We start from the raw sequence: 57,671 nt of genomic DNA on the forward strand, positions 1-57,671 counted from the left end.
CTTGAACCGTTTGGTGGCGATGGCGGAGGGGTTCCACACGTACCCATCCCGAACACGACCGTTAAGCCCTCCAGCGCCGATGGTACTTGGACCGAAGGGTCCTGGGAGAGTAGGACGCCGCCAAGCATAATATTCCCTGATAGCTCAGTTGGTAGAGCACTCGACTGTTAATCGAGTTGTCACAGGTTCGAGTCCTGTTCGGGGAGCCATATTATGGCCCGTTGGTCAAGGGGTTAAGACACCTCCCTTTCACGGAGGTAACAGGGGTTCGAATCCCCTACGGGTCACCATTCATTACATTGCTTCTGGGGATGAGAAGCCCTTTAGGGGTTCGTCGGAGCATTTACTTCGTTAGCGTTACATCGCAGTCTCGAACGAAGTGAGAGTATCCCCTACGGGTCACCATTTTTCTTAATAAGTGCATTACATATGGAGGCTTAGCTCAGCTGGGAGAGCATCTGCCTTACAAGCAGAGGGTCGGGGGTTCGATCCCCTCAGCCTCCACCATAGTTTACTTTAACAAGTAAATATTGTTTTTTTACTGACGCGGGGTGGAGCAGCCCGGTAGCTCGTCGGGCTCATAACCCGAAGGCCGCAGGTTCAAATCCTGCCCCCGCAATCATCCCTTTAAGGGATCAAGATTTACTAGTGTGGAGCCGTGGTGTAGAGGCCTAACATGCCTGCCTGTCACGCAGGAGACCGCGGGTTCGAATCCCGTCGGCTCCGCCATTTTCATCTTAGATTCGCATATGCGAGCCATTAGCTCAGTTGGTAGAGCACCTGACTTTTAATCAGGGTGTCGAAGGTTCGAGTCCTTCATGGCTCACCAGTCTTATTACTTGTTTGCGGACGTGGCTCAGCGGTAGAGCATCGCCTTGCCAAGGCGAGGGTCGCGGGTTCGATTCCCGTCGTCCGCTCCATAATACGCGCCCTTAGCTCAGCTGGATAGAGCGTTTGACTACGAATCAAAAGGTCAGGAGTTCGAATCTCTTAGGGCGCGCCATTTTCTTTATAATTGGATAAGCCGGTGTGGCGGAATTGGCAGACGCGCGCGACTCAAAATCGTGAGGGAAACCGTGGGGGTTCGAGTCCCTTCACCGGCATATATCGGGACGTAGCTCAGCTTGGTAGAGCACCTGGTTTGGGACCAGGGGGTCGCATGTTCAAATCGTGTCGTCCCGATCAGAAACAGTCATCGCAGATGGCTGTTTTTTTATTTGTCCACAAACTAATGAACTGAATTAAAAGATTGAACTGAGCATATAAGAAGCCGGTTCCCCGTTCTTCCTCTTCTGTTGTATATTTCATGACCTCCGAGGTCACAATATACATAAAACTCCGATAGAAGGGGATCGTCGTGAATATTTTTCATACCAAAAAACAAATCAGAAAACGTTGGAGACGGATGAAACGAGCCGTTTGGACAATCAGCGCTTGCGCTCTCGTGGCTTTGATGGCTTGGCTAGGCATGCTTCTGTCCGAACAAATGGAAAAGTTGATGACGAATGAACCGCTTGCGCTAGAGACACTGGGCACCCTCCGGGATGTTCAAGCACAGGACGATTCCCAGCAAGAATGGTTAGAGGAGCTTCGGGAAACCGCGCAGGTACGAATTGTTCATTTAAATAAAATATATACATGCGGCGAAGACCGCTCCGTTTTGGGGCTCATGAGACCGGCAGAAATTGCCCAATTGGTCAAGGAACACCCAACTTGGGATGGAAGACTGGGTCCTGGGGGTGATGTGTGGTTTGATGAACATATTCAAGGATTATCCGAGATTTGCAACCGCGATGGGTATGTGGGCATCGACAAAGAAGGCAATCTGAGTCTTTTTGACGGGCCGCCAAAGCAGGAAAAGGTCATCCGAACCTTTTTTCAATTAGATGTGGAAACTATGGAAAGTGCGCTTCCGACTGAGGTGCTGCAGCAATTGAAGAACGGCATAAGAATTCAGGATGTCGAGGAATACAACAGTGTTTTGTCCACTTTCAGCGATTTTGCAGTTGAAGAATCGGAGAAAACGATGCAACAGAATAAACAGTAATGCGTATAAACGTAGGGGCGTTATTCAATAACGCCTCTTTTTGCTGTTTACTTGAGCTTTGGCGGAAATGGCAGAGTTGTTTTCAAAGTAAGTTCTACAAACTTTTTCCTCAATCGTCCCGATCTTTTGTTATAATAAAGTGAATACATATGTTCGCTTATTCGGACATAAACCCGGATTCCTGAAATAAAGAGGTTGTCCGGAAGACTTGAGCAGGTTGGGGAGAGGTTGAACTTTGCGGATATTGGGCATTGATCCCGGAATCGCGATTGTAGGTTTCGGATTTATTGATAAGCAGGGCAGTAAATGTGTCCCCGTTCAATACGGATGCATTCAAACGGAGGCACACACGCCTGAAGAGGAACGTTTGCTGCATGTCTATGAAGGCATGGTGCAGCTCATCGACAAATACAAACCGGATGCTGTGGCGCTGGAGAAGTTGTTTTTTAATCGTAACGTAACGACAGCCATGTCGGTTAGCCAGGCGCGGGGCGTTATGGTTCTGGCAGCGATGCAGAAGGGGCTCCCTATAGCGGAATATACGCCGATGCAGGTTAAGCAGGCGATCGTCGGATATGGAAAGGCCGAGAAAAGGCAGGTCCAGGAAATGACGAAAATGTTCCTGAAGCTTCAGGCGATCCCAAAACCGGATGACGTGGCCGATGCGCTTGCCGTAGCGATTTGCCATGCACACTCATGTACGTTAAATTCCAAGCTGAATGAGGTATTGCGATCATGATTGATTTTTTACGGGGCCAGGTTGCCCACCTTGAAAATGAATATGTCGTCTTGGATGTACAAGGCATAGGGTATCGCGTTTTCTGTCCGAACCCTTATGCGTTTGCCGCCAAAAATCAAGATACAATCACAGTTTACACGCATCATCACGTCCGTGATGACGCTATTCTGCTGTTCGGATTTCCAACGCGGGAAGAACAGAAGCTGTTCCGCAAGCTGATCGAGGTGTCGGGAATCGGACCGCGTGTGGCGCTCGGGATATTGAGCGGCGGCAATCCGGACACGGTGGTGGCTGCGATCCATCAGGAGAATATTTCGTTTCTGACGAAGCTGCCGGGAATCGGGAAGAAGACCGCGCAGCGTATGATCCTGGACTTGAAGGACAAGCTTGAGGGCATGGGAGGCATGGCTTCTTTATTCGACCCGGTACCTGCTGCATCGGCCGCTTTCGAAGACGGAACCCCGGGCTGGCCTGAAGCGAGAGAAGGTTTGAAGGCGCTTGGATATACCGATCCCGAATTGGACCGTGTATGGAATAAGCTTAAGGATCAGGTAAGTCAGGATGAAGCCGTTGATTCGGTAATGAAAAAGGCCTTGAAGCTGCTATATGCAGGTTGATAACAGGCTGGAAGAAAGAGGTGCTGGAAAGCGATGATGGAAGACCGGATCATATCCGCGAACTTGATGATGGAAGACCAAGCCGTCGAGCTGAGCCTGCGTCCCCGCTATTTGGCGGAGTATATTGGGCAAAACCAAATCAAAGAAAATTTGAAAATATATATCGAAGCCGCGAAGATGCGCAAAGAAGCTCTGGATCATGTCCTGCTTTATGGACCTCCCGGACTCGGAAAAACGACACTCGCCAACATTATCGCCAACGAGCTTGGTGTGAATTTACGGACGACGTCGGGTCCCGCGATTGAACGGCCGGGCGATCTTGCCGCTTTATTGACAAATCTGCAGGAGGGCGACGTCTTATTTATCGATGAAATCCATCGGTTACACCGGACAGTGGAAGAAGTTCTTTATCCGGCGATGGAGGATTTCGCGCTGGATATTATGATCGGCAAGGGGCCGAGCGCCCGTTCCGTCCGGCTGGACCTGCCTCCTTTTACACTCGTTGGCGCTACGACCCGTGCAGGCCTGCTGTCAGCTCCGCTGCGCGACCGCTTCGGGGTAGTCAGCCGACTTGAGTTTTATACGCAGGACGAGCTTAGCTTTATCGTTTCGCGCAATGCCGATATTTTGGGAATTGAGATTATCGGGGATGCCGCGGATGAGGTTGCGCTCCGATCCCGGGGGACTCCGCGGATTGCCAATCGTCTGTTGAAGCGGGTAAGAGATTATGCCCAAGTGCGGGGCGACGGAATGATCACCCCTGAAATCGCCAGAGAAGCGCTACAGATGCTTCAGGTGGATCCGATGGGTCTGGATCTGATCGATCATAAGATGCTTCGCGCGATGATTACGAGTTTCCGGGGCGGCCCCGTAGGACTCGACACGATCGCGGCAACGATCGGCGAAGAAAGCCAGACGATCGAGGATGTATATGAACCCTATCTGCTGCAGATCGGTTATTTACAGCGGACGCCACGGGGGCGGATGGTAACGCCGGCGGCATATAATCATTTGGGTTTACCGCTTCCCGATGTACAGAAATAATGAGCGAATAAGGATATAAGCTTGGCATCATGAAGGAGGAATCACCGCGTGAAAGGAACTAATTCGGGAATCAAATTCAAGTGGAGCAGGTGCGGAAAAGGGATACTGGCCGGACTTCTTCTGGCCGGTGCGATCCAGCTTCCGGCATCCGCCGACTCAGGAATCGGCCCTCATGTTCGGGTAGCCATGTACTTGGATCTAGGCAGCACTTACAAATCAACGATCCCTGCGGTTACGATCAAAGGGGATGCGGCTTGGGGAGCAGGTCCACAATCAGGAACGGAGAACTGGGTTCAGTTTGCTCCCGGACAATCCGCCCGGTTCAGCGTAGACGGTTATAAAGTCAAAGCTTTGGAAAGCTCGGATTGGAAGACTGTGGCGGCTGTGATTAAGAAGCTGCAAGGTACGACCGATAAGCCCGTTGCCTTTGCGCAGAACAGCAGCGGAGGAACGATTTATCGCGTTTATACCGGACCATATGCGAATGCAGCAGAAGCTGGGAAAGCCGTAGACAGAGTCGCAGGCTCGATTTCGTCCTGGATCAAAGGTCAAAAACCGTCCGTTCATGGGAATTTCTATGTTTCTGCCGGGAGTTATAGAAGCAAAGTCGAAGCCGATACGGTGCTTGATACGTTGAGCGCTCAAGGAACAGAGGCCTCCGCCGTTATGACCGGACCGCAGCAATATTCCGTCTGGGTCGGTGGCGCGTCCAATGAAGCCGAATTAGGGACGATACAGGGGCAGCTGGCTCAAGTCTTCCCGCAAATACCGTGGGCACCTGCCGTACAGACGGGAACATCGATTTTGATTCACAACGATGTAACGCTGAATTTAGATACACCATCCCCGGTAGAGCATTATGAGCTCAGCGGAAATGAGGCTCTTCTAGTCCGCGACAACGACGATAATTCCTTGCTTCAATTGGTTGAACGATCCGCCCGAAAATATCGTGGTGACTTCGAAATTAGCCGATATAGCGGACAGCTCGCTCTTGTGAACGAAGTATCATTGGAACAATACCTATATTCCGTTGTGGGAGCCGAGGTATCCTCCTCCTGGCCACAGGAGTCATTAAAGGCTCAGGCGGTTGCTGCACGCAGTTATGCCCTTTATAATGCCGCCCTTAATAAATTCAAAATAGCCGGGCTAGTAGATACAACCTTAAGTCAGGTTTATAACGGTGCTGAGAAAGAAGCGAACAGCATTATTCAAGCCGTAGACAGTACGAGCGGGGAAGTGATGATGGCTGACGGGAGAATTGTGGAGGGAATCTTTTCTTCCAACAGTGGCGGGGTAACCGCGGATTCTACGGAAGCATGGGGCAGTTACAACCCCGTGTATTCCAGCGTGCTGAGCAAGGAAGACGAGGTCGTACAGGCTTCGCTAAAATCATGGTACCATGTGCTACTGTCAAACGGGGCGACGGGTTATGTTCGCGAAGATAATACGGCATCGTTGGGAAGCACGACCGCTGCCGGATTACAGAAATTAACGGTAACGACGACTTCCGTCATGGTTCGGCCCCTTCCGATGATTCAGTCGGACGTAGATCCTGTAGCCAAGTTGAATCCTGGAGACCAAGCCATTGTACTTGATAAAGTGGATGAATCGAGTGCGTATGCCTGGATTCGAGGGCCATTCAGTTCCGCGGAATTGTTGAAATCCCTAAAAGGCAAAACGACAACAGAGGCACCGTCACCGATATTGAATCTGGAAATCACCCAAAGAGGGCCATCCGGACGCGTTACCCAGATCAAGGCGAATGGACAAATCCTGGATGTTAAATATCCGGATGCTTTCCGTTCGGCTTTGAACGGACTGCCCAGCACGCTGTTTGATATTGCCGCTACCGGAAGGTATACTGTACAGAGTGCAGGGGGCACGACGTCAAGCGGCACGGCCGCTTCGGGTACTCCGCTGCTGACTTCATCCGGTGTGAAAAGCTGGGATGGAGGAAATATGGTGGTTATGGACGGTAACGGCACTGCACGCGTAATTGACCAAACCAACGAGTTTCTGTTTGTCGGCAAGGGCTACGGCCATGGAATCGGAATGTCCCAATGGGGGGCAAAAGGTATGGCGGATGCCGGGTATGATTATCAGCAAATCTTGCAACACTACTATCAAAATGTGACAATTGTCAAGGAATGAAGGCGTAAATATGAATGTTGATTTGTACGATTTTGAACTGCCGGAAGAGTTGATCGCCCAGACTCCGCTTGCGGATCGGAGCGCTTCCCGGCTGTTGACGTTAAATAAAAGAGACGGAAGCACACAGCATCGTATTTTTTCGGATATTGTAGAATATCTGAAGCCCGGTGATACCCTGGTGTTGAATGACACCCGGGTTATCCCCGCGAGGTTGTTCGGCATCAAAGAAGATACTGGCGCAAAAGCCGAGGTGCTTCTGCTCAAAAATTTGGGTGGAGATCTTTGGGAAGCGCTGGTCAAACCCGGGAAAAAGTTAAAAACCGGCTCAGTCATTGTCTTTAGCGAGGAATTAAAAGCAACGGTTGAATCGGAAGGGGAGATGGGCGGACGAGTTCTGCGTTTCACCTATCAAGGCATTTTTAATGAAATTCTAGATCGCTTGGGTCAAATGCCGCTTCCTCCTTACATTAAGGAGAAACTGGATGATCGCGAGCGTTACCAGACGGTCTACTCCAAACACGAAGGCTCAGCTGCGGCACCAACGGCCGGCCTGCATTTTACCGAGTCTTTGCTGGAGGAGATCAAGGCGAAAGGGATTGACATTGCCTTCGTCACACTTCATGTCGGATTGGGTACTTTTCGCCCGATGTCCGTTGATCGCGTTGAAGACCATGTCATGCACGAGGAGTATTATGTGCTTCCTCAAGAGACGGCGGATATCCTGAATGAGACCAAAGCGAGAGGCGGCCGTGTCATCGCGGTGGGAACAACATCTGCGCGGACACTGGAGACGGTAGCACAGAAATGCGCTGGCGGTCCTGTGGTCAAAAGCAGCGGATGGACGGGGATCTTCATTTATCCGGGATATGAGTTTGGATTGGTGGATGCTCTAATCACGAATTTTCACCTCCCGAAATCAACGCTCGTAATGCTGGTCAGTGCGCTGGCGGGACGGGAGAATATATTGAAGGCGTACCGTGAAGCGATTGAACAAAGATACCGTTTCTTCAGTTTTGGCGACGCTATGTTTATTTATTAAGGCTACAGAGGATGGATGATAACAATGGCAGCGATTACCTACGAACACATCAAAACCTGCAAGCAGTCCGGGGCCAGATTGGGCCGGGTTCACACTCCGCACGGTACGATCGAGACGCCAGTCTTTATGCCGGTCGGGACACAAGCCACCGTCAAAACGATGAGTCCGGAAGAATTGAAGGACATGGGTGCACGGATCATTCTTAGCAACACGTATCACTTATTCCTGCGTCCGGGACATGAACTTATCAAGGAAGCCGGCGGACTCCATAAATTTATGAACTGGGACCGGGCCATTCTGACCGACAGCGGCGGGTTTCAGGTGTTTTCGCTTAGCGAAATGCGCAAAATTACGGAGGAAGGCGTTCACTTCCGTTCTCACTTGAACGGGGACAAGCTGTTTCTATCACCGGAAGTGGTGATGGAAATCGAAAATGCCCTAGGTCCGGATATTATGATGGCCTTTGACGAATGCGCTCCTTATCCTGCCGATTACGATTATGTAAAAAAATCGATGGAACGTACCACACGCTGGGCGGAACGTTGCCTGAAAAGCCATGCCCGACCGCATGATCAAGGCCTGTTTGGAATCGTTCAGGGCGGCATGTTTGAAGATTTGCGCAAGCAGAGCGCCAGAGATTTGACTTCCCTGGATTTTCCGGGGTATGCTATTGGTGGACTGAGTGTGGGCGAGCCTAAACATCTGATGTATGAGATGTTGGAATGTACGGTTCCTCTGTTGCCGACAAACAAACCCCGTTATCTGATGGGGGTAGGTTCTCCTGATGCTCTGATTGAAGGGGCGATTCGGGGAGTCGATATGTTTGATTGCGTCTTGCCAACAAGGATTGCCCGTAATGGAACCACGATGACGAGTCAGGGTAGACTAGTTGTCCGAAACGCTCAGTATGCCAAGGATTTCGGGCCATTGGATCCGGAATGCGATTGCTATACCTGCCGGAACTATTCCCGTGCTTATCTTCGCCATCTCATTAAGGCGGACGAAACGTTCGGTCTTCGGTTGACTACATACCACAACCTTCACTTCCTGATCAATTTGATGGGCAAGGTCCGTCAGGCGATTATGGATGACAGGCTGCTGGACTTCCGGGATGAGTTTTTTGAGCAGTATGGTCTGTTTGGCAACGAAAAAGGATTTTAATGAACCAGGCTATAAAATGAAAGGAGGAAGAAGGAATGTTTCCATTAGCAGCTACTCCAGGGGCGGGCGGAACCGGTTCGCTGATTTCGTTCATCGTACCCCTTGTGATCATGTTTGCCGTGTTTTACTTCTTGCTGATCCGTCCGCAGAAGAAAAAGCAGACTACCCGCAATAATATGCTCAATGCGCTTCAGAAAGGCGACAAGATCATTACGATTGGTGGCCTTCACGGCACGATTATGGAGCTTACCGATGATATCGTAGTCTTGCGCGTCAACGATGTAACGAAACTGACGTTTGATCGCAGTGCGATCAGCCACAAAGTTTCCGAAAGCTAAGAGAAACGAATACGAATTAGCAATAAGAAAGCCGCGAAAGCCTCCACGGAGGTTTTCGCGGCTTTTTTGCCATTATGCAGAAATATTGAAACGGGGATTATAGTTGCTTTTCCAGCGCTGGGCCCAGTTGATGCCGATTGTGGAAGATACGCCCGCAAGTAGCAACCCGGCCAGCATATCCGTGAGCCAGTGAATTCCCAAATAAAAGATCGAGAACACGATAATAACGGCGCTGATCGATGCGAAAAATCCCCATCGGCGGTTACCAGAGCGTACGGCAAGGATAGCCATGGTGACTGAGATGGAGGTATGCAGGCTAGGAAAGCAGTTATTAATCCCGGAAAGGGGACGATAAACGGTTTCAAACTCCGGAAAGGCCTCCAGCATATAAAACGAAACGCCTGAAACCGGGTAAGACCAAACTTCATTAACCGGAAACAGCAAATAGAATGGAATCGCGATCAGATAATTCAGAATTACCGCACAACAGGTCGCATGCAGGAACACGGTTTTCTTTTCTCCAGCGTAAATAAAGAGCGAAGCCAGAATCAAAGACTGAAAAACGATAAGATAAAAAAAGGAAGTAATCCCCGTAAGCCATGGTGCGTGAGTCAAGTTTTGAACCTGTTGCACGAAATGTCCTTCCAGTCGGAAAATCCACGGCGTAAAGTCCGCCGAGTAAGACAACTTATTTTCCAATGCCAATTCGTATCCGTTTAGCAGCAAAACCCCAAGCATCAGCAAGAACGTCCACATGAATCTTCTCGATCTCAACAATTCACCGGCCAAGCCAACGACCGCATGCCAAGGATTTTGGAAGAAGCAGATCAAGACAAACAGGATAAGAACCAGCAGGGTGAACCACGTAATGGTCTGCATGGAATGGAATAGCAAAATGGAAACCTCCTTTACCCAACCTGAAATCTTCCATCAGATTAACATATAGGAGAAAGGAGAAGTTTGCAGTTCTTTTACTTCTTGTTCAAATTTACCCCGAATACCCCTCCAATTGCTCCGAGAAGCAGCGCGGGAAATATCAGGGCAAGCTCGCCTAATCCAAGCGAATGGTCCAAGGCCAAAAAACTGATTAACAGCAGAAGGATTCCGTAGATTAACCCCGTGATTGAACCTTGATACAACCCTTTTTGTCCGGCACGTTTACCTGAGACCAGACCTCCGGCGAGCAGTGATACGCCATGTACTATATAGGTGTACAACTTGAGCTCGTCTTCTTCCAATACACTGGACTGCAGAAGCAAAGATAAGACCAGAGCGCCAATCATCATCCAGAAAAAAGCGTACCATAAGCCGGACAAAGTAGGGTGGGATAGTCTAAAAGAAACCATACGGCGAATGAAATGCATATAAGATCCCCCAATCATGTCTTGTTATCCCCATTTTATGGTCAAGCATCGGTCGATATGACAGGAACTGAAGATCTTTAGGAATATATTGTTTGGCATGGAATCGAATGACCGGGGTCAGACTACCAGGTACATCCTTGACTTTAAAGAGCAATGACACAAGGGGGGGATTTGAGGTGGCGGCACACGTATCAGCTGTTGTTTTTCGTACTGTGATTATGTATGTGATGGTATTCGCCGTTATGAGGATTATGGGAAAAAGGGAAATCGGACAATTATCCATTTTCGATCTCGTCATATCCATCATGATCGCTGAAATAGCCGTTTTTGCCTTGGAGGATCAGAACCGCCCGCTATATGAAGGCTGGGTACCGATGTTAACTCTGCTGCTGATTCAAATCGGCATCGCCGTCCTTTCGCTTCGTTTTCGCAAGATACGCCTATGGTTTGACGGTAAGCCCAGCGTAATTATTCGTAATGGCGATATTAACGAAAAGGAAATGAAAAAACAGCGTTATAATCTGGATGACCTTCTTATGCAGCTTCGTTCCCAAAATATCGACAACATTGCGGATGTTGAATTCGCAGTTCTGGAAACAAGCGGCCAACTGAGCGTTTTGCCAAAGGATAAGTCTAGTGATAACGCTTCCGGCGACAAAAACAAAATGAACAAAAAAAGAGAAGCGGCCCTATCTTCTTTGGTGTTCAAAGTAAAATACGAGGCGCTTCCTTTACCGCTGATTTTGGATGGCAAGGTGGATGACGATAATTTAAAACAGATGGGAAAAACCAGGTTTTGGCTGAAAAATCAAATTCAATCCAAAGGAGTTTATGATTTTAAAGATGTCTTTTTTTGCTCTATTGATCATAAAGGAAGGCTATATGTCAATCTAAAAGACAAGAAATGACTCCAAGCGGCTGATCATCCTCGAAACCACTTGCGGATCAATGGCATACGCTTGATGTCATGCAGATCGATTAAACCCGTGATTCCGGCTAAAGCAAGATACAGCAGAGTAGAGAAAAAAGCGGCACACAAAAACTGAATTCCCTGGCTGTCGCTGAATTGAAAATGATTGTTGAGATAGGTTGTCGCTCCGGCCATAATGACCATTCCACAGCAAACCTTGATGACATCCAGCAACGGAAGGCGATATTTTAATGTCCTGGCGACGCTGTACCCATGCAGTAAAGTGACGATGACGAAGTTGACGATGATGGCCAGAATGGCTCCATATATCCCGAAAGAAGGATTGGAGGCTAAGTATAGGATCAGAACGATTTTTACGATGGCTCCGATTAAGGTATTGATCAAAGCCCGGCCGGGTTTATCCAGTGCCTGCAAGGCGGCTTGAAGCGGTGCCTGAACATACAGGAAAAGAGCGAACGGGGCCATAATTTTCAGCATTCCGGCAATTTCGCTGTTATTATAGATCAACATGCAGAGAGGTTCAGCCAAAACATACATAATTACCGCAAATGGTGCGCCGGTTACAAGCGCAAGCCGAATCGACTGGTGGAGACGGAGGTGAATGGTCCTCATATCGCCCCTTGCCTGAGCTTCCGCAAGCGACGGAACGAGTGAGACGGCCAAGGAGGAAGTCAGCGCTCCCGGCAGTAATAGAAGCGGGATGATCATTCCCTGCAACGCTCCGTATTGAGCGGTCGCAATGGCGGTTGCGATCCCCGCGAGGGCAAGACTTTGGGCCGTTGTGATCGATTCCAGAAGATAGGACATGGAACCGACCAAGCGCCCCCCGGTTACGGGAATTGCAATCCTCATGATTCTGCGAAGCATAGGCACGAATGCTTCCTTCCTCGGCACAGCGCCTTCGGATGGTTGGTCTTTGGCGGCAAGTGATTTTTCCCGTGATTTCAGGCGCCGGTACTGAAGCAGCAGAACTGCCATTCCGGCAATTTCTCCGGCTACAACGCCCAGCATGGCTCCGGCAGCTGCATATTCGATACCCATCGGAAGCAGCAGATAGGAGAACCATAGTACACAGATGATTCTGGCTATCGTCTCGATAATTGAAGAGGCCGCGGATGGAATCATGTCCTGTTTCCCCTGAAAATAACCGCGATAAACAGAGGATACTGCCACGATGGCGATCATGGGACTCATCGCGACAAAGGTTTGATATACGCGCGCATCAGTAAGAATATAGCGGCTTGCCAACGGCGCTCCCAGGATACATAAGACTGTAAACAGCAAGCCGGCTGCCATGGCAAATATCAGGCTCGTCCGCAATACGGTTTTTGAGCGTTCCGGGTTTCCGGCCGATTCCGCTTCGGCAACAAGCTTGGCTACTGCCAAGGGAATGCCTCCGGCTATGATGGTTACGAGAACCAGGAAAAACGGATAACCGAGCTGATAAAGCCCGACGCCTTCCGCTCCGATGATTCGGGGCAGAAGAATCCGGGGGATAAAGCCTAGAATACGATTGACAATGCCCGCAGCCAGCAAAATCATGGTGCCCTGGATAAAGGTTTGTTTATTCAAAGTGGTTCCCTCTCTCCCGATTAGAAGCGAAATGGCAACAATAACAACAGTTGTTACTAAGAATATGCCGGACCTGTCCCGATTCATGACTTGTCTTTTTGATCCCAATGCAGGATTACAGAAAATAAGGTAGAATGTTAAATAGACGGGGAGAGGGAAGGAGGCATCATGATGGCTGAGGACGTAATGGGCGAGAAGGAATTGAATGAGGCGATCGAAAGTTTATGCCGAAGCAAAGCGGAGGAATTCCGGCTGATCGGTTACGAACAGGTAACCGGACCGGACATTTGGGAGTGTGTGAATCAGAAGTACGAGAAGAACGGTTTTCCGCCTTTATATCAGCTTGTGAATGACATCCTTTCTTTGAAAGCTACCCAATTCATGAATTATATGACGATTTCCGCATACCGTGGATCCCGTTTCGATTGAAAGGGGTCTTTTTTGTGATGTATTCATGCAGTACCGTTAATCAAAACGACAATATTTGATAAATTGACGGTCTTTTCATGCGTAGCTATAATAGGAATATTGAGTATTGAAAGGGGAACGAGTATCGGATGAAAAGGATCTTCGCATCCATAACCGTCCTGGTTGTCATCATGAGCATAACAATTACAGGCTGCTCAACCCCTGGACCGCAAAACAAGGATTATTCGGGGCTTGATCACAAAGAGGCTTTCGTGATTATGTATGAAGCAACGCCGATGGATGGCGGAGCTCCGGTAACCAAAGACGCACTGATCTCGACGGTTCAAAGTCTTGAGGCACGAGCCGAAGCTCTGGGAATAAGCAAGCCTGAAATCAGAGTTGACGGTAACAAGCGGATTCGCGTCAGACTGGCGGATGTAACGGACGAGGACGAGGTCCGAAGGAGTCTGGAAGAACCGGCGTTTCTTACTTTTCGAAGTAAAGACGGGAGTGAAACGGCGGACGACGAATACAATGCTATTGAAATGACCGGATCGGATCTCGTTAAAGAAGAAACCGAATTGGTTTATAACCAGGTAAATGAGCCTATGGTAAACATCGAATTTAAGAGCAAGGACAAACTGGCGGAGGTGACGGAGCGATTGCTCGGTCAACCGCTGGCGATCTTTATGGACGATAGATTGATTTCCGCGCCAATCATCCAGGGTGTTCTTACGGATGGTCGCGCCTCCATCTCCGTAGGAGGAGATTTAGAAGATGCGAAACAAATATGCGATTTGATCAGTCTGGGGGCCTTGCCTCTTAAACTTACAGAGATTGAAAACTGAAAGGGGAAGTAAGTACGGGATGAAAAGAATTATAGCATTCATAACCGTCGTGGTAGTCACAACCGGCATTATGGTCTGGTCTACCCCCGGCCTGCTGAACAATGTGCATCTCGGCCTTGATTTAAAAGGCGGATTTGAGATTTTGTATGAAGCAACGCCGATGGAAGGCGGAGCAAAAGTATCCAGGGAATCATTGCTTAAGACAGCCCAAAGCCTTGAAGAACGGGCGAATAAATTGGGGACCAGCGAACCGGAGGTTACGACCGAAGGAACGAACCGTATCCGTCTGAAACTGGCGGGAGTAACGGACGAAGCTGAAGTCCGCAAGCAAATGAAGGAGCCGGCTTCACTTACGTTCCGCAGTAAAGATGGAACGGAAACAGCGGCCGACGAATACAAGAAAATTGAAATGATCGGTACCGACTTTGCCGAAAATGGGGCCAAGCTGGAATTTAACCAGATGAATGAACCCCTTGTAAGCATTAAGGTAAAGAGTAAAGATAAGTTTGCGGAGGTTACCAAGCGCTTGCTCGGTCAACCGCTGGCGATCTACATGAATGATCAATTGATCTCCGCTCCTGTGGTACAGGCCGTCCTGACGGACGGAACCGCCTCGATCAGCGTCGGCGGCGATCTGAACGAAGCTAAAGAATTGCGCGATCAAATCAATCTCGGCGCTCTGCCGCTCAAATTGACGGAGAAATATTCGCAGAGCGTCGGCGCTACGCTCGGGAAGCAATCACTTGACCGGACTATTGAAGCAGGTTTGATTGCTTCGGTATTCATTTTGCTGTTTATGGTCGGCATGTACCGGGTTCCCGGTCTGGTTGCCGCATTTACTCTGATCGTTCATACTTGGCTGCTCATCCTGGTGTTTGTGTGGGCTGATTTCACCTTGACCTTGCCAGGGATTGCGGCGTTGATTCTCGGGATCGGGATGGCCGTCGATGCCAATATCATTACCAATGAACGGATTCATGAAGAAATGCGAACCGGCAAAAGCATCATGTCCGCCGTTAGAGCAGGGGACAAGCACTCTTTGCGTACCGTACTCGATTCGAATATTACGACCATTATCGTTGCTGCTGTCATGTACTGGTTCGGGACCGGTGCCGTCAAAGGCTTTGCGCTCGTCCTGATCGTGGAAATCGTGCTCAGTATCGCTACGAACGTTTACCTCTCCCGTTGGCTTCTGAACCTGCTGGTTAAGGCAGGCAAATTGTCGAAGCCGAAGTACTTCGGTGTAAAGGAGAGTGAAATCAGTGAGCTTTAATAAAAACGTAAAAAACTTTAACTTTGTGCATATCAGCAAATATTGCTACATGGTTTCGATTGCATTGACGATCGTCGGGATCATCTGCCTGTCCTTGTTCGGATTGAACTACAGCGTAGACTTCCGGGCGGGTTCCAACGTCGATATTACGACTTCCCATAAGCTGACTGAAGAACAGGTAAATCCGATTCTCAACAAACTCGGCATTGATGATGGAACAACGGTTAATCCGGGCGAGGACCGCATGACCATCCGTTTCACCAATGTGCTTAACGAGGATCAGGAGTCCCAGTTGAAAGCGGAAATTACGAAGCTTGACGAGAAGGCTTCCTTCGAAGTCAATACAGTAGATCCGGAGATGGCGAAGGAATTGGCGAGAAATGCGATTTATGCCGTCCTGATTTCCTGCCTTGGCATTATCATTTATGTCAGCATCCGGTTTGAATGGCGCTTCGCAGTGGCGGCGATCGTTTCACTGTTACATGACGCTTTCCTGGTTGTCGCGGTCTTCTCCATATTCCGCTTCGAAGTCGATCTGACCTTCATTATTGCCGTTTTGACCATCATCGGTTATTCCATTAATGACACGATCGTTATATTTGACCGGATCCGTGAGAACCTGCGGTTCAGTAAGTTGAAAACAAATCACGATTTGGCCGAGCTGGTGAACAAAAGTATTTCCCAGACGATTATGCGGTCTATTTACACCGCTTTGACGGTCTTTATCGCAGCGTTCTTCTTGTTCTTGCTAGGTGGGGAATCCATTCGGATGTTCTCGCTGGCTATGGTTATCGGGCTTCTGTTCGGCGCATATTCGACCATCTTTATCGCCAGCCCGTTGTGGTTCGTTCTTAAGAGCAAACAAAAAAATAAGCCGGCCAAAGCGTCCTAATAATCAATATTAAAAAAGGACCATTTTGCCTTAAATTTGGTATGATAGAGCCGCGTCGAAATTGACGCGGCTTTACCGTTCTGTTCTATCTATTGAGTGCTTCAGGAGGATTCATATGCGACGCGAACAAGCCGCTCCAGCTGATTCTGCAGCATGGCTCGGGATTGCCAATCATATTGTCTTAGCCGCTTTCAAAGGAGTGGTAGGCCTGCTGTTCGACAGCCGGGCATTGCTGGCCGATGCTCTTTATTCGGCTTCGGATGCCGCTGCCATGGTCTCGGATAAATTTAAACTCCACAGACGGCCAAAAAAAAGAATAGTGCAGTCTGTCAATGCACCAAGCAGGGCAGGGGAACCGCTGCTGGTTATTATTCTGTCTGTTTTTTTGCTGATGGGAAGTTTTCAGATGGGGATTTCATCAATCGCTGCCGTGTCAAAAGGGGACCTCGTACCTCCGGGGTATTTGGCCGGTGTCGCTATTGTGATCTCTATTGCCTTGAAGGAAGCTTTGTTTCAATTTCAATACCGTCAATCCCGAAAACAACCGGGCGAGCATACGCAATTTCTCATCGAAGCCCATCGTTACTCCTGGTATTCCTCCGTTGCCGTGCTGATCGGCGTATTCGGAACCATGACCGGGCAGGCGATGGAGTTGCCGGCATTGCTCTATCTGGATCCGGCTGCAGCGCTATTCGTAGCGTGCATGGTCCTTTGGCGGGTTTATCTTATGGTGCGCGGCTCCGTTTACGGCTCATTGATTTCAGAGATGCAGGAGGAAGACGCCACACGATTTATTGAAACCGTTCAACGGGTGCATGGCGTCATCACTGTAGAGGAGCTGAAAGCTCAGGAGAACGGCCATTATGTAACTATTACCGCGCGAATAAGCGTAAATCCGCGGATTACTGTGATGGAAGCGAATGATATTGCGAACCGGGCCAAGGTACTGCTGATGAACCGGTTTTCTCATGTTAGCGATGTCAGTATTCAGGTTTTGCCCTATGATCCCGGTTATCCTTATAAGAGCAATAATGAAGGGCCCGGCGATGACCTGCCGACTTTAATTCAATAGCCTGCAGGGACGGCTGAGAAAGAAGGTGAAATTTTGCTTCAACCGAAGTATCAATGGAATACGCTCTCTTGCGACAGGGAAGCTGCCGATCTGCTTGCACGGCAACTGGACATCCCGCCGCTGGTAGCCTCTCTGATGGCTTCACGCGGTCTGGATAACCCGCAGGAGGCCTTGCGCTTCTTAAAGGGGACCATGGAAGACCTGCATGATCCGTTTCTCCTCAGCGGTATGAATGAGGCGGTTTCACGGATCAGGCAAGCGCTTGATCGTAATGAACGAATTTTGATTTACGGAGATTATGACGCTGACGGAGTCTCCTCTACGGCGTTGATGATCCATCTTATGCGGCATTTGAACGCCGACTATGAATATTACATTCCCCATCGGTCCAAAGAGGGTTACGGACTACATATTCACGCTCTGGAGCAAGCCAAGGAGCGCGGAATTACGCTGGTCGTCACGGTCGATACGGGGATCAGCGCTGTTGAGCAAATAGCCTACGCCACAAGCGTCGGAATGGATGTCATCGTGACCGACCATCATGAGCCTCCGCCTGTACTTCCTGACGCTTATGCACTCATTAATCCAAAGCTTGCCCATTGTCCTTATCCGTTTAAAGGTTTGGCTGGAGTGGGGGTTGCTTACAAATTGGCCGTAGCGCTGCTGGGGGAGGAGATTCCACCCGAATGGACAGAGCTTGCCGCTCTCGGTACGATAGCGGATTTAATGCCCCTGGTTGGTGAGAATAGAGTGCTTGTTCGCTATGGGCTGCAATCCATGGCGACTTCCGCCTTTCCCGGCATGACGGCTTTGCTTAAAACCGCCGGTTGGAAATCGGGCGAGGTGACGGCGACGAACGTGGCGTTCGGTCTCGCACCGCGTATCAATGCCAGCGGCAGAATGAGCCATGCCGGCCGGGCGGTTGAATTGCTGACAACCCACGATCGGGAGGAGGCAGAACTGGCGGCTCTGGACCTGGACATCTTGAACAAACAGCGGCAGGGGCTGGTGGAGGACATCGTCCAGGAGGCGCTGGTTGATCTGGAGACCAAAGCAGCCGAAGGACGCCTTCCCGATGTGATCGTTGTAGCCGGAGAAGGGTGGAATGTCGGCGTTGTCGGTATCGTGGCCTCCAAAATCCTCGAGCGTTACTATCGACCGACGCTGGTACTCGGTATCAACCCCGAGACCGGTGAATGCAAAGGCTCGGCTCGCTCGATTCCTGGTCTGGACATATATGAGGCATTGACGCATTGCGCCGATTTGCTGGATCATTTCGGCGGTCATACCGCTGCAGCCGGCATGTCCCTGCCGCGGGAGCGGCTGGCCGAGTTCGACAAGCGGCTGAACGACTTTGCTTCCGCGGCTCTCCGTCCCGAGCATTTTATCCCGGTTATGCAAAATGATCTGGAATGTTCTCTTCAAGAGATCACCCTCCCGATCATCGAGCAGTTGGAGCTGCTGGCTCCGTTTGGCATGGCAAATCCGTGTCCGCGTTTACTGATCCGCGGGGCAAAATTGCTGGAATGCCGGCAGATGGGCAAGGATGGCAAGCATTTACGTTTGACGCTCGGCCAGAACGGCAAGACAGTAGAAGCGGTTGCTTTTGGAAAGGGAGAGCTTGCCTTCCTGCTTTCTGAGGAATCGGAAATTGATATTGTGGCGGAAGCGGGCATCAATGAATGGAACGGCTCGCGAAAACCGCAGCTGATGATCCAGGATCTCGCGGTTACCCATTTGCAAGTTTACGATTACAGGGGCTTCCGTAACCCGGTGGCCAAATTGGATGAATTGAAAGAGACCTTGGCCAAATGGACTTCTTTCGGACCGGGAACCGCTGCTGTCATGGTGAATTCAGGTTCGCCGCAACTGAACGGAAATGATTTGAACGGATGCTCGCTTTGGGTATATGATAGGGTAGTCGGTGCAAGTCCGGCTAACTCTGAATCAGAAAAGGCGGGAGCGGAGGGAATAGGCACGCTGTTTATTTTGGAGCTGCCGGAGATGCCTGTGGAATGGAACAGCATGCTGGCCTTGTTCGGAAATTTGGAAAGAGTGTTTCTGCTTCATCCGAAAACTCCGGTTCGAGAAATGCTTGAGCCGCCTTCTCGCGAGCAGTTCAAAGGGGTATATGCCCTTTTGAGAAAGCTTGCGCCGGAGGGACACCGGGAAGACGAACTGGTTGCCGCTTTGAAGGCACGTACGAAGTTATCCGGACGAATGCTTGGCCTAACCTTGGATGTTTTTGAGGAACTTGGCTTTATTGAGCGGACTTCGGGCATAGTAACTGTAGCCGCGTCACCGCCCAAGCGACCGCTCGAGTCTTCGACGAGATACCGGGAACTGGGACTGCTGGCGGAAATGGAGCATATTTTGCTGCATGCACCGGTTCCGCAGATTACCGAATGGATGCAAACCCATATACAAGGGGCTTCATAAATCTATACATTCATAGCAATTCGCATATTTTCTAGGAGGAGATTTTATTGGATTTCAAAGACTATATCCGGGTCATTCCGGATTTCCCGCAACCGGGCATCAGCTTCAAGGATATTACAACTTTGCTGAATGACGGTGAGAAATACCGGCTGGCGATCGATGAATTGAAACAACTTGTTTCAAATCTGAAGATCGATCTGATCGCAGGACCCGAGGCCCGCGGCTTCGTTGTAGGAGCTCCGCTTGCTTATGCTCTGGGCGTGGGATTCGTCCCGATCCGCAAGAGCGGCAAGCTTCCTTATGAGACTATCGAGGTCGGCTACGACCTTGAGTACGGTAAAGATCGGCTCGCCATGCACAGCGATGCCATCAAACCGGGGCAAAACGTCCTCATTGCCGACGATCTTCTCGCCACGGGCGGTACGATCTCTACTTCCGTCGATCTTGTCCGCCAGCTTGGGGGAAATGTAGTCGGAACGGCCTTCCTGATCGAGCTCGGCGAATTGAACGGACGCGCGAAGCTGCCGGATATTGAAGTCTTTTCCCTCGTTCATTACGATTACTAAAAAGGAAGCCTCAATAAATGTAATAAAAAAGCCTCCATATCACCTTGGTGATATAGAGGCTTTTACGCATTGAGCCTTAGGCTTAATGAGCCGCTTTTTCCTCATCCTTGTCGTTGGACCAGCCAAGTACCTGAATCAGCTTGAAGAACAAGCTTAGCACAATTCCGACGATGGTGGCTAAAGCCATTCCCTTCAACTCTACCGTACCCATCGTCAGCTTCGTGCCGCTGAGGCCGATGACGAGAACGATGGTTGCAAGCAGCATGTTCGTCGGCTTGGAGAAATCGACTTTTTGCTCTACGAAGATCCGCAGACCGGAAGCTGCGATTACGCCGAACAGCAGCAGGGAGACGCCGCCCATAACAGGCTCGGGGATGAAGGCGATGATCGCAGAGAATTTACCCGAGAAAGAGAGCAGGATCGCGAAGATGGCTGCGCCGCCGATAACGAAGATGGAATACACTTTCGTCAGGGCCATGACACCGATATTTTCACCATAGGTTGTATTTGGTGTCGAACCTACGAAGCCGGACAAGATGGTTGAAATACCGTTACCAAGCAGTGAGCGGTGAAGACCGGGGTCTTTGGACAAATCTTTGCCTACGATATTGCTCGTAACGAGCAAATGCCCGATATGTTCCACGATGACGACCAGAGCCACGGGGATGATCGTGATGATGGCGGAAATGTTCCATTGCGGCGTAGTTACAGTCGGAAGCGAGAACCACTTGGCTTGGGCAATCGCAGCAGTATTCACTTCGCCCATAAAATAAGCGAGAACATAACCAACGACGATTCCGATCAGAATGTGGATGATTTTTGGAAAGCCACGGAATAGGACCGCGCCTAGAACCGTGACACCCAAGGTAACCAGCGAGAGCGTGATGTAAGTAGAGTTCGGAGACCATGCTTCGCCTGGATTTTTCGAAATCCAGCCTGCCATGCCTGCGGCCACCGGAATGAGTTCCAGACCGATCAGGGCAACGATGGCACCCATCGCAGCTGGAGGAAAGACGACGTCGATCCAGGAAGTTCCTGCATATTTGACGAGCAATCCGACGAGCATGAAGATCACGCCGGTCACAATGAAGGCACCCAGTGCCAGCGAGTAGCCGTTGCCCGGATAAGACGCCAAGACCAGAGACACCGGAGAGATGAAGGCAAAGCTGGAACCAAGATAAGCTGGGATCTTTCCTTTACAGATGAAGATGTAAAGCAGGGTTCCGATGCCGTTCATCAGCAAAATCATGCCGGGATCGACGCCGAACAGGTTCGGTACAAGCACGGTGCTGCCGAACATGGCGAACAGGTGTTGCACACTCAGCAGAACACCAGGTCCGAAAGGAACTTTTTCATTAACTTGAATTTCACGTTGCAACAGGGTCACTCCTCTATTTTTCGTACATAATGAAAACTATCCTTAATAGATTAATGAGAATGGCGACATTTTTCAACACAAAATTTATTTTGCCTAAGTGCGAGCTCAAAAAGTCAGGTTTTCAGGACCAAGAAGGTTGGATGAAGCTAGGGACTGAGTAGCGGAGCGTACATGGGGTACGTGAGCAACGGAAGGCCCGGCTGAATTCAAGATTCGACGTCGAATCCGTTTCGTGATCTGCTTCGTCATGGAAAGATGACTTTTTGAACAACCTCTTGAAGGTTATTCTACAGATTCTCCTAAATGATTCTTTAGCATACGCCGGCGAGGAGTTGAGAAAAAGTAAGGATTACACGGTCTCTGACTATTTTTTGGCGGCAAAGTGTCCGAGAGTTGACGGAAGAGAACGCAAGAGTCATAATTATAGGAAATCAAAATTGGGGATATAGAAAGGAATCGAGCAGGATTCAATGGGCATAGAGCGATTACTTGAAAAGGCGTCGGCCTATATAAAAGAACCGGATTTGGAGCGCATCCGTGAGGCATACGATTTTGCGGAGCAGGCTCATCACGGACAAGTGCGCAAATCCGGAGAACCATATATTCTTCATCCTTTGGCGGTGGCGGAAATTGTCGTCAATATGCAGATGGACAGTTTGTCCATTATTGCAGCTCTGCTTCATGATGTAGTTGAGGACACTACCGTATCCCTGAAGGAGATCGAGGAGCATTTCGGCCATGATTGCGCCATGCTTGTCGACGGGCTGACGAAGCTGGAGCGGATCAAATTCCGATCCAAGGAAGAGCAGCAAAATGAGAACTACCGGAAAATGTTCATCGCCATGGCGCAGGACATCCGAGTGATTGTCATTAAGCTTGCAGACCGTCTGCACAACATGCGCACGTTGAAATATCAATCCGAAGAGAGCCAGCGGCGCATCGCGTATGAAACGCTGGAGATATTTTGTCCGATTGCTAACCGGCTCGGGATTTCGGCGATCAAATGGGAAATGGAAGATATTGCGCTAAGGTATTTGAATCCGCAGCAATATTACCGGATCGCCAATTTGATGCGGAAAAAAAGGGCGGAACGCGAGGAGTACATCGAAAGCGTAATCTCACGCATATCCGAGAAGCTGGATGAGATGAGCGTTGAGGCCGACTTGTCGGGACGTCCCAAGCATATTTATAGCGTCTATAAAAAGATGACCACCAAAAACAAGCAGTTCAATGAAATTTATGACCTGCTTGCAATTCGGATCATCGTCGACAATATCAAAGATTGTTACGCAACCTTAGGCATCATCCATACATTATGGAAACCGATGCCGGGGAGATTTAAGGATTATATCGCAATGCCGAAGGCGAACATGTACCAGTCGCTGCATACGACGGTCGTAGGGCCCAACGGTGAGCCGACTGAAGTGCAGATCCGTACCTGGGAGATGCATCGGACGGCGGAATACGGGATCGCCGCGCACTGGGCTTATAAGGAAGGTCCGGAAACCGGCGGCCCTGAGAAGAAGATGACGTTTTTCAACGAGATTCTGGAGCTTCAGCACGAAGCGAAGGATGCTTCGGAATTTGTTGAATCGCTCAAAATGGACTTTTTTACCGATTTGGTATTTGTATTTACGCCTTCCGGCGAAGTGATCGAATTACCTTCGGGATCGGTTCCGCTGGACTTTGCTTACCGGATTCATACCGAGGTCGGCAACCGCACGATCGGCGCCAAAGTCAACGGCCGGATCGTACCGCTGGACCATCGGTTAAAGACCGGGGATATCGTAGAAATCCTCACATCCAAGCATTCCTACGGACCGAGCCAGGATTGGCTCAAAATTGCGCAATCTTCCCATGCGCGAAGCAAAATCAAGCAGTGGTTCAAAAAGGAGAAACGCGAGGAGAACGTCGAAAAAGGCCGCGAAGCGATCGAACGCGAATTGAAGCGGGCCGGCATTGAGCCTTCCGCCTGGATGTCGGACGACAAGCTTATGGAGGCCTGTAAGAAATTTGCCTTCAACGATATCGACGATATGTTGTCGGCCGTAGGATTCGGCGGCATCACAGCGGCTCAGATCACCACTAAGCTGACAGAGAAGCTTCGCAAAGAGCAGGAAGAGAGCAGCTCGATCGAGCTTACCTCGGAAGTGAAGGAAGTAAAAGCACCGGAAGAGCGTAGACCTCGTCCGACAAACGGAGTCGTGGTCAAGGGGATCGATAACCTGCTCGTCCGTTTTGCCAGATGCTGCAACCCGGTTCCCGGCGACGATATCGTAGGCTATATTACACGCGGACGTGGCGTCTCCGTGCATCGCAGCGATTGCCCGAACATACCTAACGGAAATGACGATGAAGAAGCTGCACGCGTTATCGACGTGGAATGGGAGAACGCCATCGAGGCAAATTACAGCGTCGATATTGAAATTACGGGACATGATCGCCGGAATTTCCTTAACGAAGTGCTGCAGGCTGTATCGGAGAGCAAGACGAATATTTCGGCCGTTTCCGGACGGTCGGACAAAAACAAAATGGCGCTAGTCCATATGACGATTCTGATCCGGAATACGGACCATCTGCAATCCGTCGTCGAGAAAATCAAACGGGTGAAAGATGTTTACACCGTGCACCGGATTATGCAATAAGGAACAGGAGTACGCAACATGAAAATCGTAGTTCAACGCTGCAAGCGGGCAAAGGTGGATGTTTCGGGAGAGACGATCGGATCCATCGGGCAAGGCCTTCTCCTGCTGGTAGGTATCACACATGAGGATTGTGAGAAGGATGCGGCTTATCTCGCAGATAAAATCGCCGGGCTTCGCATCTTTGAGGATGAGGATGGCAAAATGAATCTCAGTGTGGCGGACATCGGCGGGGCCATTTTATCGGTATCGCAATTTACGCTCTACGGGGATTGCCGGAAAGGCAAACGACCGAGCTTTACAACGGCGGCGAAACCGGAAATCGCGGAACCGCTGTACGAGAAGTTTAACGATTTGCTGCGTCAGAAGGGATTGGTAGTAGAGACCGGACAGTTTGGGGCCGATATGGATGTGGATTTCACGAATTGGGGGCCGGTTACCCTTATTTTGGACCACCCTTTTCAATGATTTTGAAGAAGATGGTTGGGATAAAGGATTCTTTTATGGGACAACCTGTGAATGTACAGTGAAATTGTCCGTAAAAGGGGTTACCGATCTCAATGCGTCAATCTATAAAGTCAAGGGTTTGGCAAGGGCTTCCGCTCATGGCCGCCGGGGAGCGCAGCGAAGCGCTTGCTCTGGTACGCTCTGCGCAGGATGAGGAATTGCAGACCGTCCGGGAGATTAAACCTTCCGGCGAGTATATTCCGCGGCCAGGAAGCTAAGTCTCTGGAATAGGAAAGGATCGGGCGAGTTATGCCCGGTTCTTTTTTTATGGCTGAATTAAACTTCGTTGTTTATATTTGACAATTACGAACGTTTGTTCTATAGTTTGGGTAACAATGAAATTTCGGAGAGGAGGAGTAAGTTGGACTTCATTATTGAAAAAACCAGAGATATTAATGCAAGTAATAAGGTTGTGTGGAACGTATTAACTGATCCTGATTACATTAAAGATTGGTTAGGTGTACATATTGAAACGGATTGGAGAGAAGGCAGTCCGATCACATTTTCATTTTCATGGGACGGACAAGACTTTACCGATAAGGGGCATGTATTGAAATTCAAGGAAGCTGACACTTTTTCTTATGATTATTGGAGCGGGTTCTCGGGGACTCCGGACACTCCGGAAAATTACTCGATTATTGCGTTCCAATTAATTGATAATCACGATAGTACAACAATTCATTTAACGCACCGTAACTTTTCGACACCTACGATGTATGAGCACTCGGACAAAAACTGGGAAGAGACTTTAGATAAAATAAAGCAATTAGCAGAACAGTGATTCGATAGTTCAATTACCGCCCTTACATTGGGGCGGTTTTTTTGATCGAAATATCAATATTAAGGTTTACTGCCACAGCAATCCGGTTTGTTATAAAGCGAAGCCATTCGGGTAATAACAAGCGAAGGACACATCCGAGAGGAGAATGTTACTTATGAGTAAAGTTGCTTTTTTGCTAGCGAACCAATTTGAAGACTCGGAAATGCAGGTACCCTATGACGAGGTGAAAAAAGCCGGACATCAGGCCGATATTATCGGGCTTAAGGCCGGAGAAACTTTAAAAGGCAAACAGGGAAAAGCTGAATATACAGCGGACAAGGGCATTTCCGAGGTGAAGGCCGAAGAGTACGACGCGGTTGTTATTCCGGGCGGATCTTCGCCGGAAAATTTGCGGCTTGATCAAGGAATTCTTGATTTCGTGACTCAGGCCAATGCCGCGGGCAAACCGATTGCCGCGATTTGCCACGGGCCGCAGATCCTGATCAGCGCGGACCTGCTGAAGGGAAGAACCGTAACCTGTTATCCCCCTCTGCAAGATGATATCGTGAACGCCGGCGCGGAATTCCGCGACGAGGAAGTTATTGTTGACGGCAATTATGTTACCTCACGAACGCCGAAGGACGAACCAGCCTTTGTGCGGGAACTGTTGAAGAAGCTGTAACCGGTCTAACCGGATCCTATAGATGACAAGTCCGGGACGGCAAACCATTATGCGGTTGAAAAGGAGAGATCGAAATGGCCAAGCATATTCAAGCGTATTTTATGAGTGAGGATCAGGCGGAGGGCGCAAGGACCAGCCTGCTTCCATTTGAAATGGAGCAGGTTGAAGTCAGCTCGCTGGATCATTCGATCGGCAGAAGCCACAATATTCTCGTTCCGTTGCTTCCCCTTAACAGTACTACTACCAATACAGGGGGAACCTACGGAGCCGTAGGAATTCCTGGGACGGTAAGCGCTCAGGGAGTCATTCCTGTAGTTGCTATGGGTGACGATGATTCCGACGACGGCCGGATTAACGGAGAGCGTGTCGATACCGAAAGAGATCGGCCCGATTTTGATTCGGAGTTAGATCCTGTAATTGATGCGAACCACTTCAGTGACGATGATTTCAGCAATTTGAAATATGTATTAACCGCAAAGGTTAAAGAAACCGATTATGATGACATCGTCCATAAGCTGCGCAGCCGGGGCGCGTTTGTCGAACATTTGGATTAAAAATTTGAGTTTGTAATACAACTGTAATATTCGTTTCATGTTCCTTTAACATAGCCTGTTTATAATAACAGCATGACCCCCTTTTTAATATAATACCTTTGGACCTGTGCCCCGTTGGTGCAGGTTTTTTTCTTTGTCCGTACTTGACTTTGTTACTGTAATTCCTTAAAATCAGGAAATATACAGTTTCATACTGATTCAACGACGGGACAAAGTACTTCAGCCCCACACCCGCAGAGAGGAATCCCTGCCTTGACGGATTGGCCATTCATTCTGAATTGCACCCGATAAGGCCGGCTGGAAGGATTCCGGTGATGATTGAACGAAAGACTTCCCCGAGAACCGGCGGCGAAATGCGTGAAATAATGACATGGATCATTTCTTCAAGGCATAGTAGACGTACGGCGCATGCGGGCGTTACACCGCTTTAAAGCGAATACTTCATATCAGGCGAATGTGATCGGAAGATTGAGCCCTGTGATATAAGTAAGGAGTATTCGGAATGTGGGTGGCACCACGGGTAAATTGGAAAACCAATCTCTCGTCCCTGTTGTAATTAAACAGGAACGGGAGTTTTTTATTTTTTTAGCAGAAGATGGAGGAATGGATAATGGCGTTTCAGAAACCTACGGGTACGCAGGATCTGCTGCCGGGCACTGTCGAGAAGTGGCAGCTGATCGAGGAAAAGGCCCGCGATCTGTGCCGGCGCTTTAATTACCGGGAAATCCGGACACCGATTTTTGAACAGACTTCGCTGTTTGAGCGCGGTGTGGGCGAAACGACGGATATTGTAGAAAAAGAAATGTATAGCTTCCAGGATAAAGGGGAGCGGTGGATGACACTTCGTCCCGAAGGAACAGCCGGCGTCGTTCGTTCTTATGTGGAGAATAAACTTTACGGCGAACCTGATGTGACCAAGCTTTATTACATTGGACCGATGTTCCGATATGAGCGTCCTCAAGCCGGGCGCCAACGCCAGTTTCACCAGTTCGGGGTGGAGGCGTTCGGAGCCACGGATCCGGCTATTGATGCTGAAGTCGTAGCTTTAGGATTTCAGTACTGCCGAGAGCTTGGCCTGCAGGACGTAAAAGTGGAGATTAACTCGGTAGGCAACCCGGCCAGCCGCGAGGCATACCGCGAGAAGCTCCTGGCCTTCCTGACTCCGATGAAGGAAAGCCTGTGCAAGGATTGCCAGTCACGGATGGAACGCAATCCGCTGCGGGTGCTCGATTGCAAGGTTGATCAGGATAAGTTCGGCGATGCTCCGTCGATCCTGGACAGTCTTGATGAGGAGTGCACTTCGCACTTTGCCAAGGTTCAGGAACTGCTAAGCGCCATGGAAGTGGATTATGTGATCAACCATCGGCTGGTGCGCGGCCTGGATTATTACACGCATACCGCGTTTGAATATAAAGCCCAGGGCATCGGCGCTATCGATACAATCGGCGGAGGCGGCCGCTATAACGGTCTGGTGGCTGAAGTCGGAGGACCCGATCAGCCCGGGATCGGTATGGCGCTCGGTATGGAGCGGATCGCGCTTATTCTTGAGAAGCAGGAGATCGGGCTCAGCGGCGTCAAGCCGCTTGACGTATATCTCGTAGCCCTTGGGGAAGCGGCGGATAAAGAGATTACGACGCAGCTGTTCAAATTGCGTCAGGCCGGCTTCTCGGCGGAGCGGGATTATCTCGGTCGCAAAATGAAAGCACAGATGAAATCGGCAGACCGCATGCAGGCGCGCTACACGGCCATTCTGGGCGATGATGAACTGGAGCGCGGGGAGATTGCGTTGAAATCGATGGAGACCGGTGAACAGCGCACTGTGAAGCTCTCAGAGCTGGTCAATGAATTGAAGTAATCAAAGTTTAAAAACTTTATAAAAAATATATTTTTGAAGGAGTTTTGCACTGACATGAAACGTACTCATCAATGCGGCACATTAAGCACCGCGAACATCGGAGAAACCGTAACGCTTAACGGCTGGGTTCAAACCCGCCGCGACCTGGGAGGCGTCCTGTTCATCGACCTGCGCGATCGCAGCGGCATCGTACAGATCGTTTTCAATCCTGCTTATTCCGGAGAAGCGCTGCAAATCGCCGATAAAGTGCGCAGCGAATACGTGCTTGCCGTCAGCGGAAAAGTAGTCAAAAGAGATGCCGAAACCGTCAACCCGAACTTGCCGACTGGCGAAATCGAAGTGCAAATTACGGAAATCGAAGTGCTGAATGCAGCCAAAACGCCTCCATTCTTTATCGAAGACGGCGTTGAAGTGGACGAGTCGCTTCGCTTGAAATACCGTTACCTGGACCTGCGTCGTCCGGAAATGCAAAAAACGCTGTGGCTTCGTTCCAAAGCGGCTAAAGTATTCCGCGATTTCCTGGACGGTGAAGGATTTATTGAGGTAGAAACTCCGATCCTGACGAAGAGCTCTCCGGAAGGCGCACGCGATTATCTCGTGCCTAGCCGCGTACATGCCGGCGAATTTTTCGCACTGCCGCAATCCCCTCAGCTGTACAAGCAGCTTCTGATGGTGAGCGGTGTCGAGCGCTATTATCAAATCGCCCGCTGCTTCCGGGACGAGGATCTGCGTGCGGATCGTCAACCTGAATTCACGCAAGTCGACATTGAGACGTCATTCCTTAGCCGGGACGAGCTATTGGACATGATGGAACAACTGGTCGTTCGCCTGTTCAAGGAAACGAAAGGCGTCGATATTCCTACGCCGTTCCAACGTCTAAGCTATGCGGATGCCATCGGGAAATACGGCTCCGACAAACCGGACCTGCGCTTCGGCCTGGAGCTTGTCAACGTGAGCGATCTGGTGGCTTCCAGCGGAGTGAAAGTATTTGCTTCGGTGGTTGAAAAGGGCGGAGAAGTTAAAGTTTTGAACGCTAAAGGCTGCGGAACATGGAGCCGTAAAGAAATCGACGATCTCGGCCCATATGCGGCCCGTTACGGAGCGAAAGGATTAGCCTGGATTCAAGTGAAGGAAGGCGAATTCAAGGGTCCTATCGTCAAATTCTTTACAGAGCAAGAAATCGAAGCCATTAAAGAACGTACCGGCGCCGAAGAAGGCGACCTGCTGCTCTTCTCCGCGGATAACAAAAAAGTGGTAGCCGACGTTCTCGGCGCGCTTCGCTTGAAGATCGGCCGTCAACTGGGGCTTATCGACGATAATGTGTACAAATTCGCCTGGGTTGTCGACTTCCCGCTCTTGGGCTGGGATGAAGAACAAAAACGCTATGTGGCCGAACATCATCCGTTCACCCGTCCACGCGAAGAAGACCTGGAATTGTTCGATACCGATCCTGGACAAATTCTTGCTCAAGCTTATGACCTTGTGTTGAACGGTTATGAAGTTGGCGGCGGCTCCATGCGGATCTACAAACGCGATATTCAAGAAAAAATGTTCAAGGCCATCGGCCTTTCTCAGGAAGAAGCTCAGGACAAGTTCGGCTATCTGATGGATGCTTTCGAGTACGGGACACCTCCGCACGGCGGGATCGCATTCGGCTTCGACCGTCTGGTTATGCTGCTGGCAGGACGCTCTAACTTGCGCGAGACGATCGCTTTCCCTAAAACGGCGAGCGCGACCGACCTGCTCATGAACGCACCGTCCGAAGTGGACGTGCCTCAGCTGGAGCAACTGCATATCAAAGTGGCCAAGAAGCCGGTTGAAGAGAAAAAATAACTGGATGATCAATAAAGAGGCTCCCCAATTCAGGGGGCTTCTTTTTTTATCTTTGAATAAATAGGATTGACAAAAGCAACGAGATGATGTTTTAATCAAACTGTAGTTGATGTAACGTTTAACCAATAAACTAAGGTTGGATTTCTAATGAATAACAAAGTGTCTATCAAAGACATCGCACGTATTGCAAACGTTTCAATTGCGACGGTGTCCAATGTGATTAACGGTAAAGGCAGAGTCTCGCCAAATACGGTAAGTAAAGTAAATAAAATTATTCAGGAGCTGCAATTTGTACCCAGTGCATCAGCACGAAGTCTGAAGGACATGAAATCTCATCTGATTGCCATCGTTGTTCCTTTCTTGGAGAAAGGGATGCTTCAGGATAATCCGTTCTATTGGGAGCTTGTCCGAGGGGTAGAGGGCGGGGCGAGGCATCATGAGGTACAGGTCATTCTTCTGGGGATTGACGAGAATGAAGATTTCTCGTTTGTGAAGCAGCGGCATCTGGATGGTCTTATCGTAGTTGGTGTATTCGAGCACACGGCAGCATTTCAGAAGCTGCTGTCTCTTAACATACCGTGCGTGTTTTTGGACAGCCATCTGTCGAATCCTGACTTCCATCAGATAGATCTTGATGATGAAGCAGGAGGATATTTAGGGACCAAGCATTTGATCGGGCTGGGACATAAAGTCATCGGTGTGCTGACAGGGAAATTGGAGGAAGGAGGGGTCAACTATTTCCGCCATCAAGGTTACTTGAGAGCATTAAGGGAATCAGGGATTCCGGAAGATCCCGAACTAACCTTTGAGGAAGCTCCTTCCATTCAGGGAGGATATCATGTAGCGCAGAGGATAGGCAGCTATAAGAGTAAGATCAGTGCTATGTTTGCCTTTTCCGACGTATCGGCAATCGGTTTGATCCGAGGATTGCATGACATCGGCTTATCAGTACCTGCGGATTTGTCGGTTGTTGGATTCGATGATATTTTTTATTCTCAGTATATGATTCCTTCTTTAACTACCATTAGGCAGGATATTGTAGCTAAGGGTCAGATCGCGGTAACTATGTTACTGGATCAAATTAATGGTACCGGGCTCAGTACAGATAAGAGGTCCGTAAAGATTCCGGTTAGCTTGGCCGTTAGACAAAGCAGCGCCTCATTTAAAGAAATATAGCTTTTTGCACGAAAAGCAATCATGCTATATTTTTTTAAAGTATGATTAAACGTTTAATCAAAAATACGATAAAGGAGGTGATGTAATAGCTAAACTCTTTATCAGAGAAGAGCTACATAAATAACGGATCAGGTTAAATGTTTTAGTTTACATGATGTAAGCGCTTAATAATTTAGGAGGGTGGTTTGCAATGCATATGAATTTTAGAAAAATGATGACTTTATGGTGTGTGTTGATGCTGGTATTTACGACTACAGTGGCGTGTTCATCCCAAAATACGAAGTCTAACGGGGCGCAACAAGCTGAACAAACAAACGGTACTAACGTTGGAACTAACACCGGGACCGATGGTTCAGGTGCAAATGATCAACTGACTCCGGAATCCGGCGCAAAGCTCATCATTTGGGATGGAAATGACGGAACTCCTTTTTTGAAAGAAATAGCTAAGGAATTTACGGAGAAGTACAACATTCCGGTAGAGGTTCAAGAGCAGGGGGCGCCGGAACAAATGCAAAAGATGAAAACGGACGGACCTGCGGGATTGGCTGCTGACGTTCTGGTCCTGCCGCATGACAATTTGAGTGAAGCTGTTGCAGGTGGCTTTGTGCTCCCTAACGATTACTTTGAGGAGGAGACACGGACCGAGTTTCAGGAAACAGCGGTGAATGCGGTAACGAAAGACGGCATTTTATACGGATATCCAAGGAACATGGAGACGTATGCTTTGTTCTATAACAAAGAGCTGGTCACTGAAAATGATTTGAGCAGTTGGGACAACATTATCAGCTTTTCCAAAAAGTTTAACGATCCGGCCAAGAAGAAGTACGGCTTCATGATGCAACTGAACAATTTCTACTTTGCTTATCCGTTCATCTCCGGCTTTAACGGCTATATTTTTGGCAACGACAACACGAACCCTGACGATATCGGTCTGAATAACGAAGGATCCGTGGAAGGGATGAAATACTTTCAGGCTATGCGTGAAATTTTACCGATGGAGGCTGCTGATGCAACGACCGATGTAAAAACCGGACTGTTTCAGGAAGGCAAGCTGGCGATTAATCTGGATGGCGTATGGAATATCGGCAACTTCTCCAGTCTTCCCTTTGAAGTAGGCATGGTTCCTTTGCCTAAGTTTCCGAATGGACAACAGCCCGATACTTTTGCTGGCGTGAAGGCTTATTACGTGAGTGCTTACAGCAAATATCCTAATGCGGCAAAATTGTTCGCCCGGTACGTAACATCGCAGGAAGCACTTCTAAAAAACTTTGAGATGACCGGATTTATTCCTGCTCGTAAAGGGATGGAAAATGAACCGGCAATAAAAGAAAACGAAATGGTAAGCGGGGCAATTCAACAGTTTGAGCATTCCATCGCCATGCCTTCCATTTTTGAAATGCAGCAAGTATGGCCTCCTATCGCTAATGCGCTTGAGCTGATTTGGAAAGGCGAGGATGTCAAAACCACGCTCGACAATGCGGTGGAAAGCATAAAGCAAGGCATAGAAACTCTGAAGAAGTAATGTTAATTCTTTAGGTTTCTTGCACGATTACCTTGACGTCGTCCGTTCTTTCTGACGGATGACGTCGCCCATTTTATATTTATCTTCGGGAGATGATTGACAATGAACCAGCATCGAAAGTGGGCGGCCGTATTATCGCTCATCGGTATGGGGTTTGGTCAAATATATAATCGGCAAATGATTAAAGGCCTGATGCTCTTTATCGTTCATTTGTCCGGAATAGCGGTAACTATGGCAGCACCTAAAGCTATCTGGGGTTTGGTGACGCTGGGTGAGCAGGCGGACCATCTCGAGAAAGTGGGCAAGCTTTACGTCAATGTTCGCGGAGATCACTCGATCTTTCTCATGATCGAAGGAATTATCATCATTTTAGCCCTGCTCATTTGGTTTGCAATTTATATAGCAAATGTTAAGGACGCATACAACGTTGGGAATATGCGCGAACAAGGATTAGCGGCCCCGCGTTTTTCGGATACGCTTCAATATCTAGGCGGGGTTAAATTCCCGCAAATGATCATAACCCTCCCCATCCTGCTCGTTATTTTCTTTACCGTGATGCCCATTTTTTTCATGATCCTGCTCGCATTTACGAATTATTCGGCACCGAATTATTTGCCTCCCGCCAAGCTCGTAAGCTGGATTGGACTGGAAGGGTTCAAGGATATTTTTACGATCAAAGCCTGGAACCAGACTTTCTTTGGAGTAGCGTTCTGGACGCTTGTTTGGACGATATGCGCGACCTTGACTACATTTGCGGGCGGTTTTGCTGCTGCACTAATGGTGCAGAAGAAAGGAATTCGATTTAAGGGCTTTTGGCGGACGCTGTTTATTATTCCTTATGCGATCCCTCAGTTCATTTCCTTGTTGATCATGCGAAATATGTTCAATGGACAATTCGGGCCGATCAATCAATATCTAGCTTATTTTGGACTTGGCGGCTTACCGTGGCTAACCGATCCGTTCTGGGCCAAGTTTACGGTTATTATCGTTAATATCTGGATCGGATTCCCGATTACCATGCTGATGGTTATCGGCATTTTATCGACAATATCGAAGGATTTATATGAAGCTGCGGAAATTGACGGAGCCACCCCCGTGCAGCAATTCGGCAACATTACTTTTCCGTCCGTCATGCTTTCTTTCGGACCGCTCCTCGTCATGTCGTTTGCCGGCAACATCAACAACTTCAATTTGATCTACCTCCTGACGAACGGTAACCCTGCTAATCCGAACTACCAATCTGCAGGCAGTACAGATATTTTGATAACCTGGCTTTACAAATTGACCATGGACAGCGGCAAATACAATTTCGCCTCGATTATCGGTATTTTTATTTTCATCATTGTTGCGTCCTTCGCCGTTACCAATGTCCGTCGTACCAAAGCATTCAAGGAGGAGGATGACTACAGATGATAACCTCAAAGCGCAAATTCAGTATGGGCAATCTATTCTGTTACCTAGGGCTGATCCTTCTCGGTATTGCCTGCGTATACCCGGCATTATGGGTCGTTATGTCCTCCGTCCGTCCGGGCAATGCCTTGTACAGCGAGACTTTGATTCCGTCCGCGTTCACGCTGGAGCATTATCGGGAATTGTTCGATAAGTACCCCTTTGGACAGTGGTTTCTGAATACGTTCAAGGTTGCTTTCTTTACAATGATTTTCAGCACGGTCCTGGTAACGATTACAGGCTATGTGTTCTCGCGGTTTCGCTTTAAAGGCCGTAAGAAACTGATGTTAGGCTTGCTTGTGATCGGAATGTTTCCGGGCTTTATGAGCATGATCGCGGTTTATATTTTGTTAATGCAGCTGCAATTGCTGGATACGCATTTATCGCTAATACTGGTCTATTCGGCCGGGGCTCCGATGGGATATCTGTACGTTAAAAGCTACTTCGATACCATTCCGCAGAGCTTGGTGGATGCGGCAAAAATAGACGGGGCGGGGCATTTAACCGTATTTCGGCGCATCATTCTGCCGCTATCCAAGCCGATGCTGGTCTATATTGCGTTGACTTCCTTCAGCGGCGGGTTCGTCGATTTTATTTTTGCCAACATGGTGCTCAGCACACCGGAAAACCAGACGCTGGCCGTAGGTTTGTTCCGGATAGTACAAGGCAGATCCGCAACGGAATTTACGTTGTTTGCAGCAGGCTGCGTGCTGGTTGCCGTACCGCTGACCTTATTGTTTGTATTCTTGCAACGTTATTTGGTTGAAGGACTCATGGCGGGAGCGGATAAGGGTTAATTCGCAAATATCGGCAAGTCAAACTACAAATCAATGGGAGTTGAGAAAAGAAAATGCTATTAGAGGCTGTTTATCACCGATCAAACGATTGTTGGGTTTACGGATATAATGAACGCTCGGTTCATATGCGCATTCGCACGAAAAGAGCGGATATCGATAAAGTTGACGTGCTTTATGGGGACAAGTGCAAGCCGTGGGGAGAGATGCAGTATAAACCAATGGAACTCCTGGCGTATGACGAGCTTTATGACTATTGGCAGGCTGAAGTAGAACCGCCTTATGGCAGACTGGCCTATTGCTTTCTTTTAACAAAGGGGGAGGAGCGGATTTGGTTCAGTGAAAATGAATTTGATTTGCAGATGCCGAAAGAGCATTTAGGCTGTTTTGAATTCCCTTACTTGCACCCGGTCGATTTGCAATGTCCGCCGGACTGGGCGAAAAACGCCATATTTTATCAGATCTTCCCGGAACGTTTTGCTAATGGCGATACGTCCAATGATCCGGAAGGAACGCTTCCGTGGGGAGGCAAACCGGAATACCGCAATTTCTTCGGCGGCGATTTGCAAGGGGTCATTCAACACCTGGATTATTTAGCCGAATTAGGGATTACAGCGATCTATTTTAACCCTATATTTGAGGCGCCGGCCAATCATAAATACGATACACAGGACTACATGAGAATTGATCCCCATTTCGGAACAAAAGAAACCCTGAAAGAATTAGTGCGCTCCTGCCATGAACGGGGGATTCGCGTCATTTTGGACGGAGTATTCAACCATTCCGGCGTTACGTGGCCACAGTTTCAAGATGTTGTGAAAAAAGGTCCTGACTCTCCGTATTACGGCTGGTTTCACATTCAGGAATGGCCGCTTCAAGTAGTAGACGGCATTCCAACATACAAGACATTTGCTTTTGAGAAGACGATGCCTAAACTGAATACCGCTAATCCGGAAGTGCGCGATTATTTTCTTCAGGTAGGCCGTTATTGGATACAAGAGACAGATATGGACGGATGGCGATTGGATGTTGCTAATGAGGCGGATCATGCCTTTTGGAGAGAATTCGCGAAAGCGGTAAAAGAAGTCAAACCGGATGCTTATATTTTAGGCGAGGTATGGCATGACGGAATGAAGTTTCTGCAAGGAGATCAGTTCCACGCAGTAATGAATTACCCGGTTTCCAACGCGATTCTCGATTTCTTTGTATTTCAGCATGGAGATGCGCACGCCTTTGCGTCAAAATTGGGGAGGTATTTAGCCAGATATCCGCAGCAGGTGAACGAAGCTTCATTTAATCATTTGGATACGCATGATACGGTTCGGTTGCTGACCTTGTGCGGGAATGACAAAGCGAAAATGAAACTTGCGGTAGCTTTCCAGTTTACTTTTATCGGGGCGCCCAGTATTTATTACGGTGATGAAATTGGTTTGGACGGAGAATTTGATCCGGATAACCGGAAGTGTATGATCTGGGAGGAAGAACATCAGGATAGAGATTTGTTTGCCTTTTATAAGAAGTGCATTCAGCTGCGTAAAACTCATCCTGCGCTGGTTACAGGGGTTTTTCGAATTCAATCAGCCGATAAGGACTCGCCGGTACTCGTTTATGAACGCCAGGAAGGAGAAGATCATCTTATCATTGCGATGAATGCCTCTTCTTCGCCAAGCGCAGTGACCGTTACTCTACCTGATGGCGTGTGGATGGAAGCGGAAGTGTCGGGGAGTGGGGACAGATCCGTGAGTGATCGGCCTTATAAAGGTGATTTTATAGCTGAGCTCGGTCCCTATGGTTTTCATATTTTTTACAAAAATTGAGTTTTACCTGCGAACTGTACTGCCAAATAGAAATAGAGGAGTGGTGAAAATCATGCAAACGAGTGAGAAAATTCACCCGGATCAGATAGAGAGTGAATCTGTCTCGATTTACCGTGATATTGGTCCGTATAAAGGGTATGAATGGAAGGACAAATATGTCATGATCCATGGAGAGCATGGAAATCTTACCGTAAAGCTGGTGACGCCGGATATAGTTAAAATATCCTGTTCACTAGAGAGAAAAAGTGCTCAACTGGAGCCTTCAATGGGAGTGTTACCCTTTGAACCTCTTGGAGGCTGGCATGTTATTGAGTTGGATAATGAATTGGAACTTTACGGAGGGAATATTGTCCTCGTTGTAGATATAGCTGCCTTATCTTTCAAGGTGGAAACTTCTCAAGGGAAGCCATGCGGGTCCTACCTGTTGTCCTGCTCGGAGACTAGGTTGCGGTGTCAGGGGAGTATGGATGATGATGCGATGATATATGGACTTGGCGAAACTACGGGATATTTAAATAAACGCGGAGAAAGGTATACGATGTGGAATTCCGATGTGTTCGACCCGCATGTGCCGGATATGGAGTCTCTATATCAATCGATTCCGCTTCTGATTCACCATACTTCCGACAATACGTTTGGATTGTTTATCGATAATCCGGGAAAAACGGTGATAGATTTACGCGAAGAGGCGGATCGCTATTTTGTTGAAACGGTCAACGGGGACATGGAATTGTACCTCATCGCGGGTCCGGAGCTAAAGGATGTCGTTGCGAATTATTCGGCACTAACCGGAAAAATGCCGCTTCCACCCTTATGGTCTCTAGGCTATCAGCAATCGAGATTTAGCTATATGAATCAGGGGGAAGTGATCCGGCTCGCACATCATTTCAGGTTCAAAAAAATTCCTTGCGACGTTATTTATCTCGATATTCACTATATGGATGAATACAAAGTGTTCACGTTTGATAAGGAGCGCTTTTCGGATCCGGCAGGGATGATGAGGGAATTGAAGGAACTGGGATTCCGCATCGTGCCTATTGTCGACCCTGGCGTTAAAGTTCAGCATGGGTACGAGATTTATGAGCAGGGACTTGAAGCGGGACGTTTTTGTCAAACTCCTGCTGGAAAAGAGTATGTCGGCGACGTATGGCCGGGCCCAAGCGTCTTCCCTGATTTTACGGAGGAAGGAACTCGTGAGTGGTGGGGAGCGCTTCATCGATTTTATGTGGATTACGGAATCAGCGGGATATGGAACGATATGAATGAGCCAAGCGTCTTTAATTCTCCTACGAAAACAATGGATGAAGATGTGATTCACGGTAATGACGGTAATCCCAAAACACACGGAGAGATGCACAACGTTTACGGCTTGCTCATGAGTCAGGCAACCTATGAAGGAATGGCGAAGCTGCTGCAAGGAGAAAGACCGTTCGTGCTGACAAGAGCAGGGTACGCCGGCATTCAGCGATATGCCGCAGTATGGACGGGAGATAACCGGAGCTATTGGGACCATATGAGAATGTCGATGTCGATGGGACTGAATCTCGGGCTTTCCGGGGTGGCTTTTAGCGGAGCGGACATCGGCGGGTTTATGCACCATGCGTCAGGAGAGCTGCTAGCCAGATGGACCCAGCTTGGCGTATTCACTCCGTTCTGTAGAAACCATAGTGCTATCGATACACGTAACCAGGAGCCATGGACCTTTAATGATGAGGTCGAAGAGATTTGCCGGAAGTATATTGAATTAAGATACCGGATGCTTCCCTATCTCTATTCTCTTTTTTATGAATCAACGTGCATAGGGCTTCCTATTATGCGTCCATTAGTGCTGGAGTACCCTAAGGATCGCAATACGTATCATCTGTCCGATCAGTTTTTATTCGGAAAGGATTTGTTGGTAGCGCCTATTTATGAGCCGGGCAAACAACATAGGGTGGTTTACTTGCCTGAAGGCATCTGGTTCGACTATTGGACCGGAACGCGGTATGAGGGGAGCACGCATATCATCACCTATGCGCCGCTGGATGTTTTGCCGCTATTCGTCCGTGCTGGAGCTATCCTACCCCAAGCTCAACTTGTTCAGCATACGGGTCAGGCAAATTGGAAGGAGCTTGATATTCATTTGTATGCTCAGGGGAACGATAATACTTTCGCTCTGTATGAGGATGATGGGATTAGCGATCAACATCTTCAGGGCACTTATAATTTGATTCGAATTCATACGGAACAGAAAGGAACAGATCGACGCTTCACCATCCATGCTGCCTTCGAGGTCTGCGGATTGCGGCAAGCCGATAAATCCATACTATTTACGACTCATCATCTCTCCTTTATTCCAAAGTCTGTGAGCCAGGTTTCGGAGGTTCATGAAATGAAGCATCTTGAGGAGCGGAGTTCTGGATGGTATTATGACAAACAGGACAATCATCTGTATATTAAGAAGCAATTAGCGGGTTTACAGGGGGTTGAATTTATCGTTGAGGGTTAATGGGAGGTTAGCAGACAATGCTTCATCAATTTTCACGGACTGAGCTCGCTATCGGAGCTGAAGGCCTGGATATCCTGAAAAATAGTACTGTGGCGGTGCTTGGAATCGGGGGCGTCGGCGCGATGGCGGTCGAAGGACTGGCCAGAACCGGAATCGGACGGATTATTCTGATCGATAAAGACGTGGTTGATATCACCAATATTAACCGGCAGATTCACGCCTTGACGACGACGATCGGCCAGAAAAAGGCGGATCTGATGTGCGAACGGGTGAAGCTGATCAATCCGGAATGCGAGACCATCGCTTTGAACATGTTTTATACGGAAGAAACGTATGAAGAATTGTTCAAATACGACATCGACTATGTCTTGGATGCCTCGGATACGATCATATACAAAATCCATCTGATCAAGGAATGCCGCAAGCGCGGTATTCCTATCCTCTCCAGTATGGGAGCGGCCAATAAGATGGACCCGACCAAGTTTCAGGTCACCGACATTTCCAAGACCCATATGGACCCGATGGCTCGCGTGATCCGTACCAAGCTGCGGGAAGACGGCATCAAAAAAGGCGTCAAGGTCGTGTTCTCCACGGAGCCGCCGGTTAAACCGCGGGCAGACGTAACGGAGAAAATTGCACCGGAAGGGGCCAAGATTCGCAAAGCCAAACAGCCGCCGGCGAGCAATTCATTCGTTCCGCCTGTCGTAGGGCTCATTATGGTCAGCGTGGCCGTAAAAGAATTGCTTGAAGCGGGAGAAGCCAAGGGATGATTTCTCTCGGATTCTAAACCCTGGGAAGGTACCGGAAACAGCCGATTTAACTTAAGACGCAGACTCGATCATGTATCGGATCTGCGTCTTATTGTTATTCGCTTTTTTTAGGTACGAATGCTATACTATAACTCCTTTTGACTTCGGAAACAGAATGCCGGAGAGCAGACGGAATACTAACCTTAGGAGGTAACTGAAAGTGGAACATTTTCAAAGTGCCTATCAAGAAGAGAAAGATCGGCTGGATCGTACTCTCCGTGATATTGACAGCCAACTGAAGGCGCTCAAGAGCATTCCCGTCTATACAGGGCATGACTTCACCGAGCAGGTGCTGGAAGCGGGCAGGGAATCCCACCGGCAGCAGCTTGAACGCTCGATCCGCGAGCCGTATTTTGGACGGCTGGATTTCGAGGAACAGGGCAAGGAAGCGCAGCCCCTTTATATCGGCAAAGTGGGCGTCGGGGATCAAGACGGAGGAAAACCGGTCGTCATCGATTGGCGCGCTCCGGTCGCCAGTTTGTTTTATTCCTTTACGGGCGGCGATTCGGCTTCATATGATGCTCCGGAAGGACTGATCGAGGGGCTTGTATACTTAAAGCGGAACATTGTCATTCGCAAAGGAATTTTGGAGCGCGTAGTAGATACCTATAACAAAGACAGCGAAGGGCCGGCCGTGTCCGATGAGTTCCTGGTCTACCGTCTCGGCGAGAACAAAGACAACCGCCTCCGTGACATTGTTTCCACGATTCAGGCGGAGCAGGATCTGATCATCCGTGCCGCCCGTAATACGGCGTTGATCATTCAAGGCGTGGCCGGCAGCGGAAAAACAACGGTTGCGCTGCATAGGCTTGCCTTTTTGCTGTACCAGTACAAGGATCAAATTAAAGCGGAGCGGATGGTTATCTTTGCTCCCAACCATATGTTTATCGATTATATTTCGGAAGTTCTTCCGGAACTCGGTGTCGGCGATATTCAGCAAAGCACTTTCGGCGACTGGGCTGCCAGAGTACTGAGACTGGATCAGGCTCCTGCGGATGGTTCGGAAACGCTGGCCCGCTGGTTTGATGCCGGTGATTTGCGCGAAGGCGCATGGAACGACAGTGACCTGCCAGGCAGATTTAAGGGAGCCGTCGCTTTTAAGTCGATTCTGGAAAGTTATTTGACCCGCGTGGAATCGGGATGTGTGCCGGATACGGATTTTGAGCCGTGGGATGGGGCGAGGTTGTCCCGAAACACGATCATCGATTGGTTCGACGGGGAATACAAGCATTACCCGGTTGCGCGGCGCAAAGAACGTGTGCTGGCCCGGATTCACCGGTGGGTGGAGATGGAATTGAAGAAATCTCCCTCCGCGGCGGCATTAAAAGAGCGTAAGAAGAAGGCGCAGCAACGGGAAAAGGCCTACGCCAAAAAGTGGCCGGAGCTGGAGGCCGTGGCTTTGTACAAAAGTATGTTCCAATCGGCGTTCGCCGCGAAGGGTCAGCCTTCCGGTGAAAATGATGCTGATGCCGAGATTTTGAGCATTCCGAAGCCCATTCTTATTGGAACTAATGCCTATTTAAAAAAAGGAATCCTTAAGGAAGAGGATCTCGCGGCCTTACTCTACTTGCACTCACGAGTCCATGAGCTTGACAGCAAGCTGACCTTCGACCATGTGGTGATCGACGAAGCGCAGGATTTCAGCCCTTTGCAGGTGGCTGTGCTCGACAGGTTCGTAAAGGGTCATTCTTTCACCATCCTGGGCGATTTGTCACAAGGGATCCATTACTATAAAGGAGTCCGGAGCTGGGAAGAAATGCAGGCGCTGTTCGCGCCGGAGGAAACGGCTTATTTTGCTTTAACGAGAAGTTACCGGTCGACAATGGAGATCATTGATTTTGCGAATGAAATTTTGAAGCGGGGCGTTGAAACGGATTTGCTGGCGGTGCCGGTGTTCCGCAGCGGGGAACCGGTCCGGTTAAAACCGGCCGCGGGAGACGGACGTTTAACCGCCATATCGGACGCTTTGAGGCAAGTCATGACGGGCAGCCATCGCACGGTAGCCTTGCTGACCCGGACGATGGAGGAAGCGGAGCATTTGCATGCTTATTTGAATGAAGCAGGCACTACCGCCAATTTGATCGGCGGGGATCAGAGGCAGTATGCGGGCGGTATTTCCGTTCTGCCAGTTTACCTGTCCAAGGGACTGGAATTCGATGCCGTCATCGTGACGGATGTGGATCGGGAGCACTATGGGCCGAAGGATGCGCGCCTTCTATACGTAGGCTGCACCCGGGCATTGCATGAGTTATGGTTGATGCATGGAAACGAGTTACCGGACTACGTTCCGGATCCAGTAGATTTGTCGGTGACAGGGGAGTAATATAAGGGTCGTTTTAACTGTCCCCGATAAAATCCTCCAGGTTGCGATCGGCTTTGCTCTGGTTGCATTCATTGCAGGCGCAGACGCAGTTTACGGGTGTAGTATGACCGCCCTTCGCTCTAGGTAGCAGATGATCGATTGTATCGCCGTAGTTGCCGCAGAAAAAGCAAGTATGGCGGTCCCGTGCCAGAATGTAGCGGCGAAAGGCCTTGTTGCTGTAGAGCCGCCGGATCGTATTCCGGTTCACGACGACTGCGGCATGCTCCTGCACCAGGGTGACGGCCAGTTCCAGGTCGATCTCCTGATGCCAGCGGCTACCCTTATCCGTGCGCCCGCGCATACGGATTTTGCCCTGGCGGTTCGGACGCAATACGGACGCGTCCGGGCCTTCTACCGGAGGCGGTGCGGGCAGCGTGCGAGTCGGAGGTTGCGGGGAAGCGGCGACCGGATGGACCGAGCTCCGCGAATTTCGGACAGAGTGATCAGTAACCGGCCGAGGATCAGCCGTTAGTACTGCGGTTTGTTCCAGGTTTTTGAGTTGGGCCCGGCAGCTGCGGCAAGTGCCGCGCCGCGATCCTTGGGAGGAGCGTTTGCCTGTTCTTCTGAGGAAATCGGATAGCGGTTTGTTATCGCCGCAGCGCGCACAGCGTTTAAAGCCGGTGGTTATAGCCCCGGCGCTGTGTTGCTGGCTTGGTTCATTGTGATTGGTCGGCATCATCCGGTCACCTCGGTTTAGTGAAAGTTCCTTAGTCCTTTTAGGTCTTTATGTATATTATACCTATCGTGGGTCACTTCTCCTACAGGACGCTAAAAACTCTTATCCTTATCGCTTCCCAAATCAATAGAGGCCGCCCGTATACTGAAAACGGGTCGGCCTCTAGGTTTATACAGTTGAATTGGCTTATTCGGTAACTGCCGCCGCTTCTCTGAGAGAAGAGCGCATTTTACATACGATTTTGCGGATGCTTTCATCGGACAGAAAAAACCTTTCCGCCAGATCGCTGACTGAATGTCCGGTACGGTATAGCCGGAAGATTTCTTCGTTTCTTTTTGCCATTGATGTGCGGGTTCCACTGAGTTCCCCCCAGAGTGCTCTCGAGCAGTCCGGTTTGGGGATATAGAGCAGTTCGCCTTGAATGTAATCTTGAAGCTCCTTCAGCAGCCTAGGGGGAAGCACATCCTTCCCGTTTTTGTAGTTCACGATCATGATCCTCCTTGATCCGTTCTGTTGTTAACGGTGTTAGTTGGAATAATTGAGTGTACATGGTCGTAAATCCCCCTTTCGGCATTGTATTTGCGTATATTTTAACACAGAGTATTCCAAACGGAAATAAGAGGGGCTAAAAGCCCCTCGTTGTACGGCTTCCGCGTTACGCGGAAACCACCTCATTCACTGTAATCACTTCGATCAGCCCCCTTTCCAGTGATTCGTCGGCCCGACATCTATATTAACTCATATATCCATAAAGGAAGGAAGCTAAAGAACGTTTATAAATGTTTTTTACCAGGCATGTGCTAGAATAGTAAACAGTGGTTAATCAACGATTCAAGGAAGTGAAATGATGGACTTATTCTCTTATTCCCGGGAAAACGATCCCTCCGGACGTCTGTTGGCGGACCGGATGCGGCCGACAACCCTGGACGAATATATAGGGCAGGAAAGCATCATCGGGCCCGGAAAATTGCTGCGGCGGGCGATTGAAGCGGATCAGATTTCTTCGATTCTGCTGTATGGACCTCCGGGCTGCGGAAAAACGACGCTCGCGCATATTATATCGAATCATACCCAGGCGGAATTCGTACGTCTCAATGCGGTGGACGCTTCCGTAAAGGATGTTCGCGAGGTTATCGAAAAAGCGCAGAACGATAAATCGTTTTACGGCACGAAAACGATCCTGTTCCTCGATGAAGTACACCGTTTCAACAGTTCGCGGCAGGACGCCCTGCTTCCGGCGGTGGAGAAGGGAACGATCATCTTTATCGGCGCGACGACGGAAAATCCGTTCCACTATGTCAACGGGGCCTTGCTGAGCCGTTCGACGCTCTTCCAGCTGGAGCCGCTGACGAAGGAGCATTCGCTGATCGCGATGCGCCGTGCGCTGAGCGATCGGGACAAAGGCCTCGGCTTCATGAAGCTCGAGGCCTCGGACGAGGCGCTCCAGCACATCGCCGAGATGGCCAACGGCGATATCCGCCGGGCCTTGAACGCTCTGGAGCTGGCCGCGATGACGACGCCGCCGGAAACGGACGGCACCGTCCGCATTACGCTGGAGGTGGCGGAAGAGTCGATCCGCCGCCCGCTGGTCAAAGCGGATGAGTCGACGCAGTACGACGTCCTCTCCGCATTTCACAAGAGCATCCGCGGCTCCAGCGATGCCGCGTTGTTCTGGTTTCTCTACGCGGTAGAGAAACTGGGCATGGACCCGATGACGTTCCTTCGGCGGCTGATCGCCGCCGCGAGCGAGGACATCGGGCTTGCGAACCCGCAGGCCATGGTACAGGCGGTAAGCGCCCTGGAGGCTTACCGCAACAATGGCTGGCCTGAAGCGAAGCTGAACATCGCCCAGGCGATTCTGTTCGCCGTCGAGAGCCCCAAATCGAACGCCGTGGTCGCGGCGATTTCGAATGCGATGTCGGCGATGGACGAGGTCAAATCCGCCGAGGTGCCGCTGCATTTGCGGGACGCCCATTATAAAGGAGCGGTCAAGCTCGGGCACACCGGCTACAAATACCCGCATAATTTCCCCGGCCATTACGTGAAGCAGGACTACCTGCCGCCGAATTTGGCCGGCCGGACGTTCTACCAAGCGACCGAGCAGGGCAATGAGAGCAAAATCCGTCACAATCAGGAGCTGCGGCGTAGAGGGGATTAGCCCGATATGAGGCAACCAGAGCAGGGAATGGTGCGGTTGATTTGAATGAATGCAAAATAACTGGTTTTCTACAGCTAATTAAGTGCCAATCCCGATATTCTGGTAATAATTGGAGGTTATCCAGCTAATGTAGCGCAATCGCCGACTCCGGTAATTAGCTTGGAGGTTATACAGCTAATGCAGCGTAATCGCCGACTCCGATAATTAACTGCATTTTCTACAGCTAATTTGCCGTTATAACCTGATTCGCAGTATTTAACTGGAAAAACTACATCTATTTTGATGGTTTTCTGAAGAGTGCAGTGTAATTGGCCGAATTAACTGCAGGTTTGCAGCTAGAATAAAAAGTAGACACCTCTTAATGTCACACAGATAATAAATCTATTGAGGCAGAAAGGGTGTCGAGAATGAGTGAGTCTAGGCAACGATACAATGAAACATTTAAGCGTGAAGCCGTAAAGTATGTGCAAGAGCAGACGAAGACGTTGGAGCAGGTGGCCGACGAACTGAACATCAATCCCGGTACGTTGAGAAACTGGGTGGGTAAGTACCGTGAGTTTGAAAATGAACCGGTAAACCAAGGAGAATCACTTCGACAGCAATCCCAGCTCATTGAAGACCAAAAACGTGAGATCGCGGACCTGAAAGAAGAGATCGAAATTTTAAAAAAGGCCGTGCACATCTTCGGGAAAGAAAAGAACTAAGGTTCCAGTTCATCGAAGATCATCGCTCCGAGTTTCGATTGGAGAAGATGTGCAAAGTGCTGCAAGTTTCCCGGAGTGGATACTACAAGTGGCAGGCATCCGAAGCCTCCGAGACAGAGAAGCGTCGAGAGAAACTCGTAGCACGTATTAAATGGCATTTTTACGATTCCGATGAAATCTACGGCAGCCCAAGGATACACAATGAATTGGTAAAAGAAGGATGGACGGTATCGGAACGAACCGTCGGCCTCATCATGCGCGAAAATGGGTGGCGCTCGTGCATGGCTCGAAAATTTAGAGTCACCACCACAGACTCCAATCACGATATGCCCATCGCACCGAATGTACTGGATCAGGATTTCTCTGCCACCAGGCCTAATGAAAAATGGGTGGCTGACCTTACCTACATCCCTTGCCGCCAGGGAAAGCTGTACCTTGCCAGCATTTTGGATCTATATACAAAACAGATCGTTGGATGGAGGCTCAGCGATAAAATGACGACGGACCTCGTCCTTGAAGCACTAAATCAGGCGTACGAGGCTAAGAAGCCAAAGAGTGTAATTCACCATTCCGATCGCGGCTCCCAGTATGCCTCCAAGGAGTACCGTGAACAACTGGCACGCTTAGGCATACAGCCAAGCATGAGTCGTAAAGGTAACTGCTATGACAATGCCTGCATCGAGGCGTTTCACAGCATCTTAAAACGTGAATTCATCTACAGCAGGCCAAAATTCAGGACCAAGGAAGAGGCTCAACAGAAGCTGTATCGTTACATTGAGTTCTTTTACAACCGCAAGCGCTCAAATAGCACAATTGGTTACATGTCACCGGTGCGCTTTGAACAGATGTACTACCAATTTACAGCTTAAGGGTGTCCACTTTGTTGACAGAAGAGCAGTTTTACAGTTAATGTGGCGCATTCACGGATTTCTCGATAATTAGCTGTAGTTTTTACAGCTAATGCAGAAGCAATCGCCGATTTCCCGGTAATTAACTGGAGGTTATCCAGCTAATGCAGCGTAATCGCCGACTCCGATAATTAACTGCATTTTCTACAACTAATTAGCCGTTATAACCTGATTTGCAGCATTTAACTGGAAAAACTACATCTATTTTGATGGTTTTCTGAAGAGTGCAGTGTAATTGGCCGAATTAACTGTAGGTTTTACAGCTAATGTGGCGCATTCACGGATTTCTCGATAATTAGCTGTAGTTTTTACAGCTAATGCAGAAGCAATCGCCGATTTCCCGGTAATTAACTGGAGGTTATCCAGCTAATGCAGCGTAATCGCCGACTCCGATAATTAACTGCATTTTCTACAGCTAATTTGCCGTTATAACCTGATTCGCAGTATTTAACAGCAAAAACTACATCTATTTCGGAGGTTTTCCGAAGAGTGCAACGTAATTGGCCGAATTAACTGCAGGTTTTACACCTAATGTGGCGCATTCACGGATTTCTCGATAATTAGCTGTAGTTTTTACAGCTAAAGCAGAAGCAATCGCCGGTTTCCCGGTAATTAACTGGATGTTATCCAGCTAATGTAGCGTAATCGCCGACTCCGATAATTAACAGCAGGTTTTACAGCTAGTCACCATCATGTGACGCCGAGCACCGCGCGCTGCAGCGCCAATCGCCGACCCCCGATAATTAACTGGAGGTTATCCAGTTAAACCAAGCTTTTTATCTCATCAAAAAAGAAGCACCCGCGCTTTCCGGCAATGAAACGCCGGGTAACGCGGGTGCTTTTTCTTAATGCTTAGTCTAGAACTTACCGATGTCGGCCAAGCTCAGGAACCGGAAGCTTCTCCGGCGCTTCGATGATTCCGCCGCCGAGGCAGACTTCGCCGTCATAGAAGACAACGGCTTGTCCAGGCGTGATCGCCTTTTGTGGTCCGTCAAATTGCACGGATAGAGTGCCGTCTTCCTGCGCCGTCACGGTTACGCCCTGATCCGGCTGGCGATAACGGAATTTGGCGGTGCATTTGAACGGGCCTTGCGGCAGCTTGTCTTCGCCGGCGATCCAGTTGACGTCCGAAGCGGTCAAGCCGGTGGAATACATGCTTGGATGCTTATCGCCTTGGACGACGTACAGGATGTTTTGTTCCAGGTCTTTTTCGGCTACGAACCACGGTTCGCCGTTGCCCGATCCGCCGATGCCGAGGCCTTGCCGTTGACCGAGCGTGTAGTACATCAGGCCGTCATGCTGGCCTTTGACTTCGCCGGTGACGATATCGACCATATTTCCCGATTTGGCGGGTAGATAGTGGCTGAGGAATTCGCGGAAGTTGCGTTCCCCGATGAAGCAAACGCCGGTGCTGTCTTTTTTCTTGGCCGTATACAGGCCCGCTTCTTCAGCAATCCGGCGAACCTCCGGCTTGGGAAGATGTCCGATCGGAAACATGGCTTTGGACAGCTGATCCTGGTTCAAGGCATTCAAGAAATAGGTTTGGTCTTTATTGTTATCAACGCCCCGGAGCAGCTTGTAAGTTCCGGCTTCTTCGACGACGCGGGCATAATGCCCGGTGGCTACATAATCGGCGCCAAGATCCAGAGCCTTGTTCAAAAATTCGCCGAATTTAATTTCCCGGTTGCACATGACGTCCGGATTTGGCGTACGGCCCCGCTTATATTCCTCCAGGAAATAGGCAAATACTTTATCGAAGTATTCTTTTTCAAAATTGACGGTATAGTACGGGATATCGATTTGCTCGCATACGCGGCGCACATCCTCGGCATCCGCTTCCGCCGTGCAGTAGCCGAATTCATCGGTATCGTCCCAGTTTTTCATAAAAATGCCGATCACGTCGTATCCCTGCTGCTTCAGCAGGAGAGCGGTGACGGAGGAATCGACTCCGCCGGACATACCGACGACGACGCGTGTTTCATTAACGGGTTTGTTCATATGATCACTCCTTCGGCCAATCATGGGCCCAACGTTATTTTAGCATAATAGGAAGGGATTCGTTCGATCCCGTGCTTGAAGGTGCATTACCATCGATCCGGCACAGTTAAGCATGTGTAAATTTTGTGTAAACAAAATTCAGTTTTCGTGCTGTGGGCTGTTTTCCAAACCGAGGCGGATATGTTACGATAAACAAAGGTTAGAGATAGGAATAGGTAGTAATACTATTCTAATTGATCAAAGTTCAATTATATAAAGATTATTTGAAAATTGAAAGAGGTGGCTTCTTTGAAGATTTCCACAAAAGGACGCTATGGCCTGACCATTATGATGGAGTTGGCCGCTAAATTTGGCGAAGGTCCGACTTCCCTAAAAAGCATTGCCGAAAAGAACCAATTGTCCGAGCATTATCTTGAGCAATTGATCGCGCCGCTGCGCAATGCCGGGCTGGTTAAAAGCGTCCGCGGGGCATATGGCGGTTACATTTTGTCCCGAGAGGCAAGCGAAATCACTGCCGGTGATATTATCCGCGTATTGGAGGGGCCGATTTCGCCGGTCGATTTTACGGAAGAAGATGATCCGGCCAAACGCGATTTATGGCTGCGGATTCGCGATAGTATTGCCGAAGTGCTGGATTCGACAACCCTCGAGAATATGATTTCCTTCGAGGAACAGGGCGCAAAGGAAAATTACATGTTCTACATTTAATTCCACAGCGTTCTAACATATAATCTTACTACCAAGATAGAGGTTCCGGGAGGAGCCTCTATTATTTATTTGCAAACCGAATTCGATTCGAGTGGGGGATTAGAGTCCACGGTATTAAGCTGTACAAAAATAGGGAATACGATTATTATGAAAAAGCGTTGAAATTGCAAAATTTCTTTACATTTTACCATAATACGCATAACATAGATGAGCTAACACGAGTACCGTCGCTTTCGGGACGGTGATTTTGTTTAAATAACCTCAAAATAAGTTAAGGTGATGCCTAATGAAAAACATATACTTGGACCATGCAGCTTCAACGCCGGTGCACCCGGATGTTGCGGAAACCATGTTGGACGTCATGCGGCGGCAGTACGGCAATGCGTCGAGTGTTCATTCTTTCGGACGGGCTGCTAAAAGACTGGTCAACGGTTCACGGGACAGCCTGGCCCGGTTTATCGGATGCCGTTCTGATGAAGTGGTGTTTACGGGCGGCGGAACCGAGAGCGACAACCTCGCGTTGTTCGGGACGGCAGAGGCCCGGCAGGATCGCGGACGTCATATCATTACGACGGCGATCGAGCATCATGCCGTTCTTCATGCTTGCCATCGGCTGGAAAAACAAGGGTTTGAAGTTACATATTTACCTGTCGACCGTTATGGACAAGTTCATTCCGAGCAAGTCGAAGCAGCCATCCGGCCGGATACGATTCTGGTTAGCGTGATGTACGGAAACAACGAGATCGGCACGATTCAGCCTATCGCCGAAATCGGTGAGCTCACTTCGGCAAGGGATATCGTTTTTCATGTGGATGCCGTTCAGGCGCTTGGTGCTGTACCGATCAACTGCAACGAGCTTCCGGTCGATTTAATGAGCTTCTCCTCGCACAAAATTAATGGTCCTCAAGGAGTGGGCGCATTATATATCCGCCGGGAATTGTCCATAGAGCCCATTCTTTATGGAGGACTGCAGGAGCGCAAACGTCGTGCCGGAACCGAGAATATGGCGGGCATCGCAGGGTTCGCGAAAGCGGCGGAACTGGCTGCAGCTCAGCTTCCGCAGCGGGCTGCTCATGATGAAGAGCTTCGCGGAGTTTTGATCTCCGGACTGAAGAGAGTGGTTGGCGAGGAGCGTTTTCATGTCAACGGCCACCCTTCGCAGCGACTCCCGCATATCCTCAATATCAGCTTCCCTGAGTGCGATACGGAGACGATGTTGATGAATCTCGATATGGAGGGAATTGCCGTTGCCAGCGGTTCGGCGTGCTCATCCGGTTCATTAGAACCATCGCATGTGCTTGAAGCCATGAATTTGCCGCAAAATTTTTTACGTTCCGCGATTCGTTTCAGCTTTGGTTTGGGTAATACTAGTGAAGAAATGGAACATACCGCCGAAAAAATTGGAACCATATTAGAGCGTCTTCGTAAAAGAAGATAATGGGCGTCTTTTGCAGTTTTTTCGGGAGGAGGTTGTTTCGTTTTTTAGGGATCAGGAGATTGCCACAGTAGGAGGACCCAAGAGCATGAAACTTCAGGAGATGGTAGGCTTGGCCGTATTCGACGTGGAAGACGGCAAACAAATCGGAAAGGTTTTCGATTTCCTGCTCGATGAAACCTGGAGTATTACGGGCATTCAATTGGAGGGCAAAGCAATGTTTTCCTCCACAATTAAGGTCGTGCTCTGGGAAGATATCGTTGCATACGGTGAAGATGCCGTGATGATTCGCAATCAACAGGCGATCCAAAAAGAGGAAGCCGAGAATATACAGCTTACCTTTAACTCGGGTAGCGGCAAATTGAAGGAACTTCCGATCCTTACCGAGGACGGAATTTTGATAGGGCATGTAACCGATGTTTATTTTGACCATGAATTGGGAAACACAATTACAGGAATAGAAGTCAGTGACGGGTTTTTCTCCGATCTGATGGAAGGGCGAAAAGTGCTGCCTTTTGCACCCGGAATGACCAAAGGCGAAAATGCGATCATGGTGCCTCCAAACAGTGAGCAGCGGCTGGAGAACACTGTGAATTCTGTTAACGGATAGGTGATAATGTGATGATGAAATGTCCAAACTGCAGTTCCAAGGATATCGGCAAAATCGGCTCCCACCAATTTTATTGCTGGGGCTGCTTTATCGAATTGACGGTAAACGGAGAGAAGATGTCGGTCTATCAAGTAGAAGAAGATGGAACACTCAGCTCTTTGGATGATTTGTTTTTTGGTGAAGAGGTTCCTCAGGAATTTCCCCAAATGCATCTGTCCTAGCAGTTTTTGATTTGATTGAATATGAGGATGATAAGAGGTTGTGCCGGAGCGATTTTGCTTTGTGCACAGCCTCTTGTTGGTTTATCCGGCGGTTTTCTCTGTTGCTCACGATTATTTTTGTCCTCCCGGGCATATACTTTCTTCATAGCTGGTCCGACTCCGAGCTACGGGAGGGGGTAATTGAAGTGGAGCCGTTCAATAAAAGCAAATTGTTCCGCTATGGGGTTTGGATGCTGCTGGGACTCGTCATTCTTTATTTCGTATGGCTGCTCAGGCCGATGTTTGCCGTAGTTTACGGTTTCTTGAAAGCCATTCTTTCCCCTTTTATTATCGCGATCATCATCTCTTATGTGCTTAATCCTATCGTCAAGATGCTGGGCGGACGGAAAGTCCCACGCACGGTGGCCGTGCTTCTCATATACGCGGTATTCTTAACAAGCCTGTCGGTTATTTTGATGAATGTCATCCCGATGTTTGTCGAACAGCTGGAGGAGCTCGGGGAACATTTGCCGGAACTCACTTTACACACTCAGCAACTGATGACCCGCTGGGATAACAGCATTCTCCCGGGAAGTATCAGAATGGGAATGAACAATTGGTTCTTTCAATTTGAGCAGCGGATGGCCGCTTCCATCTCTACCTTTTTGAACAATATCGGAACAACGATCGGCGTCGTATTCAATGCTTTTATCGTTCCGTTTCTCATTTTCTATATGCTAAAGGATTTCGAAGCCTTCGAACGGCTTATATTGAGGTATTTACCGAGATCCCGCCGCAAATCCATCGTAACGCTGCTTAAGGAAATCGATGAGGCGCTCGGTAATTATGTGCGCGGTCAGCTCTTAGTGTGCGTGATCATCGGCGTGCTCGCTTATATCGGATATATGATCATCGGGATGCCCTTTGCCTTGCTGCTTGCGGGGGTTGTTGCCGTGTGCAACATTATCCCTTATCTCGGGCCTTTTCTGGGGGCGGCTCCCGCAATGATTATGGCGACGACAATCTCGTGGAAAATGGTGCTGATGGTTTTCCTCGTCAACATGATCTGCCAGCTCATTGAGAGCAACGTCATTTCTCCGCAAGTCGTCGGAAAGACCCTTCATTTGCACCCGATGCTGATCATTTTTGCGCTTCTGGTCGGCGGCGAGATCGGCGGAATTCCGGGACTCGTGCTTGCCGTTCCGCTCTTTGCCGTGGGCAAGGTCGTCATCCAGCATTTTTATGCGTATTATGTAAGACGAAAAACGGTGTAACCTCAGGGATGTAGCGCATTGACATCAGTGGTGCCGCCTTATATACTTAGAATGATTTATTCGAACGAATTTGACATTCATAAACGAAATCGTTGACGAAAAGAAGTATGTCCGATATTGATTTTCCCAGAGAAGGCGTTCCTTCGCTGGTGATGCGGCCTTAAGGCCGTTTCTCCGACGATGGCTGAAAGAACCCGAAATATCGCCGGACAGAAGCGCTGTTTTCCGAGTGTGAGCCAAAAACTCACCGGATGGTCCCCGTTACAAGACCGTACAAGGCGATCGCCTCCTTATTAGGACAGAATTCACGGGGAGACGATAACCAGGGTGGTACCGCGAGACAATCGTCCCTGATTTTCAGGGGCGTTTTTTCTTTGTTTGCCTAACCGCAAACATGAACTATAGATCATAAACTTTAGGAGGAAAATAGATGAAAGCAAGTGAAATTCGCTCCAAATGGCTGCAGTTTTTTGCCGGTAAAGGACATAAGGTCGAGCCTAGCGCCTCGCTCGTTCCCCATAACGATCCGTCCCTGTTGTGGATCAATGCCGGTATGGCGCCGCTCAAAGCCTATTTTGACGGCCGCGTGAAACCGGAAAACCCGCGTTTGACCAATTCTCAGAAGTGTATCCGCACCAACGACATCGAGAATGTCGGCAAGACTCGCCGGCATCATACGTTTTTTGAAATGCTAGGCAATTTCTCGATCGGTGATTACTTCAAAGAAGAAGCGATTACCTGGGCTTGGGAATTCTTGACCGGAAAAGACTGGATCGGATTTGATCCGGAACGCTTGTCGGTCACCGTTTATCCGGAGGATGAAGAGGCCTTCAAACTGTGGAATGAAAAAGTCGGCCTTCCGGCCGAACGCATCATTAAACTGGAAGATAACTTCTGGGACATCGGCGAAGGTCCATGCGGACCGTGCACGGAAATTTTCTATGACCGCGGAGACGCTTACGGCGATCTGTCCGATCCCGAATGCTTCCCTGGCGGGGAGAACGAGCGCTTCCTGGAAGTCTGGAATCTTGTTTTCTCCCAATTCAATCACAATAAAGACGGCAGCTATACTCCGCTTCCCAACAAAAATATCGATACCGGCGCCGGTCTGGAACGGTTTGCTTCCATTCTGCAGAACGTCAATTCCAACTTTGACACCGACTTGTTCCAGCCGATCATTGCCAAGACGGCTTCGCTGGCAGGCGTGACTTATGGAGTTAAAGAGGAAACGGACGTAGCGTTCAAAGTCATCGCCGACCATATTCGTACGGTCGCCTTTGCGGTAGCGGACGGCGTGCTTCCTTCCAACGAAGGTCGCGGTTATGTTATCCGCAGATTGCTCCGCCGTGCGGTACGTTACGGAAAAATGATCGGGCTGGACAAACCTTTTATGTACAACCTGGTGGACACGGTTGGCGAAATCATGGGTAGCTACTATACGGATGTCGTTACGAAACGCGAATTCATCGAGAAGGTTATCCGCTCGGAGGAAGAACGTTTCCATGAAACGCTCAGCGACGGTCTGGCTATCCTGGCCGACGTAAGCGCCGAAGCCAAAGCGGCCGGACGCAACCTGATCAGCGGCGCGGATGCGTTTAAATTGTACGATACGTACGGCTTCCCGCTGGATTTAACGGAAGACTTCGCAGCCGAACAAGGACTTGGCGTTGACCGCGAAGGGTTCGAAGCGGCGATGGAAGAGCAGCGCGAGCGCGCACGGGCTGCCCGTCACGATAGCGGAAGCATGAAGGTTCAGGGCGGCGTCCTTTCAGATTTCACGACTAAAACGGAATTCATTGGATATAATGAGCTTGATGCGGTGACTGAAATCGTAGCGATTATTTCGGACGACCAATTTGTCGATTCGCTCGCATCCGGCCAGTCGGGGCAGATCATTTTGGCGAAGACGCCATTCTATGCCGAAAGCGGCGGCCAGGTCAGCGACCAAGGGACGATCCGCAGCGGCTCCGGCACGGCGTCGGTACAGGGCTTGTTCAAAGCTCCGCACGGCCAGCATGTTCATCAGGTTACGGTGACTTCCGGCGAACTGCGTACCGGTTCGGAAGCAACCGCAGAGGTCAACGGGGAAATGCGCCGGGACATCGTGAAGAACCATACAGCAACCCATTTGCTTCATAAGGCGTTAAAAGAAACGCTGGGCGAGCATGTCAATCAAGCGGGTTCCCTGGTTGAACCTCAGCGTCTTCGTTTCGACTTCTCCCATCTGGGCAGCATTTCGCCGGAGGAACTGGTGGAGATCGAGCGCCGGGTCAACGAGCAAATCTGGAATTCTCTGAATGTCCTGATTGAATTGAAGCCGATTGATGAAGCAAAGGCTATGGGGGCTATGGCGCTCTTTGGCGAAAAATACGGCGATGTCGTCCGGGTCGTTCAAGTCGGCGGTTACAGCCTTGAGCTGTGCGGCGGCTGCCATGTAAACAATACGTCGGAAATCGGTCTGTTCAAGCTGGTGAGCGAAAGCGGAATTGGCTCGGGAGTACGACGGATCGAAGCGGTAACCGGCCGCGGAGCGTATATGTTCATGGACGGTCAATTGGATATTCTGAAGCAATCGGCAGGATTGCTGAAGTCTAATTTGAACGATGTCCCTAAGCGGATCGAGGCTTTGTATCAGCAGCTTAAAGATTTGGGCCGCGAGAATGAATCGCTGCAAAGCAAACTTAGCTCCATTGAAGCTGGAGAACTGACAGATAAAGTTGTCGTTGTGGGTCAAACCAAGCTCCTGTCCGCAAACGTTCAAGCAGGCAGTATGGATGCGTTGCGCGGACTTGCCGACGAATTGAAGGTGAAGCTGCCGGATACCGTGCTTGTGCTTGGAGCTGCCATGGATGACAAAGTAAACTTCGTCGTGGTTGTACCGCAGGATGAAGTGAAACGAGGCCTTCATGCCGGCAAGCTCGTCAAAGAAGTCGCTGCGGTTTGCGGCGGCGGCGGAGGCGGACGCCCGGATATGGCTCAGGCCGGAGGCAAGGATGTCACCAAGCTGGAAGAGGCGCTCAAGCTGCCGGAGCAATGGATCGCATCGCAGGCATAGCCCCAGGCCGAATTCAAGCTTCGAAGTCGAATAAGCACCTGGATTTCACTTCGTGATCAAAAGACAGCGGCTTTTCAGCACCGAGAGCATCCGGATTTCACTTCGTGATCAAAAGTCAACGGCTTTTCAGCACCGAGAAGGTTGGATGAAGGCAGGCACTGAGTAGCGGAGCGTAGGAAAGTCCTACGTGAGCAACGGAAGGGCCGGACAGAATTCAAGATTCGATGTCGAATAACACCTGTGAATTCACTTCGTGATCAAAAGTCGTTGTTGAAAATTTCCTTATGGGGCCCATGGTATGATATAGTAATGATAGATAAAGACGAAATCAGCTGCGGGATTTCCGCAGGTCTGAAGAAGCGAGGTGTCATCATGGACTCCATGGATAAAACCGTCAAGTTCAACGTCACGGGCGATGAGCGGGAAGCGTCTGCGCAGGAAATCCTACTTGCGGTTTACGAGGCGCTCCAGGAGAAGGACTACAACCCGATTAACCAGATTGTAGGTTACTTGTTGTCCGGGGACCCGGCATATATTCCGCGCCACAATAATGCGAGAAGCATGGTTCGCAAGAAAGAGCGCGACGAACTGATTGAAGAGCTGGTCAGATATTATCTTGCCGGCCACCGTTAGGAGATAGGATGAAAATATTGGGTTTGGATTATGGGGACCGGCGGATCGGTGTGGCCGTTAGCGATGCTTTCGGCTGGACCGCCCAGGGTTTGACGGTGATCGAACGTCGCCATGAAGGCGGCGATTTTGACCGCATCTCGGAATTGGTATCGGAGCATGGTGTGGAGGAAGTCGTTGTAGGGC

General features: G+C 49.4%; 50 protein-coding genes, 10 tRNA genes and 1 rRNA gene (1 of these 61 running past the window's edge). 54 read left to right on the forward strand and 7 right to left on the reverse strand.

The features are described from left to right. The first annotated feature begins 9 nt into the window (after positions 1–9). From rrf to yajC, 19 genes are all read left to right on the forward strand, one after another. Positions 10–126 (forward strand): 5S ribosomal RNA (gene rrf / locus KJS57_RS22555). Positions 127–133: 7 nt separating this feature from the next. Next, positions 134–209: transfer RNA gene (locus KJS57_RS22560), tRNA-Asn, on the forward strand. A 6-nt stretch (positions 210–215) separates the two neighbouring features. Next, a tRNA-Glu gene (locus KJS57_RS22565) sits at positions 216–290 on the forward strand. Positions 291–431: 141 nt separating this feature from the next. After that, positions 432–507, forward strand: a tRNA-Val gene (locus tag KJS57_RS22570). Positions 508–545: 38 nt separating this feature from the next. Continuing rightward, a tRNA-Met gene (locus KJS57_RS22575) sits at positions 546–619 on the forward strand. A 33-nt stretch (positions 620–652) separates the two neighbouring features. After that, positions 653–729: transfer RNA gene (locus KJS57_RS22580), tRNA-Asp, on the forward strand. Positions 730–753: 24 nt separating this feature from the next. Next, positions 754–829: transfer RNA gene (locus tag KJS57_RS22585), tRNA-Lys, on the forward strand. 16 nt (positions 830–845) lie between these two features. Then, positions 846–920 (forward strand) — tRNA-Gly (locus KJS57_RS22590). A gap of 6 nt (positions 921–926) precedes the next feature. After that, positions 927–1,003, forward strand: a tRNA-Arg gene (locus tag KJS57_RS22595). 20 nt (positions 1,004–1,023) lie between these two features. Then, positions 1,024–1,103: transfer RNA gene (locus KJS57_RS22600), tRNA-Leu, on the forward strand. A 5-nt stretch (positions 1,104–1,108) separates the two neighbouring features. Then, positions 1,109–1,182: transfer RNA gene (locus KJS57_RS22605), tRNA-Pro, on the forward strand. A gap of 175 nt (positions 1,183–1,357) precedes the next feature. After that, positions 1,358–2,047 (forward strand): BofC C-terminal domain-containing protein, encoded by a 690-nt coding sequence (locus KJS57_RS22610; protein WP_213656440.1) that lies wholly within the window; start codon positions 1,358–1,360, stop codon positions 2,045–2,047. 235 nt (positions 2,048–2,282) lie between these two features. After that, positions 2,283–2,786, forward strand: a complete 504-nt coding sequence (gene ruvC, locus KJS57_RS22615; RefSeq protein ID WP_211020177.1) for a crossover junction endodeoxyribonuclease RuvC — start codon at positions 2,283–2,285, stop codon at positions 2,784–2,786. Further along, positions 2,783–3,403, forward strand: coding sequence for a Holliday junction branch migration protein RuvA (gene ruvA / locus KJS57_RS22620; RefSeq protein WP_211020175.1), 621 nt, complete (start codon positions 2,783–2,785; stop codon positions 3,401–3,403). The genes ruvC and ruvA overlap by 4 nt, the downstream gene beginning before the upstream one ends. 36 nt (positions 3,404–3,439) lie before the next feature. Continuing rightward, entirely contained in the window at positions 3,440–4,447 is a 1,008-nt protein-coding gene (ruvB, locus tag KJS57_RS22625; protein ID WP_213656479.1) for a Holliday junction branch migration DNA helicase RuvB, read from the forward strand. A gap of 48 nt (positions 4,448–4,495) precedes the next feature. Further along, the gene (locus tag KJS57_RS22630; RefSeq protein WP_244861674.1) at positions 4,496–6,598 is read left to right on the forward strand and encodes a SpoIID/LytB domain-containing protein; all 2,103 of its coding nucleotides are present in this window, start codon (positions 4,496–4,498) and stop codon (positions 6,596–6,598) included. A gap of 10 nt (positions 6,599–6,608) precedes the next feature. Next, the gene (queA, locus tag KJS57_RS22635; RefSeq protein ID WP_213656441.1) at positions 6,609–7,637 is read left to right on the forward strand and encodes a tRNA preQ1(34) S-adenosylmethionine ribosyltransferase-isomerase QueA; all 1,029 of its coding nucleotides are present in this window, start codon (positions 6,609–6,611) and stop codon (positions 7,635–7,637) included. Positions 7,638–7,661: 24 nt separating this feature from the next. Then, a complete protein-coding gene (tgt, locus tag KJS57_RS22640) occupies positions 7,662–8,798 on the forward strand; it encodes a tRNA guanosine(34) transglycosylase Tgt (RefSeq protein WP_211020169.1) in 1,137 nt (378 codons plus the stop codon). A 35-nt stretch (positions 8,799–8,833) separates the two neighbouring features. Further along, the gene (gene yajC / locus KJS57_RS22645) at positions 8,834–9,136 is read left to right on the forward strand and encodes a preprotein translocase subunit YajC (protein ID WP_213656442.1); all 303 of its coding nucleotides are present in this window, start codon (positions 8,834–8,836) and stop codon (positions 9,134–9,136) included. A gap of 72 nt (positions 9,137–9,208) precedes the next feature. On the opposite strand, the gene KJS57_RS22650 is transcribed toward yajC, so the two are convergent. After that, positions 9,209–10,030: a phosphatase PAP2 family protein gene (locus KJS57_RS22650; RefSeq protein WP_213656443.1), complete on the reverse strand. Its 822-nt coding sequence runs from the start codon at positions 10,028–10,030 to the stop codon at positions 9,209–9,211. 77 nt (positions 10,031–10,107) lie between these two features. Next, complete coding sequence (locus KJS57_RS22655; protein WP_213656444.1) at positions 10,108–10,500, reverse strand: TIGR04086 family membrane protein; 393 nt, start codon at positions 10,498–10,500, stop codon at positions 10,108–10,110. Positions 10,501–10,718: 218 nt separating this feature from the next. On the opposite strand from KJS57_RS22655, the gene KJS57_RS22660 reads away from it, so the two are divergent. Continuing rightward, on the forward strand, positions 10,719–11,408 hold the full coding sequence (locus KJS57_RS22660; RefSeq protein WP_373316853.1) for a YetF domain-containing protein: 690 nt from the start codon (positions 10,719–10,721) through the stop codon (positions 11,406–11,408). A 14-nt stretch (positions 11,409–11,422) separates the two neighbouring features. On the opposite strand, the gene spoVB is transcribed toward KJS57_RS22660, so the two are convergent. Then, complete coding sequence (gene spoVB / locus KJS57_RS22665; RefSeq protein ID WP_213656445.1) at positions 11,423–13,003, reverse strand: stage V sporulation protein B; 1,581 nt, start codon at positions 13,001–13,003, stop codon at positions 11,423–11,425. Positions 13,004–13,174: 171 nt separating this feature from the next. Here spoVB and KJS57_RS22670 point away from each other — a divergent pair, with 171 nt between their 5' ends. The 7 genes from KJS57_RS22670 (at position 13,175) to KJS57_RS22700 (ending at position 20,501) form a co-directional block, all read left to right on the forward strand. Then, positions 13,175–13,432, forward strand: coding sequence for a post-transcriptional regulator (locus KJS57_RS22670; protein WP_211020158.1), 258 nt, complete (start codon positions 13,175–13,177; stop codon positions 13,430–13,432). A 128-nt stretch (positions 13,433–13,560) separates the two neighbouring features. Further along, positions 13,561–14,259 (forward strand): preprotein translocase subunit SecD, encoded by a 699-nt coding sequence (locus KJS57_RS22675; RefSeq protein ID WP_213656446.1) that lies wholly within the window; start codon positions 13,561–13,563, stop codon positions 14,257–14,259. 19 nt (positions 14,260–14,278) lie between these two features. Beyond that, complete coding sequence (gene secD, locus KJS57_RS22680; RefSeq protein WP_213656447.1) at positions 14,279–15,532, forward strand: protein translocase subunit SecD; 1,254 nt, start codon at positions 14,279–14,281, stop codon at positions 15,530–15,532. A 49-nt stretch (positions 15,533–15,581) separates the two neighbouring features. Next, on the forward strand, positions 15,582–16,424 hold the full coding sequence (secF, locus tag KJS57_RS22685; RefSeq protein WP_244861678.1) for a protein translocase subunit SecF: 843 nt from the start codon (positions 15,582–15,584) through the stop codon (positions 16,422–16,424). Between the two features lie 115 nt (positions 16,425–16,539). Further along, positions 16,540–17,496: a cation diffusion facilitator family transporter gene (locus KJS57_RS22690; protein WP_213656448.1), complete on the forward strand. Its 957-nt coding sequence runs from the start codon at positions 16,540–16,542 to the stop codon at positions 17,494–17,496. Positions 17,497–17,529: 33 nt separating this feature from the next. Then, entirely contained in the window at positions 17,530–19,935 is a 2,406-nt protein-coding gene (gene recJ / locus KJS57_RS22695) for a single-stranded-DNA-specific exonuclease RecJ (protein ID WP_213656449.1), read from the forward strand. 47 nt (positions 19,936–19,982) lie between these two features. Further along, entirely contained in the window at positions 19,983–20,501 is a 519-nt protein-coding gene (locus KJS57_RS22700) for an adenine phosphoribosyltransferase (protein ID WP_211020139.1), read from the forward strand. Between the two features lie 82 nt (positions 20,502–20,583). On the opposite strand, the gene uraA is transcribed toward KJS57_RS22700, so the two are convergent. Continuing rightward, positions 20,584–21,879 carry a uracil permease gene (gene uraA, locus KJS57_RS22705; protein WP_213656450.1) on the reverse strand — a complete coding sequence of 432 codons (1,296 nt, stop codon included), beginning with the start codon at positions 21,877–21,879 and terminating at the stop codon, positions 20,584–20,586. Between the two features lie 470 nt (positions 21,880–22,349). On the opposite strand from uraA, the gene KJS57_RS22710 reads away from it, so the two are divergent. From KJS57_RS22710 to KJS57_RS22785, 16 genes are all read left to right on the forward strand, one after another. Then, positions 22,350–24,524 (forward strand): RelA/SpoT family protein, encoded by a 2,175-nt coding sequence (locus KJS57_RS22710; protein WP_211020135.1) that lies wholly within the window; start codon positions 22,350–22,352, stop codon positions 24,522–24,524. An 18-nt stretch (positions 24,525–24,542) separates the two neighbouring features. Then, positions 24,543–24,989, forward strand: coding sequence for a D-aminoacyl-tRNA deacylase (gene dtd, locus KJS57_RS22715; RefSeq protein ID WP_213656451.1), 447 nt, complete (start codon positions 24,543–24,545; stop codon positions 24,987–24,989). Between the two features lie 92 nt (positions 24,990–25,081). Beyond that, a complete protein-coding gene (locus KJS57_RS22720; RefSeq protein ID WP_213656452.1) occupies positions 25,082–25,246 on the forward strand; it encodes a hypothetical protein in 165 nt (54 codons plus the stop codon). A gap of 143 nt (positions 25,247–25,389) precedes the next feature. After that, positions 25,390–25,809 (forward strand): SRPBCC family protein, encoded by a 420-nt coding sequence (locus KJS57_RS22725; RefSeq protein ID WP_211020130.1) that lies wholly within the window; start codon positions 25,390–25,392, stop codon positions 25,807–25,809. Between the two features lie 154 nt (positions 25,810–25,963). Next, positions 25,964–26,470, forward strand: coding sequence for a type 1 glutamine amidotransferase domain-containing protein (locus KJS57_RS22730; protein ID WP_211020128.1), 507 nt, complete (start codon positions 25,964–25,966; stop codon positions 26,468–26,470). A 74-nt stretch (positions 26,471–26,544) separates the two neighbouring features. Beyond that, positions 26,545–27,024: a hypothetical protein gene (locus KJS57_RS22735; RefSeq protein ID WP_211020126.1), complete on the forward strand. Its 480-nt coding sequence runs from the start codon at positions 26,545–26,547 to the stop codon at positions 27,022–27,024. Positions 27,025–27,634: 610 nt separating this feature from the next. After that, the gene (gene hisS / locus KJS57_RS22740) at positions 27,635–28,879 is read left to right on the forward strand and encodes a histidine--tRNA ligase (RefSeq protein WP_213656453.1); all 1,245 of its coding nucleotides are present in this window, start codon (positions 27,635–27,637) and stop codon (positions 28,877–28,879) included. A gap of 54 nt (positions 28,880–28,933) precedes the next feature. After that, positions 28,934–30,712, forward strand: coding sequence for an aspartate--tRNA ligase (gene aspS, locus KJS57_RS22745; protein ID WP_213656454.1), 1,779 nt, complete (start codon positions 28,934–28,936; stop codon positions 30,710–30,712). A gap of 147 nt (positions 30,713–30,859) precedes the next feature. Beyond that, positions 30,860–31,888, forward strand: a complete 1,029-nt coding sequence (locus KJS57_RS22750) for a LacI family DNA-binding transcriptional regulator (RefSeq protein WP_213656455.1) — start codon at positions 30,860–30,862, stop codon at positions 31,886–31,888. A gap of 190 nt (positions 31,889–32,078) precedes the next feature. Further along, entirely contained in the window at positions 32,079–33,410 is a 1,332-nt protein-coding gene (locus tag KJS57_RS22755; protein WP_213656456.1) for a sugar ABC transporter substrate-binding protein, read from the forward strand. Positions 33,411–33,512: 102 nt separating this feature from the next. Then, a complete protein-coding gene (locus tag KJS57_RS22760) occupies positions 33,513–34,823 on the forward strand; it encodes a carbohydrate ABC transporter permease (RefSeq protein WP_213656457.1) in 1,311 nt (436 codons plus the stop codon). Further along, entirely contained in the window at positions 34,820–35,656 is an 837-nt protein-coding gene (locus KJS57_RS22765; protein WP_211020114.1) for a sugar ABC transporter permease, read from the forward strand. The genes KJS57_RS22760 and KJS57_RS22765 overlap by 4 nt, the downstream gene beginning before the upstream one ends. A 53-nt stretch (positions 35,657–35,709) precedes the next feature. Beyond that, positions 35,710–37,470, forward strand: coding sequence for a glycoside hydrolase family 13 protein (locus tag KJS57_RS22770; RefSeq protein WP_213656458.1), 1,761 nt, complete (start codon positions 35,710–35,712; stop codon positions 37,468–37,470). A gap of 52 nt (positions 37,471–37,522) precedes the next feature. After that, complete coding sequence (locus KJS57_RS22775; protein WP_213656459.1) at positions 37,523–39,958, forward strand: glycoside hydrolase family 31 protein; 2,436 nt, start codon at positions 37,523–37,525, stop codon at positions 39,956–39,958. A gap of 17 nt (positions 39,959–39,975) precedes the next feature. After that, positions 39,976–40,728: a tRNA threonylcarbamoyladenosine dehydratase gene (locus KJS57_RS22780; protein ID WP_213656460.1), complete on the forward strand. Its 753-nt coding sequence runs from the start codon at positions 39,976–39,978 to the stop codon at positions 40,726–40,728. 199 nt (positions 40,729–40,927) lie between these two features. Further along, positions 40,928–43,090 (forward strand): HelD family protein, encoded by a 2,163-nt coding sequence (locus KJS57_RS22785; protein WP_213656461.1) that lies wholly within the window; start codon positions 40,928–40,930, stop codon positions 43,088–43,090. A 13-nt stretch (positions 43,091–43,103) separates the two neighbouring features. Here KJS57_RS22785 and KJS57_RS22790 read toward each other — a convergent pair whose 3' ends face one another. Beyond that, on the reverse strand, positions 43,104–43,808 hold the full coding sequence (locus KJS57_RS22790; RefSeq protein WP_244861676.1) for an HNH endonuclease: 705 nt from the start codon (positions 43,806–43,808) through the stop codon (positions 43,104–43,106). Between the two features lie 183 nt (positions 43,809–43,991). Further along, on the reverse strand, positions 43,992–44,291 hold the full coding sequence (locus KJS57_RS22795) for a CD3324 family protein (protein ID WP_211020108.1): 300 nt from the start codon (positions 44,289–44,291) through the stop codon (positions 43,992–43,994). A gap of 361 nt (positions 44,292–44,652) precedes the next feature. Here KJS57_RS22795 and KJS57_RS22800 point away from each other — a divergent pair, with 361 nt between their 5' ends. The 3 genes from KJS57_RS22800 (at position 44,653) to KJS57_RS22810 (ending at position 47,536) form a co-directional block, all read left to right on the forward strand. Continuing rightward, complete coding sequence (locus tag KJS57_RS22800; RefSeq protein WP_213656462.1) at positions 44,653–45,963, forward strand: replication-associated recombination protein A; 1,311 nt, start codon at positions 44,653–44,655, stop codon at positions 45,961–45,963. Between the two features lie 407 nt (positions 45,964–46,370). Continuing rightward, complete coding sequence (locus tag KJS57_RS22805) at positions 46,371–46,667, forward strand: transposase (protein WP_211022752.1); 297 nt, start codon at positions 46,371–46,373, stop codon at positions 46,665–46,667. A gap of 11 nt (positions 46,668–46,678) precedes the next feature. Then, entirely contained in the window at positions 46,679–47,536 is an 858-nt protein-coding gene (locus tag KJS57_RS22810; RefSeq protein ID WP_244861679.1) for an IS3 family transposase, read from the forward strand. 903 nt (positions 47,537–48,439) lie between these two features. On the opposite strand, the gene mnmA is transcribed toward KJS57_RS22810, so the two are convergent. Beyond that, a complete protein-coding gene (mnmA, locus tag KJS57_RS22815; protein ID WP_211020106.1) occupies positions 48,440–49,573 on the reverse strand; it encodes a tRNA 2-thiouridine(34) synthase MnmA in 1,134 nt (377 codons plus the stop codon). 288 nt (positions 49,574–49,861) lie between these two features. Here mnmA and cymR point away from each other — a divergent pair, with 288 nt between their 5' ends. The 8 genes from cymR to ruvX form a co-directional block, all read left to right on the forward strand. After that, positions 49,862–50,281, forward strand: a complete 420-nt coding sequence (cymR, locus tag KJS57_RS22820; protein WP_213656463.1) for a cysteine metabolism transcriptional regulator CymR — start codon at positions 49,862–49,864, stop codon at positions 50,279–50,281. A 286-nt stretch (positions 50,282–50,567) separates the two neighbouring features. Next, complete coding sequence (locus KJS57_RS22825) at positions 50,568–51,719, forward strand: cysteine desulfurase family protein (protein ID WP_213656464.1); 1,152 nt, start codon at positions 50,568–50,570, stop codon at positions 51,717–51,719. 85 nt (positions 51,720–51,804) lie between these two features. Then, positions 51,805–52,326, forward strand: a complete 522-nt coding sequence (locus KJS57_RS22830) for a PRC-barrel domain-containing protein (protein ID WP_211020103.1) — start codon at positions 51,805–51,807, stop codon at positions 52,324–52,326. Positions 52,327–52,340: 14 nt separating this feature from the next. Further along, entirely contained in the window at positions 52,341–52,547 is a 207-nt protein-coding gene (locus tag KJS57_RS22835; protein WP_114495707.1) for a YrzR-like zinc ribbon domain, read from the forward strand. Positions 52,548–52,732: 185 nt separating this feature from the next. Continuing rightward, positions 52,733–53,800: an AI-2E family transporter gene (locus tag KJS57_RS22840; protein WP_211020102.1), complete on the forward strand. Its 1,068-nt coding sequence runs from the start codon at positions 52,733–52,735 to the stop codon at positions 53,798–53,800. Positions 53,801–54,230: 430 nt separating this feature from the next. Further along, positions 54,231–56,855, forward strand: coding sequence for an alanine--tRNA ligase (alaS, locus tag KJS57_RS22845; protein WP_213656465.1), 2,625 nt, complete (start codon positions 54,231–54,233; stop codon positions 56,853–56,855). Between the two features lie 372 nt (positions 56,856–57,227). Further along, positions 57,228–57,488 (forward strand): IreB family regulatory phosphoprotein, encoded by a 261-nt coding sequence (locus KJS57_RS22850; RefSeq protein WP_211020266.1) that lies wholly within the window; start codon positions 57,228–57,230, stop codon positions 57,486–57,488. A gap of 8 nt (positions 57,489–57,496) precedes the next feature. Beyond that, on the forward strand, positions 57,497–57,671 hold the 5' end (the start) of the coding sequence (gene ruvX / locus KJS57_RS22855; RefSeq protein WP_213656466.1) for a Holliday junction resolvase RuvX. It continues 242 nt past the right edge of the window; 175 of the gene's 417 nt are visible here — the first part of the coding sequence; its start codon is at positions 57,497–57,499; the stop codon falls past the right edge of the window.

The sequence above is a fragment of the Paenibacillus vini genome (assembly GCF_018403325.1).
Classification (GTDB): Bacteria; Bacillota; Bacilli; order Paenibacillales; family Paenibacillaceae; genus Fontibacillus; species Fontibacillus vini.

Excerpts from the sequence above, each read along its gene's own strand:
- queA (WP_213656441.1), top strand. The coding sequence starts at position 6,609 with ATGAATGTTGATTTGTACGATTTTGAACTGCCGGAAGAGTTGATCGCC.
- KJS57_RS22850 (WP_211020266.1), top strand. The coding sequence starts at position 57,228 with ATGGACTCCATGGATAAAACCGTCAAGTTCAACGTCACGGGCGATGAG.
- KJS57_RS22775 (WP_213656459.1), top strand. The coding sequence starts at position 37,523 with ATGCAAACGAGTGAGAAAATTCACCCGGATCAGATAGAGAGTGAATCT.
- KJS57_RS22660 (WP_373316853.1), top strand. The coding sequence starts at position 10,719 with ATGTATGTGATGGTATTCGCCGTTATGAGGATTATGGGAAAAAGGGAA.
- KJS57_RS22750 (WP_213656455.1), top strand. The coding sequence starts at position 30,860 with ATGAATAACAAAGTGTCTATCAAAGACATCGCACGTATTGCAAACGTT.
- KJS57_RS22760 (WP_213656457.1), top strand. The coding sequence starts at position 33,513 with ATGAACCAGCATCGAAAGTGGGCGGCCGTATTATCGCTCATCGGTATG.
- KJS57_RS22675 (WP_213656446.1), top strand. The coding sequence starts at position 13,561 with ATGAAAAGGATCTTCGCATCCATAACCGTCCTGGTTGTCATCATGAGC.
- KJS57_RS22835 (WP_114495707.1), top strand. The coding sequence starts at position 52,341 with ATGAAATGTCCAAACTGCAGTTCCAAGGATATCGGCAAAATCGGCTCC.
- hisS (WP_213656453.1), top strand. The coding sequence starts at position 27,635 with ATGGCGTTTCAGAAACCTACGGGTACGCAGGATCTGCTGCCGGGCACT.
- KJS57_RS22790 (WP_244861676.1), bottom strand. The coding sequence starts at position 43,808 with ATGATGCCGACCAATCACAATGAACCAAGCCAGCAACACAGCGCCGGG.
- KJS57_RS22780 (WP_213656460.1), top strand. The coding sequence starts at position 39,976 with ATGCTTCATCAATTTTCACGGACTGAGCTCGCTATCGGAGCTGAAGGC.
- KJS57_RS22800 (WP_213656462.1), top strand. The coding sequence starts at position 44,653 with ATGGACTTATTCTCTTATTCCCGGGAAAACGATCCCTCCGGACGTCTG.
- KJS57_RS22825 (WP_213656464.1), top strand. The coding sequence starts at position 50,568 with ATGAAAAACATATACTTGGACCATGCAGCTTCAACGCCGGTGCACCCG.
- mnmA (WP_211020106.1), bottom strand. The coding sequence starts at position 49,573 with ATGAACAAACCCGTTAATGAAACACGCGTCGTCGTCGGTATGTCCGGC.
- ruvA (WP_211020175.1), top strand. The coding sequence starts at position 2,783 with ATGATTGATTTTTTACGGGGCCAGGTTGCCCACCTTGAAAATGAATAT.
- KJS57_RS22670 (WP_211020158.1), top strand. The coding sequence starts at position 13,175 with ATGGCTGAGGACGTAATGGGCGAGAAGGAATTGAATGAGGCGATCGAA.
- ruvB (WP_213656479.1), top strand. The coding sequence starts at position 3,440 with ATGGAAGACCGGATCATATCCGCGAACTTGATGATGGAAGACCAAGCC.
- dtd (WP_213656451.1), top strand. The coding sequence starts at position 24,543 with ATGAAAATCGTAGTTCAACGCTGCAAGCGGGCAAAGGTGGATGTTTCG.
- KJS57_RS22805 (WP_211022752.1), top strand. The coding sequence starts at position 46,371 with ATGAGTGAGTCTAGGCAACGATACAATGAAACATTTAAGCGTGAAGCC.
- KJS57_RS22710 (WP_211020135.1), top strand. The coding sequence starts at position 22,350 with ATGGGCATAGAGCGATTACTTGAAAAGGCGTCGGCCTATATAAAAGAA.
- yajC (WP_213656442.1), top strand. The coding sequence starts at position 8,834 with ATGTTTCCATTAGCAGCTACTCCAGGGGCGGGCGGAACCGGTTCGCTG.
- KJS57_RS22690 (WP_213656448.1), top strand. The coding sequence starts at position 16,540 with ATGCGACGCGAACAAGCCGCTCCAGCTGATTCTGCAGCATGGCTCGGG.
- KJS57_RS22755 (WP_213656456.1), top strand. The coding sequence starts at position 32,079 with ATGCATATGAATTTTAGAAAAATGATGACTTTATGGTGTGTGTTGATG.
- alaS (WP_213656465.1), top strand. The coding sequence starts at position 54,231 with ATGAAAGCAAGTGAAATTCGCTCCAAATGGCTGCAGTTTTTTGCCGGT.
- KJS57_RS22730 (WP_211020128.1), top strand. The coding sequence starts at position 25,964 with ATGAGTAAAGTTGCTTTTTTGCTAGCGAACCAATTTGAAGACTCGGAA.
- aspS (WP_213656454.1), top strand. The coding sequence starts at position 28,934 with ATGAAACGTACTCATCAATGCGGCACATTAAGCACCGCGAACATCGGA.
- KJS57_RS22735 (WP_211020126.1), top strand. The coding sequence starts at position 26,545 with ATGGCCAAGCATATTCAAGCGTATTTTATGAGTGAGGATCAGGCGGAG.
- tgt (WP_211020169.1), top strand. The coding sequence starts at position 7,662 with ATGGCAGCGATTACCTACGAACACATCAAAACCTGCAAGCAGTCCGGG.
- KJS57_RS22770 (WP_213656458.1), top strand. The coding sequence starts at position 35,710 with ATGCTATTAGAGGCTGTTTATCACCGATCAAACGATTGTTGGGTTTAC.
- KJS57_RS22655 (WP_213656444.1), bottom strand. The coding sequence starts at position 10,500 with ATGCATTTCATTCGCCGTATGGTTTCTTTTAGACTATCCCACCCTACT.
- secF (WP_244861678.1), top strand. The coding sequence starts at position 15,582 with ATGGTTTCGATTGCATTGACGATCGTCGGGATCATCTGCCTGTCCTTG.
- KJS57_RS22765 (WP_211020114.1), top strand. The coding sequence starts at position 34,820 with ATGATAACCTCAAAGCGCAAATTCAGTATGGGCAATCTATTCTGTTAC.
- KJS57_RS22830 (WP_211020103.1), top strand. The coding sequence starts at position 51,805 with ATGAAACTTCAGGAGATGGTAGGCTTGGCCGTATTCGACGTGGAAGAC.
- secD (WP_213656447.1), top strand. The coding sequence starts at position 14,279 with ATGAAAAGAATTATAGCATTCATAACCGTCGTGGTAGTCACAACCGGC.
- KJS57_RS22720 (WP_213656452.1), top strand. The coding sequence starts at position 25,082 with ATGCGTCAATCTATAAAGTCAAGGGTTTGGCAAGGGCTTCCGCTCATG.